This is a genomic window from Mesorhizobium sp. (assembly GCF_004963255.1).
Taxonomy (GTDB): Bacteria; Pseudomonadota; Alphaproteobacteria; order Rhizobiales; family Rhizobiaceae; genus Mesorhizobium.
The window spans coordinates 171,385-227,755 of record NZ_SUGA01000004.1; the positions used below are offsets into that span (position 1 = coordinate 171,385).

Consider the following 56,371-nt stretch of genomic DNA (forward strand, 5'->3'; position numbering starts at 1 on the left):
GACAGGGGAGATAAGCGCGTGGCTGTGCCGTCATACCGGCGTGAGGGGCCTGTCGTCAGTTCCGATACGTTCACGCGCCTTGCCGATTTCGTGCTGCGCCGTCCCGCTTCCGTCTTCCCCACAGCGGTACTGGAACAGGCGCGTTACCTTCTGCTCGACACGCTCGGCATCGCCATCGCGGCCGGACCGATGGAAGCAGGCCGGATCGCGCGCGACACGGCCGTGCTGCTCTATGGTTCGAACGATCCGCAATATTCGGCCCGCATGCTGTTCGACGGGCGCCGCGCCAGCATCGCCGGCGCGGCTTACGCAGTCGCCACGCAGACAGACAATCTCGACGGCCATGACGGCTACAGCCCCACCAAGGGCCATATCGGCGTCGCGGTCGTGCCGGCGCTTGCCGCGCTCGCGGAAGCAAGGCCCGACCTTACCGGACCGGAGGCGCTGGCCTCCCTGGTCGTCGGCTACGAAGTCGCCGGCCGGGCCGGCATCGCCCTGCATGCGACGGTCAGCGACTATCACACGTCAGGCGCCTGGAACGCCTTGGGCGTGGCGGCGATCGCGGCGCGTCTGCGGCGGCTCGACGAAACGCAATTGCGCGAGGCGCTGGGCATTGCCGAATATCACGGCCCGCGCAGCCAGATGATGCGCGAGATCGCCACGCCGACGATGCTGCATGACGGCTCCGGCCCCGGCGCCCTCATCGGCCTCTCCGCGGCGGTGCTGGCCGAACGTGGCTTCACCGGCGCGCCGGCGATCACGGTGGAGGCGCCGGAAGTCGCGGCGCACTGGCAGGATCTCGGCGTCTTCTGGCAGTCATTGCATCAGTATGTGAAGCCTTATCCGATCTGCCGCTGGGCGCATGCGGCGATCGACGCGGTGCGCGGACTTTGCCTGGCGCACAATCTTGGCCCCTCCGACATCGCCAATGTCCAGGTCAACAGCTTCCATTGTGCCGCGACCCTGTTCGACGGCATGCCGGACACGACCTCGAAGGCGCAGTACAGCCTGCGCTTCGCCGTCGCGACCTTCATCATCCACCGGCGCATCGGGCTCGAGCATATTTCCGGCGCCGGGCTCGCCGATCCGGCGGTCGCCGGCATGCTCACCCGCATCAGCGTGACCGAGACAGAGCGCCACAGCGCCCGCTTCCCGGCCGGCCGCTGGGCCGATGTCGTCATCACGACCAACGATGGACGCGTGCTGATGTCGGGAGACGTGCACGCGCGCGGTGGCCCGGAAGCGCCGATGATCAGGCAGGACGTCGAGGCCAAATACATGGAGTTCGCCGCGCCCGTGCTCGGCTCCGTCCGCGCCGCGGCGATCCGTGACGCGGTGCTTTCGCTCGACGACCGTGACAGCCGCTTCTCCGATCTCTCGGCGCTGCTCTACGATCCTCCCAAGACTTCGAGCTGAGCCCGCAATGCCCCTCAGGCTCCTGAAATACGGTCTCAGCAGGGACTATCCGGTCAGCGGCGACATCCCCGCCACGCCCGAGCTGAAGCCGGCCTACGACGTCGTCATCATCGGCGGCGGCGGGCATGGACTGTCCTGCGCGCATCATCTTGCAAAATACCATGGCATAAAGAGCGTAGCGGTGCTGGAGAAGGGCTATCTCGCCGGCGGCAACACTGCGCGCAACACCACCACGATCCGCTCCAACTACATCACCCCGGAAGGCATCGCCTTCTACAAGGAAGGCGTCGAGCTGTTCGAGCGGCTGTCGCAAGAGCTCGACTTCAACGTGATGTTCTCGCAGCGCGGCCAGCTGACGCTTGCGCATACAGAGGCGACGGTGCGCAGCTTCCATATGCGCGCCGAGATGGGCAGGCATATGGGCACGCGCACCGAGGTCGTCGACCAGAAGGGCGTCGAGGAACTCTGCCCGCTCCTGAACATGGACTATGGCGGCCCGCTCGAAATCCTCGGCGGGCTCTGGCATGCCGACGGCGGAACGGCGCGCCACGATGCCGTCGCCTGGGGCTACGCCGCCCAGGCATCGCGGCGCGGAGTCGAGATCCATCAGCGCACCGAAGTGCAGGGCTTCGAGGTGGCCGGCGACCGCGTCCGGGCCGTCAAGACGAACCGGGGCCGCGTCGCCTGCGGCCAGGTGCTGATCGCCACCGGCGGCATGAACTACGACGTGGCGCTTATGGCCGGCGTCGAGCTTCCGATCCGCTGCTATCCGCTGCAGGCGATGGTCACCCAGCCTCTGAAACCCTGGCTGCACACGCTGGTTTCGTCGGTCTCGCTGCACACCTATCTGGTGCAATCCTCGCGCGGCGAGGTCGTCATCGGCGGCGGCTCCGATCCCTACCAGCTCTATTCGACGCGCTCGACGCTCGACATGAAGGAGCACCTCGCCGAAGGCGCCGTTCACCTCTTTCCTTTCCTGCAGGGCGTGCAACTGCTGAGGCAATGGGCCGGCATCACCGACATGACGCCGGACTACAGCCCGATCATGGGCGCCAGCCCGCTTGCCAATCTCTGGCTCGACTGCGGCTGGGGCACTTGGGGCTTCAAGGCTACCCCTGTCGCGGGAAAGCGCATGGCGCAGACGATCGCCGAAGGCCGCGTGCCCGACATCCTGAAACCTTTTGCATTGGAGCGGTTTGAAACCTTCCGGCTGCTCAATGAAATGGGCGCGACCGCCGCGAGCCATTGACGATGAAGCTTTTGACCTGCCCCATGAACGGCCCGCGCAACATCGACGAGTTCCAGTCCTTCGGGCCTGTGCGCGCGAAGCTCGATCCGAACGCAACAGCCGACAGGGACTGGTCGCGGCACCTGTTCCGGGCCGAAAACCGCAAGGGCATCCTTGTCGAGTGGTGGCGGCACGTGCCGAGCAACTATTTCTTCCTGGCCGAGCGCGATCTGGTCACAAACGAGATCATCCGCACCTTCGACGCTTCGCAACTCCGGGACCGCGCATGAACCGGCTGCCCGCCCCTTTCGGAAGCCGCATCGATCGAAGCCGCCGCATCCGCTTCACCTTCGAGGGCAAGCCCTTCGAAGGCCATGAAGGCGACAGCATCGCCAGCGCGCTCGCCGCTTCCGGGCAATGGGTGCTGTCGCGCTCGTTCAAATACCACCGCCCGCGCGGCATCCTGTCGATGACCGGAGCCGACGCCAACGCGCTGGTGCAGCTGCCGTTCGAGCCGAACGCCGCCGCCGAGCGCACGCCGATCAGCGACGGGCTGCGGGTCAGCGCGCAGAACGTCAACGGCTCGCTCGAGCGCGACCGCGACGCCATCATGGACATGTTCGGCCGCTTCCTGCCGGTCGGCTTCTACTATCGCACCTTCATGGGCCCGCGCCGCGACAGCTGGCTGAAATTCTGGGAGCCGATGATCCGCCGCAAGGCAGGCCTGGGCGTCGTCGACACCAAGGCGCCGGCCCGGCATTTCGACAAGACCCATCTGCATTGCGACGTGCTCGTCGTCGGTGCCGGCCCGGCGGGGCTGAGCGCGGCGATCACTGCCGCCGAGGCCGGCGCCGACGTGGTGCTGTGCGAGGAGAATCCCGAGATCGGCGGCGCGCTGAGCTATGGCCGCTACGACCCGGCCGTCCTCTCCGGTCTGTCGTCGCGGCTCGCGGCGCTGCCCAATCTCAAGGTGCTGACCGCCACCGTCTGCAATGGCTGGTACGAGGACAATTGGCTGCCGCTGATCCAGGGCAACCGGCTTCACCGCACTCGCGCTCGCGAGGTGATCCTGGCGACCGGCGCCATCGAGCAGCCGGCCGTCTTCCGCAACAACGACCTGCCGGGGATCATGCTCGGCGGCGCCGCGCAGCGCCTGATCCGCCACTATGGCGTGCGGCCTGGCGACAGTGCCGTGGTGCTGGCCGCCCATGACGACGGCTACCGGACGGCGCTCGACCTGCTGGACGCCGGCCTATCGGTCGTCGAGCTTGTCGATCCGAGACCCGCCGGCGAGGCTGGTCCGCTGGAAGCCGAACTCCGCGATAACGGCATCGCCATCCGCAAAGGCGCGACGGTCGAAGCGGCGGAAGGCACCCCCGGCAACCGTCACCTCGCCCGCGTCCGTGTCGGCGGAAGCTGGATCGCCTGCGACCTGCTCGCCGTTTCGATCGGCAGCGCGCCGGCATGGCAATTGCCGTGTCAGGCCGGCGGCAAGGTCGGCTACGACGCGGCCACGCAAACGATGACGATCACGCTTCCGCAAGGCCCTGTCCATCTCGCCGGCGCCGTTGCCGGAACTGACGAGATCAAGGACGCCATAGCCGACGGCCAACGAGCAGCGACAGCCGCGCTCTCGCGGCTCGGGCATGCAGTGGCGGTAGAACGTCCGGTCACACCGAAAACCATTCGACCACGATACGTGCAATCCATCGTCGCCGATCCCAAGGGACGCGACTTCGTCGATTTCGACGAGGATCTGCAGGTCAAGGATCTGCAGAACGCGACCAAGGACGGCTATCGCGAGATCGAACTGGTCAAACGCTTCACCACCATCGGCATGGGTCCGAGCCAGGGTCGCCATTCGGCCCTGGCCACGGCCCGCATCGTCGCTGAGGCAACCGGGCGTACAATCGGCGAGATCGGCATCACCACGGCGCGTCCTCCCGTCGGGCCGGAAACGCTCGGCGTGCTCGCCGGCCACCACGAAGTGCTGGAGCGCCGCACGGCGCTGCATGCGCGGCACCTGGCGCTGAACGCCGCGATGAAGCCGGTCGGCGCATGGTGGCGACCCTATTACTATGGCGACGCCAGCAGTGCTGAGGAAGCCGTCCGCGAGGAAATCCTCGCCGTGCGCGAAGGCGTCGGGCTGCTCGACGTCTCGACCCTCGGCAAGCTGGAGATCCGCGGGCCGGACGCCGGCGAGTTCCTCGACCGCCTCTACACGATGGCGCATGCCAGCCAGCCTGTCGGCCGCGTGCGCTACTGCCTGATGCTCAACGAGATGGGCTCGGTGGTCGACGATGGCGTCGCCTATAGGATGGCGCAGGACCAGTTCTATGTGACGGCCACAACCGGCGCCGTCGCGCGCGTCTATGCCGACATGCTGTTCTGGAATGCCGAGTGGCGTCTGAAGGTCGACGTGCTCAACCTCACCGGCGCGTTCTCGGGCCTCAACGTCACCGGGCCCAAGGCGCGCCAGGTGCTCGAGGCGCTAGAGTGCGACATCGATTTCAGCCGCGACGCTTTCCCCTATCTCAGCGGCCGCGACGGCACGGTCGCCGGCGTTCCGGTGCGGGTGATGCGCATCGGCTTCACCGGCGAGCTCAGCTACGAACTGCATTGCCCCTCGAGCCTGGCGCCCGCGCTTTGGGATGCCGTGATGGCCACGGGCAAGCCCCACGGCTTGCGCCCCTACGGCCTGGAGGCGTCGCGCATATTGCGCCTGGAGAAGGGCCACATCCTGATCGGCCAGGACACCGATGCGATCACGACGCCGGACGAGCTCGGCTTCGGCTGGGCGGTGTCGAAGAAGAAGCCGTTCTTCGTCGGCAAGCGCTCCATCGAGATGCGTGCGAGGCTCGGCCAGACTCGCACGCTCGTCGGGCTGCAATTCCCCGCCGGCGCGCGAAACATCCCTGGCGAAAGCTGCCTGGTGCTGCGCAATGGCGCTCCCGTCGGCCAGATCACCTCGGTCGGATATTCGCCGTCGCTCGGGCATCATATTGCACTGGCCTATGTTCATGTCGACGACCAGGCGGAAGGCAGCAGCGTGACGGTGAAGTGCCGCAACGGCGAGCTGGTCGAGGCGCCTGTCGTCGCCCACGCCTTCTTCGACCCGACCAACGCGCGGCAGGAGATATAGATGGCCGCCGGCGTAGCGACTCGCATTTATCCTTTCATGCCCGGCGGCGCGGCCGACGGCACCAGGCTGGTTTCCGGCGCGGTCGCGCTGAGCGATCTTACAGACAAGCCGCGCTTCGGCCTGAAAGGCGGCGGCAGTGCCGCCTGGCTCGCCGCGCAAGGCATTCCCCTCCCCCCAGTCAACCGCATCGGCGAGCATCGCGGTATGAGGATCCTTCGGCTCGGCAACGAGGACATCCTGCTCCTCGCGGAGGACGCCGCGGAAACTCTCGCCGATGTCAAAGCCATTTGGCAGGCCGCCCCGGCGCCGAAAGGCTATTCGTCATGGCGCGAGGAAGGCTGGGCTTGGATGCGGCTTTCCGGCCCCCGCCTCGCCGAAGCGATGTGCAGTCTTTGCGCGCTGGACCTGAGACCGCAAAAATTCGGGACCGATGATATCGCCCAGACCCGCGTCGGCCATATCGAGGCCGTGACGTTCCGTTCGCCGGCGGGTTTCGACATACTCTTCGACATCACGGCTTCGGCCTACTTCGCCCGCGCCGTCGCGGCGGTGGCCGGCCACGCAGCATAGAGGATAGTCATGACCCGCCCGCAAGGAACCATCGCCCCGATCCTGACGCCGTTCGAAGACGACGGCCGCATCGCGCGCGATCTCTGGATCTCCCACGCCAAATGGGTGCTCGGCCAGGGCGCGCATTTCCTTTCGCCTTTCGGCACGACGGGCGAAGCGCTGTCGGTGTCCTTGCGCGAGCGCATGCAGGCGCTGGAATGGCTGGTCGAGGCCGGCGTCGCTGCCGACCGGCTGATGCCCGGCACCGGCGTCACCGCCCTGCCTGAAACGGTCGAGCTTTCGGCGCATGCCGTCGGCCTCGGCTGCGCCGCGGTCATGGTGCTGCCATCCTTCTTCTACACCGGCGCCGGCGACAACGGTCAGGCGCGCTATTACAGCGAGCTGATCGAGAAAGTGGCAAAGCCTTCGATGCGCGTGATTCTCTATCACATCCCGCAGAATTCCGGCGTGCCGGTCAGCCCGGCGCTGACGGCCAGGCTAAGCAAGGCCTTTCCGGACACCGTCGTCGCCTACAAGGACAGCGCCGGCGACTGGAACAACACCGCCGCCGTCATCGCCGCCGCGCCCGGTATCTCCGTGTTCCCAAGCTCGGAAGCGCAGCTCACCAAGGGTCTCGCCAACGGCGCGTCAGGCTGCATCTCGGCCACGGTCAATCTGAACGCCGCCGCCATCCGCCGCCTCTACGATGCGGCCAAGAAGGGCGAAGACGTCACGGAGGCGGATGCAGCCGTCAAGGCGTTCCGCAAGGTGATCCAGGATGCCGGCCTGATCCCGGCGATGAAGGCGGTGCTTGCGGTAAAGTCCGGCGACCGGCGCTGGCTGAACCTGCGCGCGCCGCATGAGAATGCGACGCTGGAAAACGGCCAGGCGCTGATTGCGGCGCTGGGCAGCGCCGCCGATCACATCGGCCGCAGCTGAGGTCGCGATGTCGGCGCGCCCAACAATCATCCTGCACACCGACAAGCCGGCGGGTGCGCTTGCCGTGCTCGCCGAGACGCATCCGGACCTCGATGTCCATGCCTGCGACACCTATGCCGGCCTCCCCCCGCTGGTCGAGCAGACCCGCGCCGAGGTGGTCTATTCGATCCGCTTCGACGGCACGCCGCGCTATCCGCGCCAGGCCCTCGTCGAGAGTCCGACGGTGAAATGGGTGTCGATCGGCGGCTCCGGCACGGATCATCTCGGGCGCTGGGACCCGGCGCATGTGACGGTGACGAATTCGGCCGGTGTCGCCGCCGGCATGCTGGCCGAATATGCGCTCGGCGCCATGCTCTCCTTCTCGCTCGACCTGCGCGGCTTCGAGCGCCGGCAGCTGGCGCGCCAATGGGGCGGCGCCAGCGTCGAGCCGATCGAGGGCAAGACCATCCTTATCGTCGGCCTCGGCAAGACCGGCGAGGCCGTCGCGCGCCGCGCGCAGGCGATGGGCATGCGCACGCTGGGCATCCGCGCGCGACCGAAGCCGATGCCTTCGCTCGACGAAGTGCATGGTCCCGACGCGCTGCTGGCATTTATCGGCAGTGCCGATTTCATCGTCTGCTGCGTGCCTCTGCTGCCGACCACGCGCGGTCTGCTCGGCGAGGCCGCCTTTGCAGCGATGAAGCCGTCCGCCGTGCTCATCGACATTTCGCGCGGCGGCGTCGTCGAGGAAGCCGCATTGCTCGGCGCGCTCGACAACAAGCGGATCAAGGGCGCGGCGCTCGACGTCTTCGCGACCGAGCCGCTGCCGGCTGAGCATCCGCTCTGGGGCTACGACAACGTCGTCGTCACGCCGCATTGCGCGGCGGTCTATGACGGCTGGGACATCAAGTCGGTGCGCATGTTCGCCGACAATCTGGCGCGCTACCGCAAAGGCGAGCCGCTGGAGAATGTGGTCAATCCGGAACGCGGCTATTGAAGGCTGGGAGGGAGTAGTCCGATGTCACAGGACAGGCGCGGCGGCGGTCGCCGATCGAAGCTCGGACGCAGCGGCGGCGGCATCGCGCAACTGCCGTGGCAGAGCGTGAAAAATCCCTACTCGCCCATGCAGCTCCTCGACGAAGAGCGCATGGATCAGTTGCACAAGACATCGATGCGCATCCTGTCGGAGCTCGGCATCCGCGTCATGAGCGAAAAGGTGATGGACCTCTTCGCCAAGGCCGGCGCCCTTGTCGACCGCGAAAGCAACACCATCCGCATCGACGAGAGCATCGTCGCCGAGGCGCTGCGCAACGTTCCCTCCTCCTTCACGCTGACCAGCCGCAACCCCGACAAGCAGCTCCATTTCGGCGGCAATTCGCTGGTTTTCGGCCTGGTCGCCGGTCCGCCCAACGTGCATGACCGCATCAACGGCCGCCGTCCAGGCAACCTGCCCGACTATCAGAACTTCATCCGGCTGGCGCACCATTTCAACGCCATCCATATCATCGGCAACCAGGTGGTGGCGCCGATCGAATTGCCGGCGAATTCCCGCCATCTCGACACCTATCACGCCAATCTGACGCTGAGCGACCTCTCCTTCCATTGCACCGCGATCGGCCGCGCCAGGGCGATGGACGGCATCAACATGATGGCGATCGCGCGCGGCATCTCGGTCGAGGAAATGCGGGCTTCGCCCGGCGTGACGACGATCATCTCGATCAACTCGCCACGCCTGTTCGACGACGCGATGGCCGAAGGCCTGATCGCCATGGCCGAGCACGGCCAGCCGGTAACCGTCACGCCCTTCACGCTGATGGGTGCGATGACACCGGTGACGCTTGCCGCAGCACTCTGCCAGCAGAACGCCGAGGCGCTGTTCGGCGTGACGCTGACGCAGCTCGTCAATCCCGGCACGCCGGTGATGTACGGCGCCTTCACCTCCAATGTCGACATGAAGTCGGGCGCGCCGGCCTTCGGCACGCCGGAAAATGCCAAGGCCAACATCATCGCCGGGCAATTGGCGCGACGCTACAATCTGCCCTACCGCACCTCCAACGCCAACGCGTCCAATGTCGTCGACCTGCAGGCCGCCTACGAGACCGAGATGGCGACATGGGGCGCTGTGCTTGGCGGCGCCAACCTGATCTACCACGCGGCCGGCTGGCTGGAGGGCGGGCTGACGGCGTCCTACGAAAAGCTCGTGCTCGACGTCGAGATCCTGCAGAACATGATGGAGTTCCTGCGGCCGCTGCCGTTCCATGAAGACGACCTCGGCTTCGAGGCGATCAAGTCGGTGCCGGCCGGCGGCCATTTCTTCGGGGCCGAGCACACCATGTCGCGCTACACCACCGCCTTCTACCAACCGATGCTTTCCAACTGGCAGAACTACGGCGCCTGGCAGGAAGCCGGCGGAAAGGACGCGCTGGAACGCGCGACCGAACTCTGGCAGCAGGCGCTGCATGACTACGAGGAGCCGGTGATGGATCCCGCGACCCGCGAGGAGCTCGATGCCTATGTCGCACGCCGCCGCGAGGAGATTGCGGCGAATCCAGAAGCTTAGGAAACCGGTCTAATGCCTTATGATCTCGTCATCCGCCATGCGACGCTGATCGCCGGCGATGGCTCGAAACCCTTCGAGGCCGATATCGCTGTCACCGGTGACCGGATCGCGGCGATCGGTCGGCTGGACGATGCGCAGGGCGTCGAGGAGATCGACGCCAAGGGCAAGGTGGTTGCGCCGGGCTTCATCGACGTGCACACCCATGACGACGGCGCGCTGCTTGCCCCGCGCGGCATGGACCCGAAGATCAGCCAGGGCGTCACCACTGTGATTGCCGGCAATTGCGGCGTCAGCCTGGCGCCGCTGCTGCTCGACAAGACCCCGCCGCCGCCCTTCACCTTGGTCGGCGGCCGCGAGAATTTCCGCTTCGACCGTTTTGCCGACTATGTTGCCGAGCTGAAGCGACGCGGCATCGCCACCAACGCGGCCCTGCTTGTCGGCCACACCACGCTGCGCCAGCGCTGCATGCCAGTGACCGACCGGCCGGCCAATGAAGCGGAAACGGCGGCAATGCAGGAAGCGGTCGCCGAGGCGATGGCGGAAGGCGCGTTCGGCCTCAGCACCGGCCTCGACTACCCGCCTGCCGTCAACTCCTCGACCGATGAGGTCAAGGCTTTAGCCACCACCGCCGCGCAGCTCGGTGGCCCTTATGTCACCCACACGCGCAACTATTTCGAGACGATGGACGATGCGATCGAGGAAGCGATCGACATTGCCGATCACGCCGGCGGCAAGCTGTTCATCTCGCATCACCAGTGCACCGGCCGCGCCAATTTCGGCAAGAGCCGGCCCTCGCTGGAAAGGATCGATCGGGCGCGCGAGACGATGGATATCGGCATGGACGTCTATCCCTATGCCGCGAGCTCGACCGTGCTGCGGCTGGAGCGCTGCGACACCGGGCTGAAGATCCTGATCACCTGGTCCGATCCGCACCCGGAGATGGCCAGGCGCGAGATAGCCGACATCGCGCGCGAATGGAACTGCACCCAACGCGAGGCCGGCGAACGTTTGCTGCCGGCCGGCGCCGTCTATTTCCAGCTCGACGAGGACGATGTGCGCAACATCATCGCGCATCCGCGCACCATGATCGGCTCGGACGGCCTGCCGCACGACATCCATCCGCATCCGCGCCTGTGGGGCACATTTCCGCGCGTGCTCGGCCACTACGCGCGTGATGTCGGCCTGTTCAGCCTGGAGGAAGCCGTCTTCCGCATGACCGGGCTGCCCGCGAAGGAGTTCGGCATCGCGCAACGCGGCCTGCTGGCCGAAGGCAATTTCGCCGATCTCGTCGTCTTCGATCCCGAGACGATCATCGACACCGCCACCTTCGAGGAACCGCGCCGGCCAGCCGCCGGCATCGAGCATGTCTTCGTCAACGGCGTATTGGTGTGGCGAAAAGGGAGAGCCACTGGAGCGCTGCCTGGCGCGGTTCTCAAGCCTTCGGCCTCAAAGCCGATCGTCAGAGGCGTATGCGACTGCGGCGCCGATCACAGCGCCTCATAGATCCGGTCAACGCTCTCCAGCGTGTAGGCGAATTCCACCGGCCGCGTGCAGCGCCAGCCGTCGAAGGGCTGGCCGGCCAGCGCCTTCAGTGCTTCCGTTTGGCGCAGGATACCACCGCCATAGAGCCGGTTCGCCATGTCGAGCATGCCGGTGCGGTGCATGGCTTCCGTCATGCTGCCGCAGGCGTCCTTGACCAGCCAGACTCGAAACCCCTCGTAGACTGCATCGAAGACGCTCGCGGTCACGCAGCTGTCAGTGAGCACGCCGGCAACCACGAGGTTCTCGGTGCCAAGCGCGGCGAGCCGCTGCGCAAGGTCGGTGCCGCGAAAAGCGCTCGGCCAGTGTTTTTGGACGACGATGTCGCCGGGCAGTGCCGCCACCTCGGTGCAGATTTCGGCGCCGTTGCTACCCGCCACCGCGGAGCGGAATTCCTCGGTTAGGATCTCTTCCTGTCGGGCATAGCCGTCGCGTTCCTCCGGCTTCACCCAGGCCTGCGCATGGATGACGGACACACCCGCCGCCCGGGCGGCTCCGATCAGCGCGGCTGTGTTGGCGAGCACAGCGTCATAGCCGACGACCGGCCAAGCCGCGCCAGGACGGTATTCATTCTGCAGGTCGATGACGAGCAAGGCGGTCTTGGCGAGGTTCATGGCTGATCCAACGGATTGTCGAAATCGATGACGAAACGCAGAAGCAGCCGGATCGCCTGATCGAGGTCGGCGATCTCCATCGCCTCGTTCGGGTTGTGGCTGCCGTTCTCGTTGCGCACGAAGAGCATCGCGGTCGGAATGCCGGCGCCGGCGAAGGTCGCCGCGTCGTGCCCGGCTCCGCTCGGCACATGCGGCGCGTTTATTCGCAGCTCGATGGCGGCACGATCCAGGCCCGCGATCAGCGCCGGTGACATCGTCGCCGGCTCCCAAGTGAAACGCTGCCCGAGTTCGAACGCCACGCCCCGCCTGGCGCTGACTTCAGCGAGAATAGTCCGAAGCCGCGCCTCGACACGTTCGAGAACCGTCGCTTCGGCGCTGCGCACATCCAGCGTGAAGCCAAGCTCGCCCAGAACCCGGCTGCCGCCATGCTGCGTGGGATCGGATTGTACACGGCCGAAGGTGATCGTCGCCTCATGCCCTGCACGTTCGAGCGCATCCCATTCGATCTCAAGCGCGGCGACCAGATCGGCAAAGCCAAGCACGGCATCATGCCGGGCGAAGCGCGGCTCGGCGCCGGAATGGGCGTAGGCGCCAAGGCATTTGGCGTCGACATAGCGGAACCCGCCGGCAATGCCGGTGACGATGCCGACCGGCGCGCCAGCGGCGACGAGCCGCGGTCCCTGCTCGATATGCACTTCGACAAAGGCCGCGATCCGGCCGGCATCGATGCCCGGCACGCCACGTCGCACGGCATCAGGTTCGAACCCTTCCTCGCGCATGTGTTCGGCCAGCGTGCGGCCGCTGTCGGATCGTTTTGCTTCAAGCCCCTCCGGATCGAGCAAGCCAAGAGCCGCCTGGCTGCCCGGGTAGGACAGTGGAAACCAGACGGCTTCCTCGGCGCGCGTGGCCAACGCGATGAGATCACGGTGCAATCGGACGCCTTGAGCCATCAGTTCCGCCATCAGGGCAAGGCCCGCCACAACGCCGGCGGCGCCGTCGAAATTGCCGCCATGCGCCACGCTGTCGAGATGTGAACCAATGACGATTGCCGGCAGGTCCGGATTGCGACCACTGAGCGTCAAATAGAGATTGCCGGCGGCATCGGTGCGCGCAACCGCGCCAAGCTTTTGCGCTTCCTCGCGCACCAGACCGTGAGCAAAGCGCTCGCCTGATCCATAGGCGACGCGCGTGACGCCTGGCGCGTCGGCCGTGGCTTCAGCGAGCACATTCAGGATGCGCCCCGCCAGTGCGCCTCCGGCCGTCAGGACGGCGCTGTTCATGAGGCAACCTTGCCGGCTTCGGGCGCGACATCACGCAGCCGGTGCGGTGTAAGATCGTCCAGCGACACGCCTTGTCTGGCGACATCGTCCGGCAGGCCGCCGCCGGCGATCAGGCTGGCGCAGACGCGCGACAGCGCCGGCGAGGTCTTGATGCCGTAGCCGCCCTGCCCGACCAGCCAGACAAAGTCCGGAAACTCGTCATCCGGCCCGACCACCGGTGAGCCGTCGGAAACGAATGTCCGCAAGCCCGCCCAGGAGCGCGAGACGCGCTGCACTTCGATCGTGGTCGCCCGTTCGAGGCGCTCAGCGCCGATCGCAACATCGATGTCTTCCGCAAAGGCATCCATCGGCTCCGACGGCGTGGCATCGGCCGGCGAGATGAACAACTGCCCGGCATCCGGCTTGAAATAGAATTCCGCGCCGACGTCGTTGACCAGAGGCCAGTCGGCAATGTCGACACCTGCGGGTGCCGGAATGTTGAAGGCGGTGCGGCGCTTCGGCTGCAGCCCGACCGGACGCACGCCCGCCATCGCCGCGATCTCGTCGCCCCAGGCGCCGGCCGCATTGACGATCAGCGGCGCAAGGAAGGGTCCCGCTTCCGTCTCGACCCGCCACTGTCCGCCCTGCCTGCCGATGCCTCTGACACCAGCCTTGGTGACGATGCGCGCGCCCCGCGCCCGCGCGCCGCGCAGAAAACCCTGGTGCAAACCGTTGACGTCAATATCCATCGAATGCGGTTCGATGTAAGCGCCGGCAAGGTAGTCCCGGCGCAGCACCGGCACGCGCACGATCGCCTCGTCCGGCGTCATCGCAACGATCGACGGCACCAGCACCTGCGCTGCCGCCAGATCCTCGCGCAACAGGTCCAGCTGATCGGCGCGTGCCACTGTGATCATGCCGCGCTTGCTGAGCAGCGGATAGTCGCTGAAACCCGCAGGCGGCTCAGTCAGGAAGGTGCGGCTGGCCAGCACGATGCGGCGGATGACGCCGTTGCCGTAATTCTCGGTGAAGCTAGCCGCCGAACGCCCCGTGGTATGGTAACCGCAATGGCTCTCCCGCTCGAGCAGCACGACCTTCCTGTCGCGCGAAATCTCGTACGCGGCACCGGCGCCGGCCATGCCGCCGCCGATGATGATGATTTCGGTCTGCTCGCTCATCGATCCCCCAAAAATTGCTCAGCGCGGCATCGCAGGCGGCTCGCCAAGGCGGCCGCGCCTGGCACGATCCCGGGCGCCTCGGCCTTCAGCCAGATTCTCGGCCGGCGAATTCTGCGCGGCGCAATCCCGCAATGCCAGACCGGTAACAGAAGGCACCGGCTTGCCGGCGATTGCCATGCCTGTCAGCCGAGCCCAGACGGCGCGCCGCTTGCGCACCTGATGCGACTGCAATTCGCTGATCTCGGCAATGTTGCTCTCGCGCTTGATCTCCAGCGCGCCAGCCTCGACGGCCGCATCGAACAGCTCCAGCCCGCGCTTCGTGCGAACTATGATGCCGTTGAGCGGTTCATCCTCGACCGCCGGTCCGCCGTTCAGCCAGGCATCCGACACCGCGATATCCGCCACGTGTCCGATCGCATCGGGGCAGATCTTGCAGCGCGGCTGAATCATCCATTTGTCCTCGTCTTCCCACAGCTGCCGGTAGCTGATCTCGAAGGCGCGGCCGTCCTCGGTTTCGATGCGATTGAGGCCTGGGTTGCCGTGCCCCCGGTAGCGGAAGAGAGACAACTCGTCCTCGCGGAGGCCAAAACGGTGCAGCACCTGCTCCGACTTGGTCAGGTCCGAGGCGCCGCCGCAGACGAAGGCGAGCGCGTAGCGCATGCGCTCGTCGACGCGGGGATCGAGACGCGCCAGATTGCGCACGGCGGTGATGTCACAAGGCTTGGCGATCAGTGCGAAGGGCTCGCCACGGTCGAGGACGTCATTGAAATCCACCAGCGTCGCCGCCGGCCCATAGCGCGAGCCGGCGCCTTCGAGCACGGAGGCAGCATCGAAGCTCAGCTGGCGTTCCGTACGCATCGGCATGGATTGCGAGGCCGCGACATGCAGCACGAACTTGACGCGTCCCGAGCTGAGCAGGAACTGTCCAAGCGCCGTCTGTGTGCCGCCGCCGGAGCCGACGAACCGGACCATAGGGTCAGCCGCGCGACCGAGTACAAGCCGTTCGACGGGTCCCCAGACCGTGTCCGTCAACGTGGCGTCATTCATCTGCGCGGGTGGCGGACCGGCGATGCGCGTTCCCGGGCACACGGCGTTGATCCTCGCCAATGTCGGCTTGTCCAATGCCCGCAACGCCATCGGCCTCTCGCGTCCTTCCGGCGTCATCACCATCTCGACGTCGCGCCCGGCCATCGACCGGCAGAGGCCGCAGCCGATGCAAAGACCGTTCTCGACGATCTCGCCAAGCGTCAGCGGATCGGCCGCGAGCGGCGCCTGGCTGCAACTGGTCTCAATCGGGCCCATTCGATGTCAGACCGGATCCGAGATGCGTTTGTACTGGTCGGGGCGGCGATAGAGCGCGAAGTTGAAGTTCACTTTCCGGCAAGTCTCGATCAGATCGAGATCGGCGCGATGGACGATCACCTCGTCGTCGAGCGACATCGCCTGCGCGGCAATCTCGCCGGTCGGCGCGATGATGCAGGAGCCGCCAATCAGCGCCTGGCCGTCTTCCAGCCCGGCCTTGGCGGCGGCGCCGATCCAGAGCGTGTTCTGGTATGCCCCGGCCTGCATCGGCAGGTGGTTGTGAAACATGCGTAGATGCGCCAGCGCCGGCGCCTCGTCGAGCAGCAGCGGCGTGTTGTAGCCGAGCAGCGCCACCTCGGCGCCGTTGAGGCACAGCATGCGATAGGTTTCGGGCCAGCGGCGGTCGTTGCAGATGGCAAGGCCGACACGAACGCCGCGATAGTCGTAGACCGGAAAGCCGAGATTGCCGGGTTCAAAGTAACGTCGTTCGAGATGCGTGGTGGTGCCCGCTTCCGGCTCGCTCGACCCCGGCACATGCATCTTGCGATAGCGGCCGATGAAGGCGCCATCCGGCCCGACCAGGTCCATGGTGTTGAAATGGCGCGTGCGGCCCTCTTCCTGCGTTAGCTCGCAGTAGCCTAGCGCGAAGCCGACTTTAAGGCGCGCGGCCGCATCGTAGAGTCGCTGCGTTTCCGGCCCCGGCATCGAGGCTTCGAAGAAGGCGTCTATCTCGGCCTGGTCGTCGATGCGCCAGCGCGGGAAGAAAGTGGTCAGCGCCATTTCGGGAAACACCGCGATCTCGGCGCCGGAAGCCGCTGCCTTTTCCAGCAGATGCACCAGGCGCCCGACCGTCTCGGCGCGCGTGGCGCTACGCTGGATCGGGCCGGTCTGGCATACGGCGATGGTCAGGCATCGAGCCATGGCGTCCAATCCTCGACTGGTTTTCCCGAGAGCTCGGGATCTGCGGCACTGCGTGCCACGAAGCGTCCGAAGCCCGGCCGCGCCTGCAGCTTGCCCTCAGCGACCACCGGCACGCCGCGCACCAGGACGGTGGTCGGCTTGCCGGTGACGACCCGGCCCTCGTAGGGCGTGAAATCGACGCGCGAATGCAGCGCCTTATGCCCGAGCGTCCAGCGCGCTGTTGGATCCCACAGGGCAAGATCCGCATCGAGCCCGATGGCGATGCGGCCCTTGCGATCGGCGAAACCATAGATGGAGGCGGCATTGCGTGAGATCAGGTCGAGATAGCGGTCGAGCGTCAGCCGGCCGGTGAGCAACCCTTCCGAAAACAGCAGCGGCAGCCGTGTCTCGATGCCGGGAATGCCGCTGAGCGTTGTGGTGAAGCCTGGCGTTTCGGAACGGCCGATCTTGTCCGCGAAATAATATGGCGAATGGTCGGACGACCACAGGTCGATGCCGCCATTGATCAGCTCTTGCCAAAGGTGCTCATGGCTGCGCGGCGAGCGCGGCGGCGGCGAAAAGACGAAACGCGCCGCGTCGATTGCCGGACGATCGAGATTGGCGGCTCCGAGGAAGAGATATTGCGGGCAGGTCTCGGCGATGGCATCGACGCCGCGCGCCTTCGCCCGCGCCACCTCTTCGGCCGACTGCCAGGACGAGACATGCACGATGGTCATCCGAGCGCCGGTCATCTCGGCGAAGGCCAGCGCGCGATGCGTCGCCTCCCGCTCCATTGTCTCGCTGTGGGCGACGACATGATAGCGGACATCGGTGCGGCCGAGATCGATCAGCCGCTTCCGCGTGCGGCGGATCGCAGCGTCGTTCTCGGCATGGACCATGACGATCCAGCCAAGGCGCCTTGCCGCGTCGAGCACTTTGAAGAATAAATCGTCGTCGACGGCAAAACCCTGATAGGTCATGAACAGCTTGACCGAGGCGATGCCGCGCCCGGCAAGCGCCTCAAGCTGCGCTTCGACATCGGCGCCGGTGCCCATGGTCACCACGGCATGCAGCCCGTAGTCGATCACGGCGCGTCCCGCGGCGCGCTCCAGCGCCCGGTCGATGGCGCCAACGGTCGTCATGTCCTGTCCGGGCATGCCGAACGGCACGATGCAGGTGGTGCCGCCGAATGCCGCGGAGATCGTGCCGGACTCGAAATCGTCGGCATTGCCGGCCCCGCCCCAGACCGGCTGGTCGAGATGGCAATGCGCGTCGATGCCGCCGGGCATCACCCAGCGGCCGCCGGCGTCGATCGACTTTTGGCCGGAGAGATCTTTGCCGATGGCGGCGATGCGGCCGTCATCGATGCCGATGTCGCATTCGGCCCAGCCATCGTCGAGCGCCACGCGCCCGCCCTTGATCACCAGCTCATGCATCGGCTTACCCTCGCCGGTCCGCTCAGCCGACCGCCGCCGTCACCATGATCTCGACGCGATACTGGTCGCCGGCAAGCCGCGCTTCCACCGTGGCGCGCACCGGCATGGCGCTGCGGTCGATCCAGGCGTCCCAGGCCGTGTTCATCATCTCGAAATCCGCGATGTCGCGGAGCCAGATCTGGGCGCTCAAGAGCTTCGACTTGTCGCTGCCGGCCTTGGCCAGAAGCGCGTCGATCTTGGCGAGGATCTGCCTGGTCTGGCTGGTGGTGTCGCCGGAAAGATCGTCCGCGGTCAGTCCGGCCACATAGACGGTGCCATTGTAGCGCAGTACCCGGCAGAAACGCTGTCCGTTTTCGAGGCGTTCGATCGTCATGCTGTTCCCTTCCGCTGGTTCCCGGGTCTTGGCTTTTGCCTATGGTAAGGAGGGTGCAAAACGACTGTAAAGCCCGACGGAAGCCAAGAAGCCGCTTTCCTTCGCGGGCATGGCCAAAATAATTTTAGCCATAGCCGCGTCAATCTTCGTTTGTGGCAACCACGCTAGAGTGTAGCTTCCTCTCGGGCTGCCGTCGGTCAACGGTCACGCCAGGGGAGCCACTGCAGCCGTATCCATGAGGTCGATCGCTCAATCCGCGGCGCGGCTCTGGCAAAACGCAGAGCGGTCGCGCGCCATGCTGCCGATCATGGCCGGCATATGCCTGGCCTGCATCGGCAGCGCCATGCTGACCACCGCCGTGTCGCTGCATCTCGGCAAGCCCGGCATTTCTCCTCAGGTCGTGCAGATCGTGCTGACCGCCTATCCGGTGGGCTTCCTCATCGGATGCCTGGTCACTCGCCCCGCCGTTGCGCAGTACGGCCATGAGCGCACTTTCGTGGTGATCCTGGTGCTGGCGCTGCTGGCGGCTTGCGGCTTCGTCCTCACCGATTTCCTGCCAAGCTGGATCTGCTTTCGCCTGCTTGGCGGCATGGCGATGGCGTCGCTCTTCGTCGTCTGCGAAAGTTGGATCAACCTCTATGCCGAGCAGCACAATCGCGGCGCGCTGTTTTCGCTCTACATGCTGACGACAGCGATCGCGGTGCTGCTCGGACAACTCCTTGTCGGACTGGTCGGCCCGCAATCGCCGCATCTGTTCCCGGTCGCGGCCGTGACGGTGCTTCTGGCGCTGGTCTCCAAATTCGTCGGCCGCCGCTGGCCAGCGTTGCCCGTCACCGATCCGGAGCACGCGAATTCGGCACGACCGGTCAAGCGGCTAGGCCCGCTGGCGCTGTTCCGGCTGGCGCCGGTCACGGTTGTCGCAATCTTCCAGGGTGGCATCACCAACATGAATATCTTCGTGCTGACGCCGATCTACGGCACCCAGATCGGCCTGTCGGCGGCAACGACGGTCGGGCTTGTTACGACCATCAGCATCGCTGGCATGCTGGCGCAAACCCCGGTCGGCTGGCTGTCGGACAGGTTTGAACGGCGCATCATACTGCTTGTCCAGGGCATCCTGTCGGTCACGCTCTGCGCCACGATCGCCTGGCTCGGCAATTCGTCGGTGCCGCTGCTTTTCGTGCTGTTCTTCGTCTATGGCTGCACGGCACTGACCGTTTATCCGGTGGCGATGGCGTTCGGCGCCTCGCAATTGCATAGCCGGCATATGGTCGGCGCTTCCGGTACGCTGCTCCTGCTCTATTCGATCGGCAATGTCGCGACGCCTGGCATTTCCGCCGGCCTGATGCAGCATATGGGCGCGCCGGCGATGTTCCTGCTGCTCGGCGGCGGTGCCGTGCTGGTCACGCTCGCTGCCTGCTACAATCTGTTGCGCCGTCCAGTCACCATGGCGACGCTGCAGGCCATAGAGGAGCAGGTCTGATGACGAATCCAGCCAAGAACCGCCTGCAAGACGGCGTCATCCTGATCGCCGGCGCCGCCAGCGGCATCGGCGCGGCAATTGCCCGGCGCTGCATCGCCGAAGGCGCAAAGGTTGTCTGCGCCGACTACGATCTGGAGCCGGCGACGAAGCTTGCCGAAGCGCTCGGGCCTTCCGCCGCCGCTTGCCGGTGCGACGTGACGAACATCGATTCCGCGAAATCGGCCGTCGACTTCGCGCAGAAAAAATACGGCCGGCTCGACGGGCTGGTGCACAACGCGGCGGCGCCCTCGACCAGCGCCACCGTCGTCAATCTCGACGAGAGCGCATGGCGGCATGAGATCGATGTCGGCCTGACCGGCGCCTTCCTGATGAGCAAGTTCGCTGTGCCGCTGATCGCTGCGAGCGGCGGCGGTTCGGTCGTCTTCATCGGTTCGCAATTCGGGCGCGTCGCCACCACCCGCGCCGTCGCCTATTGCGCCGCCAAGGCCGGCCTGATCCACCTCGCCAAGGCGATGGCCGTCGACCACGCGCCCGACAAGATCCGGGTCAACAGCCTGTCGCCGGGTGCCGTGGCGACAACGCGCCTGCTGCGCCGGTTCGCCGATTTCGAAGCGGCCAATGCCGGCCTCGGCCCCGCCCATCTGCTCGGCCGCATCGCCGAGCCAGACGAGATCGCCGCGGCGGCGGCCTTCCTGCTTTCCTCCGACGCTTCCTTCGTCACAGGATCCGACATGCTCGTGGATGGCGGCTATGCGACGCGCTGAGCTCGTGTTTTCAAAGGAGTTCCCATGACCCTGCTCGTCACCGGCGGCACCGGCTTCGTCATGAGCGTGGTTGCGCGCGCATGGCTGGATCGCGACCGCAAAGCCCGCGCCGTAATCCTCGACCGGTCCGGCCTCGACGCGGCGGCCGAAAAGCATTTCGCGCCGGTGCGCGACCGGCTGACGGTGATCTCCGCCGATATCCTTGATCAGAAAGCCTGGTCCGCGACGCTCGACAAGCAAGGCATCACGGCGATCGTCCACGGCGCGACGATCACGCCGATCTCGCGCGGCAGTGCCTCCGAGGCAAAGCGCCAGCCTGAGGCCGAAGACCCGGCCCGCATCGTCGACGTCAATCTCATGGGCACTGTGCGCATGCTGGATTGGGCGCGCGCAAGACCGGGTATCAAGCGCTTCATCTATGTCAGTTCGGGTTCCGTCTACCGCCACAACGGGCCTGACTGGGCCAGCGAGCCGCTACCGGAAGACGGCTATGTCGCGCCGCTGACACTTTACGGCATCTCGAAATTCGCTTCCGAGATGGTCACCAACCGCTATGCCGACCTGTTCGGGCTGTCGGCGGTCTCGGTGCGGCTTGCTTCCGTCTACGGTCCGATGGACCGCGCCACCGAGAGCCGCAATTTTCGCCATGTTCCCAACCGCGTGGCGCATATGGCCCTGGCCGGCGAGACGATCAGGCCGAACAGCCTCGAGCCCGTCGGCGATTACCTGAGCTCGACCGACGTTGCCGCCGCGATCCTGGCGCTGATCGATGCTCAGCACCTAAACTACCGCCACTACAATATCGGCTCCGGCTCCAGCCAAACCATCGGTGAGATCATCGGCTGGGCAAGAGAACGCATGCCGGGATTGAAGGCCGAGGTGACGCCCGGAGACGACGCCAACATCGTCCAGGATGTGAGACTGAAAGGCGGCATGTGGGGCGCCTATGACATCGCCCGCATACTGCGCGACACCGCATGGCGGCCGCGTCCCGGCAAGGAAGCCTTCCACGCCTACATGGACTGGATCGCCGCCAACGAGAACTGAGCCGACGAGATCAGAGGAGACCAGCCGATGCCGACCGATCCGCAGCAAGCGCAGCAGCCGCGCGACTTTGTCGGCTACGGCCCGCACCCGCCCTCCGTCACCTGGCCGGGCGGGGTCAAGCTCGCCGTCAATCTCGTGCTCAACTACGAGGAGGGCTCCGAATACTCGTGGCTGGAGGACGGCCGCAACGACAATTGGGGCGAATACAATCTGACCGGCAGCATGCCGGTGCGCGACCTCGGCACCGAGACGCATTACGAATATGGAAGCCGCGCCGGCGTCTGGCGCCTGGCCAGGCTGTTCGACCGCTACGACATTCCGGTCACCTTTTCCGCCTGCGCCGTTGCGCTGGAGCGCAACCCGCCTCTGGTCGAGTGGATGAAGGCGCGCAGGCATGACCTGATGGGGCATGGCCTGCGCTGGATCGACTACACGGTGATGGAGCGCAGCGAAGAAGAGCGCCATCTGCATGAGGCGATCACGCTCTACGAGAAGCTGCTGGGAAAGCGGCCTCTGGGCTGGAACTGCCGCTCGCTGCCCAGCGTCAACACCCGCGATCTGCTGGTCGAGGAAGGCGGCTTCCTCTACCACTCCGATCCCTGCAATGACGACCTGCCCTATTTTCTCGATCATCGCGGCACCGAGATGCTGGTTGTGCCTTACTCCAAGGCGCTCAACGACAGCCGCTATCTCGTGGCGCCCGGCTACAGCAATCCGCGCGATTTCGCCGAGGATTGCCGCTCGGCCATCGACTATATGCTCTCCGAAGCCGACGAGACCGGCGGCCGCATGCTCACCATCGGCATCCACGCCCGCTGGACGGGCCAGCCCAACCGGGCATCGGGTCTGCGCGAGGTGATCGAGCATGTCCAGCAAAGCGACGGCGCCGCCTTCATGCGCCGCGAGGACATCGCCCGCTTCTGGCACGCCAACCACGCCCGCTTCGAACAGCGCGGCTGAGGGATGTTGGAGACGCTGATCCGCGGCGCGACGGTGGTGAACGCCGAAGGGCTGGGCCGCCGCGATGTCGGCATCGCCTCGGGCACGGTCGTGGCGCTCATCCCGCCCGGCGAGGCGGCTGAAGCGAAAACCGTCGTCGATGCCTTTGGCCGCTTTGTCATGCCGGGCCTTGTCGATGCGCATGCGCATCTGCGCGAGCCTGGGCTGACGCATAAGGAGGATTTTTCCTCAGGCACCCATGCGGCAGCGCTCGGCGGCGTGACGACCGTGCTCGACATGCCGACCGACGAGCCTTGGACGGCGACGGCCGAGCAACTCGCCGACAAGATGGCGACCGCCGCAAACCGCATCCATGTCGATGTCGGCCTGCAGGCCGTGGTCAACCGCGATCTGTCGCTCATCCCTCGCCTGCTCGACCTCGCGCCGGTCTCGTTCGAGCTCTTCACCGCCGACGTGCCGGACGGATTCCTGTTTGCAACGCTCGACGCAGTTGCCGAGGCTCTCAAAGCATTCGCCGGCGCCGATACGCTGGTCGGCATCTCGCCCGGCGACCAGTCGATCCTGGCCGGCAGTACGGCGCGCGATCGCTCCGGCACCATCGCCGCCTTTCTGGACAGCCGGCCGCCCCTCGCGGAAGCTAATGGCATCGCGCGGGCGCTTGTTGCCGCCGCCTCGGCCGAGGCAAGGATCCATGTCCGCCAGATCAACTCCGAACTCGGCGTCGAGACCTGGAGCCGGCTGCGCGGCATGGCGGACGCCAGCGTAGAAACGACGCCGCAGAACCTGTTCTTCACAGCGCAAGATTACGAAACGCAGGGCGCCAACCTGAAGGCCTCGCCGCCCTTGCGCTTCGCACACGACGTCGACGCACTGCGTGCCGCGCTGAGCGCCGGGCTGATCGACATCGTCGCCACCGACCACGCTCCGCATGCGCCGGCCGAGAAGGCGGCGCGCTATGCTGCTTTCGCCGACATCCCGGGCGGCATGCCGGGGCTGCAGACGCTGCTTGCGACCATGCTGAGGCTGGTCGACGAAGGGCTTATCGCCCTGTCCGACCTGGTGCGTATGTGCTCGCGCAACCCGTCCGAGCGCTTTGGCCTCGGGCGGCGCAAGGGGAAGATCGCCGCCGGCTACGATGCCGATCTGCTCATCCTCGATCCGCGCCGATCCAGCACCATCGCCAGCGCCGAGCAGGTGTCACGGGCAGGCTACACGCCTTTCGACGGCTGGGCCGTGAAAGCACGGCTGACAAACGTCTTCCTGCGCGGCCGCGAGATCGTGCGCGACGGGCGGCTGGTCGGCCCGGCGCAAGGCAAGATCGTCACCCGGGAGAGCTGAACACCATGGCCCTGCTCGCCAACAAAACCGCCGTCGTCACCGGAGCGAGCTCCGGCATCGGCCGCGCCATCGCGCTGAAATTCGCCGCCGAGGGCGCCAACGTCGTCATTGCCGACACGGTGGAGCAGCCGATCGAAGGTGGCGAGAGTACCGTGGGCATGATCCGCGCGGCCGGCGGCACCGCGATCTACCTGGAGACCGACATCTCGGACTGGAGCGCCGTCGACGCGCTTATCGGCGCAACCGTCGATCGCTTCGGTCGGCTCGACGTGATGGTCAACAATGCCGCGATCTACACCAGCACCAACCTGGTCGAGACCACGCCGGAACAATGGAGCCGCGTCATCGGCGTCAACCTGACCGGTTTCTTCTACTGCAACAAACGCGCCGTCACGCAGATGCTGACCCAGGCGCCGATCAACGAGATGCGCGGCCGCATCATCAACGTCTCCTCGCAGCATGGCATGGTCGCCTGTCCCGGCGATTTTCCCTACTCCGTCAGCAAGGGCGCCATCGTGCAGATGACACGCCAGATCGCGGTCGACCATGCCGCCGATTTGATCGTCTGCAACGCCATCGCGCCTGGCAAGATCATCACCGGCAAGCCCGGCGTCGCCAACGATCCCGAGGCGCTCGACTATTCGCGCCGCCGCACCCCCTGGCCTAGGCTCGGCCATCCGAACGACGTGGCGGGCGCGGCGCTGTTTCTCGCCAGCGACATGGCGAGCTACGTCACCGGCATCAACCTGATGGTGGATGGCGGCTGGATGGCCGGCTGACGGTCGGGCCGGTCCCCGGCGGCAGGAACCTTTGCGGAAACCGCTCGTTGACCCTCCTGCGAGGGGGCCGACGATATCTGGGACCCGTTCCCATGGACGCAAAAACTGACAGAAAAGAGCGCGAAACCGCTCCCGCCGAAGAAACGCGGGCTCGGCCCCGGTCCGATCGACGCCCGCCGGGCGACGAAAAACGCGTGGAAAACGAGCCCGCGGACGACAAGCGCGCGCAAGGCGCGCAGGCGGATGACAGTCCGTCTGAGAGCAACAAGCCCGGCCTTATCAGACGCCATCCCTACATAACGGCGATCGCTGCCATCCTCATCCTGCTGGTGATCGCGGCCGCGGTCATCTGGTGGCTCAACGCGCGCCACTATGAATGGACCGACGACGCCTTCATCGACGCCCGAACGGTGACGGTTGGCGCCGAAATTGCCGGACGCATCACCGATGTCGCCGTCACCGACAACCAGCCGGTCGAGGCTGGCGCCGTGCTTCTGCGCATCGACGACAGCGATTATCAGGCCTCCCTCAAACAGGCGGAAGCAGGCGTGGCGGCGGCGCAGGCCGAGATCGCCAATGTCCAGGCGCAGACCCAGGCGCAGAACGCCAAGATCGATGCTGCCGAAAAGCAGGTGGCCCAGGCGCAGGCGGCGCTCGAATTCGCCAAGTCCGAGGACCAACGCAACCGCGAGCTCCTGGCCAAGGGCACGGCGACGCAGCAGCAGGCGCAGCAGGCTGCGTCAACCTTGCGCCAGGATCAGGCCGCGCTGGACGCCGCCAATGCCAATGCCGAGGCGGCGAAAAGTCAGGTGGCGGTCCTGCAGGCGCAAGGCAAGAGCGCCGAGGCCAAGCTTCGGCAGGCCGAGGCGGCCGAGAACCAGTCCAAGACCACCCTCACCCGCACGACCATCACGGCCCCTGTCGCCGGCCGTGCAACCAGCATTACGGCGGCAAAAGGCACCTATGCGCAACCCGGTCAGGTGCTGATGATGTTCGTGCCCAACGACGTCTGGGTGAAGGCCAATTTCAAGGAGACGCAGCTCGACCTGATGCGGCCGGGCCAGCCCGTCGATATCGCCATCGACGCCTATCCCGAAAAGACCTTCCATGGCCGTGTCGACAGCGTCCAGGCCGGCAGCGGCACGGCATTCAGCCTGCTGCCTGCCGAGAACGCTACCGGCAATTTCGTCAAGGTGGTGCAGCGCGTGCCGGTCAAGATCGTGTTCGACCAGCCGCCCGGCGTCTATGTCGGCCCTGGCATGTCGGTGGTTCCGACGGTCAAGGTCAGATGAGCGATGCCGCGACAGTCCAGGGCAACGAAAGCCGTTCCGCCGCCGGCGGGCGCAACCCCTGGCTGATCGCGATCGTCGTCTCGATCGCGACCTTCATGCTGGTGCTCGACACCTCGATCGCCAATGTCGCGCTGCGGAACATCGCCGGCAGCCTGGCCGCCGGCATGGACGAGAGTACATGGGTGATCACCACCTATCTCGTCGCCAACTCCGTCATCATCCCGGTCAGCGGCTGGCTGACCAGCGTCGCCGGCCGCAAGCGCTATTACATGATCTGCGTCGCGACCTTCACATTTGCATCGCTGCTCTGCGGGCTGGCGCCCAACCTGCCGACGCTGATCGCCTTCCGCATCCTGCAGGGGCTGGGAGGCGGCGGCATGGCGCCGAGCGAGCAATCGATCCTCGCCGATACTTTTCCGCCGGAGAAGCGTTCGCAAGCCTTTGCGCTCTACGGTATTGCGGTGATCGTCGCACCAACAGTCGGACCGACAATCGGCGGCTGGCTGACCGACAATTTCTCCTGGCACTGGATCTTCTTCATCAACGTGCCGTTCGGCATCATGTCGCTGGCGCTCGTGCAATGGCTGGTGATCGAGCCCGACATCCTCGAACGCGAGCGCCGGGAGCGGTTGAGCAAGGGGCTGAGGGTCGACTGGATCGGCTTCATCCTGGTGGCGATGGCGCTCGGCTGCCTCGAAGTCTTTCTCGACGAAGGCCAGCGCAACGACTGGTTCGCCTCGACCTTCATCACGACCTTCGCCGTGATCTCGGCCGTGTCGTTCCTGCTGCTGGTCCCATGGGAGTGGACAAGGCGCGATCCGATCGTCGACATCCGCCTGCTGTTCAGCCGCCAGTTCGGCATGTCGTTCCTGGTCATGATGGCGGTGGGCGCGGTGCTCTTCAGCACCACGCAGCTTTTGCCGCAGCTGCAGCAGACGACCTTCGACTACACCGCCACGCTCTCCGGCCTGTCGATGATGCCAGGGGGCATTGCCATGCTCATGCTGATGCCGATCTCGGGCTTTGCTGCCGGCGTCGTCCAGCCGCGTTATCTCATCATGTTGGGCATGTCGGTGGTCGCGATCGCGCTCTGGCACACGACCTCGCTGACGCCCGACGCCAGCTTCAGCTTCTTCGCCTATGCCCGCGTCTATATGATGATCGGCCTGCCGTTCCTGTTCATCCCGATCTCCACCGCCGCCTATGTCGGCCTGCCGCCGCAGAAGACCGACCAGGCCTCCTCGCTGATCAATGTCGCCCGCAACATCGGCGGCAGCATCGGCGTGTCGCTGTCTAACACGGTGATTGCCCAGAACGCCCAATTCCACCAGTCGGTGCTGGTCGGCCACACCGCGCAGTCGAGCGAGGCCTATCAGCAGACGCTCCGCCAGGTGACGGACTATTTCGTCGCCGAGGGTTCGCCATTGGTCGAAGCCAGGCAGCAGGCCGTCGGCTGGATCGGCCAGGAGATCGGACGCCAGGCGTCGCTGCTCGCCTATGTCGATGTGTTTTTCTACTGCGCGATAGCCACGGCGGTGCTGGTGCCGTTTGCCTTGCTGCTGCGGCCGCCCAAACAGGCGCCAGCGAAGCGTTAGCTATTCCATTGTCCCGAGCTTGCGCGTTAGCGTCCCCCGCGCCAAGCTGGCGATCTCTGGAGGAATCTCATGCGCAACATCACGACATCCGCGCTGCTTTTGGCGGTGGCATTCTTTACGACCAGCGCGAATGCGCTGGACAGTTCGAACACGCCCGTCGTGGTGACACCGCTGGCGTCGAAGACGACGACCGCGTCCGGTCAGCCGATCGCGCTGCCGCAAAAGAATGTCGAGGTGCAGGTCTCAGCCTACCAGATCGCCCCTGGCGCAACGCTCCCGGTGCACAAGCACCCCTTCCCGCGCTACGCCTATGTCGAGCAGGGAACGCTCAAGGTCACCAATGTCGAGACCGGCGCTGCCAACACCTTCAAATCAGGTGACTTCATCGTCGAGATGATCGGCCAATGGCACCAGGCCACCAATATCGGCACCGATCCGGTGAAGCTTCTGGTGATCGACCAGGTCGAGCAAGGCGCCAAGAACACGATCCTGAAGCAGTAGCCGGCCGAGCGTCCGCTTCGAAGCGGTCGCCCGTTGTTGCTCAGCCCCAGGCGCCGACGGGCTGCCTTGTGGTGGCGTTCAGGCGGTTGAAGGCGTTGATCAGCGCGATCTGGATCACCAAAGCGGCGAGCGCCTTGTCGTCATAGTGGCGCGCCGCCTCGTCCCAGACGTCGTCGGGCACCGCGTCTGAGCGGTCGGCCAGGCGCGTCGCGGCTTCCGTCAGCGCAAGCGCCGCGCGTTCGGCGTCTGTGAAGTAAGGCGTCTCACGCCATGCCGACACGGCGAATATCCGCTCGTCCTTCTCGCCTGCCTTCTTAAGCTCGCGCGCGTGCATGTCGACGCAGACGGCGCAAGCATTGATCTGGCTGGCGCGCAGGTGAATGAGCTTGCGCGTGACATAGGGCACGTCGCCGGCCTCGGTCGACTTGTCGAGCGCGAGCAGCGCCTGCAGCGCGCCGGGAATGAGCATCACCGGGTTCTTCAATCTTGCTTCCACCATCCGTCTCCTCGGGCTCTTTCACCGACAGGCTCGTGTCAATCAATAACTTGTCAGTTATGAATAACCAATAACTTTGCAGTTATGCGTTGTCAAGCGCCTTCCTTGGCTGGACCGATGGTTGCGGCTTTCGCGGCGGCGCGACCGGTGCTAGGGCTGCCCAACTTCTCGAAAGCATGGATGGAAGCTGGTGGCGGACACGCAAAAACCCCTGATCGAAATCTGCGTCGAAGGCATTGACGGGTTGCTCGCCGCGCAGGCCGCCGGCGCCGACCGGGTCGAGCTCTGCGCCAGCCTGATCGAAGGCGGCATCACGCCGAGCCTGGGCACGGTGCGCGCCGCGCTCGAAAGCGCGACCATTCCCTTCCACGTCATCGTCCGGCCGCGCGGCGGCGATTTCCTCTACAGCGAGGCCGAATACCGCTCGATGCTCGCCGATGTCGAAGCGCTGCGCGAGCTGGGCGTTGCCGGCGTCGTCGTCGGCTGCCTGACCGCGGATGGCGCCATTGACGAAGCGCGCATGAGCGCGCTGGTTGAGGCCGCCGGCCCGCTCAACGTCACCTGCCACCGCGCCTTCGACATGACGCGCGATCCGGCCGAGGCGCTCGAGGCCCTGATCCGCTGCAAGGTCGGCCGCGTGCTGACAAGCGGCCAGCGCGACACGGCAGTCGAAGGCATCGAGCTTCTGGCCGAACTCGTCCGCCAGGCGGGCGATCGCATCATCATCCTGGGCTGTGGCGCGCTGGCGCCCGACACCATCGGCGAGGTGCGCCGGCGGACCGGACTGAAGGAGATGCATTTTGCGGCACTTGCTGACGTGCCCAGCGCCATGCGCTACCGCAATCCGAATGTCGGCATGGGCGGCACCGACCTCGACCGCGAATACCGCAACACGGTGACCGACCAAGCCAAGGTGGCCGCGACGATCGCGGCCGCGAGAGCATGATGGCGCAAACAATGAGCAAGGAATTGCTGCCGATCGAACAGGTCTCGCCCGCAGATGAGGCCGCCATCCTGGTGCTCAACAACGAGCATGCGGCGGAGCTGTCCTGGCTCGAGCCGGAACGGCTTTCCTTCCTGCTCGGCGAGGCTTTCTACACCCGCCGCATCGGCGCGCTCGAAGCCTTCATCCTATGCTTCGACCAGGACGCAGATTACGACAGCCCGAACTTCCTCTGGTTTCGCGAGCGCTATCGGCGCTTCGTCTATGTCGACCGCGTGGTGGTCGCCGCCGCGGCGCGCGGCCGCGGCCATGCCCGCCGCCTTTATGAGGATCTGTTCGAGCAGGCCCGGCGCGCTGGCCACACGATCGTTACCTGCGAGGTCAACGCCGAGCCGCCCAACCCGGCGTCCGATGCCTTCCACGCCGCGCTGGGCTTCGCCGAGGTCGGCGACGCGGTGATCCATGGCGGCAAGAAGTCGGTGCGCTATTGGGCAAAACCGATCGCCGCCTGAACACAACTTCGAACGCTGCTGGCCAGAAGAACAAGCCGAAGCTAATATAGCCGCTCGGCTGGCTGGGGCGCGACATCATGGCGAGCAATGTCTTCCGCTTCGACGAAAGCTGGGACATCCCTGAAGGCACGCCCCAGGAAGTGTGGGACGTGCTGTCGGACGCCCAGTTGCTGCCGCTCTGGTGGGGCGATGCCTATAAGGAGGTGGAGCCGCTCGACAAGAAGGGCAAGGGCGTCGTCGGCGCCCGCGCCAGGGCACGAGCGCGCGGCGCCCTGCCCTATGAGCTGAACTTCATCATCGAGGCCGCCGAGCTCATACCCGGCCGGCTGGTGGTGGTAAAAACCTTCGGCGATTTCGACGGGCTGTGGCGGGCCGAGCTGTCGCCGTCAGGGGCCGGCACGCATGTCGATCTGGTCTGGCAGGTCACGGTCGAGAGGCCGATCCTCAAATTCCTGGCACCGCTGCTCAGGCCGGCCTTCGCCTGGAACCATCGCTGGACGACGCCACGCGGAGAAGCCGGGCTTCGCCGCTACCTCGCCGCCCGAAAGAACGGCAAGACCTGACCTCACCAGTTGCGGTTGAGCCAGCCGCGAGCCGGTTTCTCGACGATGTAATAACTCGCCAGCGCGCAGGCGAACACGGCGGCCAGCATCGGCACCGGCGCGCTGCCGCGCTCATCGACGAATTTGTAGAAGGGCTGCTGCCAGAGATAGAGCGAATAGGACCACAGGCCGAGCATCACCATCGGCCGCGACGACAGCGGCCCCGTCAGATAGAAGCCAGCGGAGTCGAGCGTGTTGACGGCCAGCGCCAGCAGCGGCACGGCGAGGGTGTAATGCAAAGTTGTCGGTATCGAATCGCTAAACAGCAGAACACCAGCGACCGCTGCCGCAAGCGCCACATGCTGGCTCTTCAGGAAGGCCGGCAGGCGGCCGTCGGCCTTGAGCAGGCAGATCGCAGCGGACAGCAGGATGGAAGCGATATGCACGTCGGTGCGCCAGTAGCTGGTCTCGTAGCTCATGCCGAGAAGCCCGTAGGAAATCGCGCCGTTGGCCATCGCCAGCAGCGCCAGCACGACTAGCAGCCGCACGACATTCGCCCTTGCGGTAACCACCACGCTGATCAGCGCCAAAAGGATATAGGAATGCTCCTCGACGCAGAGCGACCAGATGTGGTCGAGCGCGCCGGCGCGGGTGATCAGGATGCCGGCATAGTTGTAGGTGAAGGTCAGCGCCGTCAGCGCGGCCTTCCATTTGAACATGATGAAGGTCCCGGCAAGGCCGATCATGGCGGCGATCACGTACACAAGCAGCGCCGGATAGATGCGCGAGAAGCGGCGCTTGAAGAATTTCTTCAGCGGAAAGCGCTCGATGAACAGGATCTCGCCCATCAGCCGGCCGCTCAGCACGAAGAAGAACTCGACGCCGAGCACGCCGAGGTTGATGCCTGGAACCGGAAAGAAATGGCCGATCAGCACCAGCGCGATCGACAGTCCGCGCCAACCGTCGAGATAGGCAAGCCTCGCCCGTGAGGCTTTGTCGGCAGTGGTCCGCGGCAGGACAACGGGCGCTGCGGCGATGTCGGTCATACCGTGCCTTCGCAACTCGGGGTCCGCATGCGGAGCGCTGCCCGCGTCCCGGACCGTCTGGTATTCCCGCCGGATTTATTTTGCAGTGCAGGATAATTTTGTGCAAGTGCGAAGCTGCGATTTGACCGGTGACACCGGTCAAACCTTTGTTTTGGCCAAGAAAAAGGGGCCGACGTGGCCCCTTCTTTCACCTGCGGCGGGCGCTGTTCAGGCGTTGGCGGCGGCCACCGCGCGCTTGGCCATCACCGCGATCAGATTGGCGCGGTACTCGGCGGAGGCATGAAGATCGCTCATCAGCCCTTTCGCCGGCACTTTGAGGCCGTCAAGCGCGGCGGCGTCGAAGCTCTTCGCCAGGGCGGCTTCGACCTCGTTCGAGCGGAAGACACCGTCCTCGCCGGCGCCGGTCACCGCCGCCCTTACCCCGTCCTTGCCCTTGCTCACGAACACGCCGACGATGGCGTAGCGCGAAGCCGGGTTGCGGAACTTCTGGTAGGCCGCCTTGGCCGGCGCAGTGAAGCTCACCGCCGTGACGATCTCGCCTTCCTTCAGCGCCGTCTCGAACAGGCCCTTGAAGAATTTGTCCGCCGCGATCTCGCGCTTGTTGGTGATGATCGTCGCGCCCAGTGCCAGCAAAGCCGCCGGATAGTCGGCCGCCGGGTCGTTGTTGGCGATCGAGCCGCCGATCGTGCCTTTGTGGCGCACCGCCGGATCGCCGATCAGCGACGCCATATGCGCAAGCGCCGGGCACACCTTCTTCAGCTTCTCGTCGGTTGAGACGTCGTAATGCGTCGTCGCGGCCCCGATGGTGACCGTCTTGCCGGACACCTTGACGCCCTGCAGGTCCTTCAGCCGCGAGACGTCGACGAGGTCGGAAGGCGCCGCAAGCCGCGTCTTCATGGCGGGGATCAGCGTCATGCCGCCGGAGAGCAGCTTGGCGTCGCCGTTCTTCAGCAGCTTGGCGGCGTCAGCGACGGAAGAAGCGCGATGGTAATTGACCGAATACATGCTCGTTCCTCCTCAGTGCTTCGTCGCGCGGATGGTAGCCCACACCGTCGCGGGCGATGCCGGCATGGGAATGTCGACGACGCCGAGCGCATCGGTGATGGCGTTGATGACCGCCGGCGGAGAGCCGATGGCGCCGGCCTCGCCACAGCCCTTGACGCCGAGCGGATTGCCCGGGCATGGCGTGTTCGAAGTGGAGACCTTGAAGGACGGCAGGTCGCCCGCGCGCGGCATTGTGTAGTCCATGTAGCTTGCTGTCAGAAGCTGCCCGCTGGCGTCGTAATGCGCGCCCTCCAGCAACGCCTGGCCGACGCCTTGCGCGATGCCGCCATGCACCTGCCCTTCGACGATCATCGGATTGATGATGTTGCCGAAATCGTCGGCCGCGACGAACTGGATGATTTCGGTCAGCCCGGTCTCCGGATCGATCTCGACCTCGCAGATGTAGCAGCCGGCCGGGAATGTGAAGTTGGACGGATCGTAGAAGGCCGTTTCCTTCAAGCCCGGCTCCATGCCCGCCGGCAAATTATGGGCGGTGTAGGAGGCAAGCGCCACCTGGAACCAGGGCAGGCTCTTGTCGGTGCCAGCGACCTTGACCTCGCCATTCTCGATGACGATGTCGCCCTCGTCCGCTTCCAGCAGGTGCGCGGCGATCTTCTTGGCCTTGGCCTCGACCTTGTCGAGCGCCTTGACGATGGCCGACATGCCGACAGCGCCGGAACGCGAGCCGTAAGTGCCCATGCCCATCTGCACCTTGTCGGTGTCGCCATGCACGATCGAGACCGAGTCGATCGGCACGCCGAAGCGCTGGGTGACCAGTTGCGCGAAGGTCGTTTCATGGCCCTGGCCATGGCTGTGCGAGCCTGTCAGCACCTCGATCGTGCCGACGGCATTGACCCGCACCTCCGCCGATTCCCAGAGGCCGACGCCGGCGCCGAGCGAGCCGACCGCCGACGACGGCGCCAGGCCGCAGGCCTCGATGTAGCAGCTCATGCCGATGCCGCGCAGCTTGCCCCGCTTGGCCGCATCCGCCTTGCGCCTGGTGAAGCCGGCATAGTCGGCAGCCTTCATCGCCGCATCGAGCGATGCGTTATAATCGCCCGCGTCATAGGCCATGATCACCGGCGTCTGATGCGGGAAGGACGTGATGAAGTTCCGGCGCCTGAGTTCCGCCGGCGACACACCAAGCTCGCGCGCGGCGGTTTCCATCATCCGCTCGAGCACGTAGGTGGCCTCCGGCCGCCCTGCCCCGCGATAGGCATCGACGGGCGCGGTATTGGTGTAGACAGCGCGCACATTGGCGTGGATCGCCGGGATGTTGTACTGGCCCGACAAGAGCGTCGCGTAGAGATAGGTCGGCACGCAGGACGAGAACAGCGACATGTAAGCACCGATATTGGCTATCGTGTCGACCTTGAGGCCGGTGATCCGGTTGTCCTTGTCGAAGGCCATCTCCACCGTCGAGACATGGTCGCGGCCATGCGCGTCCGCCAGGAAGCTCTCGGTGCGATCGGCCACCCATTTGACCGGGACGCCGGTCTTCTTCGAGGCCCACAGGCAGACGATCTCTTCCGGATAGATGTAGATCTTGGAGCCGAAGCCGCCGCCGACATCGGGCGCAATGACCCTGAGCTTGTTCTCCGGCGCGACATTGTAGAAGGCGCTCATCACCAGCCGCGCGACATGCGGGTTCTGCGACGTCGTCCAGCAGGTATAGTGGTCCTCCGCCTTGTCGTAATGGCCGAGTGCCGCGCGCGGCTCCATCGCATTCGGCACCAGCCGGTTGTTGACGATCTTCATGCGCGTGACATGGGCGGCCGACTTGATCGCCGCGTCGGTCGCCTTGCCGTCGCCGAGCTCCCAGTCGAAGATCAGGTTGTTCTCCGCTTCGGCATGGACCTGTGGCGCGCCGGGCTGGATGGCCTTGGTCGCCTCGACCACCGCCTTCAGCTCCTTGTAGGTGATCTCGACCGCTTCCGCCGCGTCGCGCGCCTGGCCCTTGGTGTCGGCGACGACGATGACGACGGCGTCGCCGACATAGCGCACCTTGTCGACCGCAAGCGGCGACCAGGCGCCCATCTTCATCGGCGTGCCGTCCTTGGAGTGGATCATCCAGCCGCAGATCAGATTGCCAATGCCGTCGGCCTTGAGCTCCTTGCCGGTGAGCACGCCGACGACGCCTGGCATCGCTTGCGCCTTCTTCACGTCGATCTTCTTGATCTGCGCATGCGCGTGCGGGCTGCGCACGAACACGGCATGCTTCATGCCGGGAACCACCATGTCGTCGACATAACGGCCGCCGCCGGTGATGAACCTCTTGTCTTCCTTGCGCGCCACGCGGGCGCCGACGCCTTCGATACCCATTAGGAAATTCCTCCGGAATTTAGGGGAGTAGGGCAGTAGGGGAGTAAGGCAGTAGGGAAATCGGTGCGTTCTTCACCTGCTCCCTTACTGCCCTACTCCCTTATTCCCCTAAGCTGCCTGCTTCGCCTTGCCCTTGGCGCCCTTCGCCATCGTCTCCGATGCGGCGAGGATCGCCTTCACGATGTTGTGGTAGCCCGTGCAGCGGCAGATATTGCCTTCGAGCTCGGCGCGCACCGTTGCCTCGTCCAGGCCCTCCGGATGGCGCGCGATCATGTCGGTGGCCGTCATGATCATGCCTGGCGTGCAGAAGCCGCATTGCAGGCCGTGATGCTCCTTGAATGCGGCCTGGACCGGATGCAGCTCGGCGCCGTCGGCCAGCCCTTCGATGGTGACGATTGTGGAGCCTGAGGCCTGAACGGCCAGCATTGTGCAGGATTTCACCGCCCGGCCGTCGACATGCACGACGCAGGCGCCGCATTGCGATGTGTCGCAACCGACATGCGTTCCGGTGAGGCCCAGATGTTCCCGCAGGAAATGCACCAGCAGCGTTCGGTCTTCGGCGCTCCCGCTGACCCGTTTCCCATTCACAGTCAAGGACACGTCCGACATGCAACCTCCCTGGGTATTAACCTTGGTCCTCACCCTACCGATGCCGCGCTGTGCTTCGGCAGTACCATTCGCGCACCGTACAACGCGCAAAACAGCGCTGCCAGCGCCGGTTCCATTGTACTTTCGATCATGGCAAAAGCTATGTGCAGCGCAGCAACCGGCCCCATTGCCAAATCAGGGATTGAGGGCAAAGATGCCCTCGATGCGGAGCGTGCCTGACACGCATAGAAAAGACACCCATAAACCGCGTCGGAGGAATTGCGGAGAAGGCAGCTGGCCAGTTCGAGCACACGCTATGCATCGGGCCTATCGGCGCTCACCACGGATGAGCCCGACCCGAATGCCTTTGCCCGGGCCATCGCCGCCGAAGCGGCGATCGTCGATGCCGGCTTCGCGCTTCTGTTCTTCTCTCAAGGCCTGGTCGACGCGGCGGCGCTGGCGCAGGCGCTGAAAGCATACGCGCCGTCGCTCGCCTATGCCGGCTGCTCGACCGCCGGCGAGATCACGCCCCAGGGACTGGAGGAAGGGCACATCCTTGCCCTGCTTTTGCCCTCGGCGTCGTTTTCAACCGTCTCCGTCATGGTCGAAAACCTCTCTTCGTCCAGCATGGACAGTATCACCGGCGAGGTCGCGGCGTTGCGGCGCCTGCTGCGCGAGCGCATCGGCCACGACGGCTCGAAGCAGATTTTCGCGCTCTGTTTCATCGACGGGCTGTCCTATGCCGAGGAAGCGGTGACCTCGGCCATCCACTGGGGACTGGACGACGTCCCGCTGATCGGCGGCTCGGCCGGCGACGACCTCAAATTCGAGACGACCAGGCTGATGGCCAATGGCAGGGTCGCCTCCGACAGCGCCGTCATCGTGCTGGTTGCGACCGAAATTCCTTTCCACGTCTTCAAGACCGATAATTTCATCCCGACCGACGAGAAGCTGGTGGTGACGGCGTCCGACCCCGACCATCGCATCGTGCGCGAATTCAACGCCGCCAACGCGGCCGAGGAATACGCAACCTCCGTCGGCATCCTGCCGCAGACGCTGACGCCGCTGAGCTTTGCCTCGCACCCCGTCGTGGTGAAGGTCGGCGGCGAATATTATTGCCGATCGATCCAGCGCATGCACGCTGACGGCTCGCTGTCCTTCTTCTGCGCCATCGACGATGGTATCGTGCTTTCCATCGCCCAGCCGAAGAACATGGTGGAATCGACGCGCTCCGCTTTCGAGGATGTCGAGCACAAGCTCGGCGGGATAGACATGATCCTGGGCTTCGACTGCGTGCTGCGCCGGCTCGATGCGCGCAACCGCCAGGTCTTCCGCGACATTTCCGAGCTCTACCGGACCAACAAGGTCATCGGCTTCGGCACCTATGGCGAGCAGTACCGCTCGATGCATCTCAACCAGACCTTTACCGGCATCGCCTTCGGCGAGCGCCAGGCGGCCGAGTGAACGAGATGCCGCTGCGCGACATCGACGACGTCGACAGGCTGAAGAAGATCAACGCGGCGCTTGTCAGCCGCGTCGAGCGCTCGATGGACCAGCAGGGCAATGCCTTCTCGCTGTTCCAGACCGCGATTTCGCTGGAAAACCGGGTGCGCAACCGCACCGAGGAATTGCACGCGACGCTGCGCCGGCTCGAGCAATCGAACATCGAGCTCAGCGCGGCGAAGGAAAACGCCGAGCTGGCGAACCTCTCCAAGACCAGGTTCCTCGCCGCCGCCAGCCACGACGTGCTGCAGCCGCTCAACGCCGCGCATTTGTCGGTCTCGGCGCTGGCCGAGGTCCAGACCAGCGAGGAAGGCAGGAAGCTGGTGCGCCAGGTCGAGCGCTCGCTGGAGACGATGGAAGACCTCTTGCGCACGCTGCTCGACATCTCCAAGCTCGACGCCGGCGTGGTGCAGCCTGAGATCGGCGACGTCAGCCTGGAGACGCTGTTTTCCTCGCTGCGCTCGGATTTCCAGCCCGAGGCTGAGAAAAAAGGCCTGTCGCTGAAGTTCCGGCCGGTCAATGTCGTGGTGCGCTCCGACCGCACCCTGCTTAGGCGCATCCTGCAGAACATCCTCTCCAACGCGCTGCGCTACACCCGCTCCGGCGGCGTGCTGGTCGGCACCAGGCATCGCGGCGACACCATCCGCATCGACGTCGCCGACACCGGCTGCGGCATTGCCGAGGACCAGCGCGAAGCGGTGTTCGAGGAGTTCCACCGCGGCACCTCGACGCTTGCCGACGGCGGGTTGGCCGGCGGGCTGGGGCTGGGCCTCGCCATCGTGCGCCGCATGGCGGCCGCACTAGGCCACCCCGTCACCTTTTCCTCAAGGGTTGGGCGCGGCACCATCTTCCACATCGACGTGCCGATCGGCATGGCAGCCGAACCGGCGGCGGCCATCGCCGACATGGACCGTCCGCGCGGCTACGGCCTCTTCGGCACCAAGGTCTTGCTGGTCGAGAACGACGCCGACGTGCTCTCCGCCATGACCTCGCTGCTCGAACGCTGGCAGTGCCTGGTGCGCGCAGCGACCTCTACCGACGACGCGCTCGATCTTCTGGGCGACACCGACTGGGTGCCCGACATCGTCATCGCCGACCAGCATCTCGACGGCGGCGACCTCGGCACTGCCACCATAGCCGAAGTGCGCGACTATCTCGGCCGCCCCGTGCCGGCGCTGATCGTCACCGCCGACGGGTCAGAGCTCGTCGCCAAGGCGGCCCGCGCCGCGGGAATCGAGCTTATGCGCAAGCCGCTGAAGCCTGCGCAGTTGCGCGCGCTGCTGGCGCATCTGCTCGCTTAGAACCGCTCCTCAAAACCCCGCCTGATCCCGAAACAGCTCCGCATTGTCGAGCTTCGACACCTCGATCACCGCCTGCGTGCGGCTGTACACATTGAGCTTGCGCAATATCTCCGAGACATGCGCCTTCACCGTCGTCTCGCCAACCTGCAGCTCATAGGCGATCTGCTTGTTGAGCATGCCCTGGCGCAGCATCTGCAGCACGCGCAATTGCTGCGGCGTCAGCCTGGCCAGGCGCTGCACCATGTCGGCGCGGTCGGTGCTATCGGGGTCGGGCTTCTGGCCCTCGTAGTTCTCCGGCACGTAGACAGCGCCCTCCATCACAGAGCGTATGGCGGCGGCGAGGTCGCTCTTGCGCGCCGATTTCGGGATGAAGCCGGCCGCGCCGTAGGACAGCGCCTCGGAGATGATCTTCGGTTCCTCATAGCCCGACACGATCACCACCGGCAGCCGCGGGTAGCGGGTTCTGAGCTGCAACAGCCCCTCGAAGCCATGCACGTCGGGCATGCTCAAATCGAGCAGCGCGAGATCGAACGGCTTGGCGTCGGCGAGAAGCTCGATCGCCTCCGTGATCGAGCGCGCCTCGACCGTGTCGACATCCGGATAGGCCATCTGCACGGCGCTGTGCAGCGCCTCGCGAAACAGCGGGTGATCGTCGATGATCAGGAAGCGGGCGCGGTCGCTGACGGAGCTCATTGCACGGGTTCAGGCATCGGTTCGGTTTCGGCCGGTACAGGATAGTCCGGTGACCATGGCCAGATTATTGGCAAATAGTATATCGCCCAATGGTACAGGAGCCCAATGGTACAGGGCATTGTCGTTGAAACGACAGGCCGATGTGCGCGTGGGCGCCCTCAGTCTTGCCCGGCCGCCAAAATCGGCCGAAGGTGCGCATGATTCATGCCGACACAGAGACAGCCCATGCCAGAATTCGTCCTTCCGCCGCCAGCAACCGCCTCGGTCGCCATTGCCGGCTCGGCGGAACGGTTTGCCGTGCGCCGCATCTTCTGCGTCGGCCGCAATTATGCGGCGCATGCGCGCGAGCTCGGCAATGACGAGCGCGATCCGCCCTTCTTCTTCACCAAGCCGGCCGATGCGGTTGTCGACAGCGGCGCCGATATCCCCTACCCGCCGCTGACCTCCAACCTGCATCACGAGATCGAGCTGGTCGTCGCCATCGGCAAGGGAGGCCTTCACGTGCCCCGCGCGGATGCGCTCGCCCATGTCTGGGGCTATGGCGTCGGCGTCGACCTGACCCGCCGCGACCTGCAGGATCAGGCGAAGAAAGCCGCGCGTCCCTGGGACTGGTCGAAGGCCTTCGACCAGTCAGCGCCTTGCGGCCCGCTGGTTCCGGCCACGAAATCGGGACATCCTGACAAAGGCCGCATCTGGCTCGCCGTCAACGGCGCGGTGAGACAGGATGGCGACTTGGCCGAATTGATCTGGCCAATCGCCGACATCATCTCGATCTGCAGCGAGGCGGTCGAGCTTCGGCCGGGCGACCTGATCTTCACCGGCACCCCGGCCGGCGTCGGCGCGGTCCAGGCCGGCGACAGGATCACCGGCGGTGTCGACGGCATCGGCACCGTCGAAGTGACCATCGGGCAGCCGAGGCGATGAGCGAGCTCATACTCCACAACTACTACCGCTCCTCCACCTCCTACCGGGTACGGATCGCGCTGGCGATGAAAAGCCTGGACTACAGCTATGTGCCGCATCATCTGCGCCATGGCGAACATCTCGAACCCGACTATCTCGCGATCAACCCGCAGGGGCTGGTGCCGGCGCTGGTGTTGGACGACGGCAGGCTTTTGACGCAATCGCTGGCGATCATCGAGTATCTCGACGAGATTGAGCCCGAGCCGCCGCTGTTGCCGAAGGATGCGTTGGGCCGGGCCCGCGTCAGGATGCTGGCGCAGATGATCGCTTGCGACATCCACCCGGTGAACAATCTGCGCGTGCTGACATCGCTGCGCGCTTTGTTCGGCGCCGGCGACGAGGACGTCGTCAACTGGTTTCGGCATTGGGTGAACGAAGGCTTCCTGCCGCTTGAGAAGATTCTCGCCTCGTCGCCCGAGACCGGCACCTTTTGCCACGGGGACACACCGGGCCTCGCCGATATCTGCCTTGCGGCGCAGGTGACCAACAACGCCCGCTTCGGCATCGACATGGCACCCTATCCAGTGATTGCCCGCATCAACGCCGCCTGCATGGCGCTGCCGGCGTTCCAGAAGGCAGCGCCGCACAACCAGATCGATGCCGAGTAGGGAAGCCAAAGACGCCGAGGAGGCCAAGGCACTCGCCGACATCGACGAGTATGGCTGTCACATCCTCTATGTGCTGGAGGATGACGAGCATCCGCCCTTCGCCTACTCGGTCGGGATCGAGCACAATTTTGGCGTCCCTGAATTGGTCGTCATCGGGCTCAAGCCGGAGCTTTCGATGACCATCATCAACGAATACTGCCGACGCGTGCGCAGCGGCGAGAGGTTCCGCGTCGGTGAGCGGGCATCGGGTTTCCTGGGAGGCGGCTTCGACTGTCAGTTCGGCGCCGTCCATCCCGATCACTATCCTGAATATTTCGGCTGGGACATATGGTTCTACGACGGACCGGATTTCCGGATCATGCAGCTGATTTTTCCAACAACCTCTGGCGTTTGGCCATGGGATGCTGATGCCGATGAATGGGTTCGCAAGCGGCAGCCCCTCCTAGACCAACCACCGTTACCACCTTAGTTGGGATCGTCGTCCAACCACCTGCCATTGAACTGAGATATTGGGAAGCAATCCAATGAAAGCCGTTGTCTTCGAAAAATTCGGCGAGACGCCGACCGTTCAGACTGTGCCGGATCCAAAGCCCGCCCCGGACGGAGTCGTCATCAAGGTCGAGGCGACCGGCCTTTGCCGCAGCGACTGGCATGGCTGGATGGGCCATGACGATGGGATCACCTTGCCGCATGTTCCCGGCCATGAGCTGGCCGGCGTCGTCGTCGCCGCCGGCAAGCAGGTCAGCCGCTGGAAGGCCGGCGATCGCGTCACGGTCCCCTTCGCCGTCGGCTGCGGCCGCTGCTTCGAATGCACGTCGGGCAACCATCAGGTCTGCGAGCACCAGACACAGCCGGGTTTCACCGGCTGGGGCTCCTTCGCCGAATATGTCGGCATCGAGCATGCCGACACCAATCTCGTGCGCCTGCCCGACGCGATGGAATACGCCACCGCGGCAAGCCTCGGCTGCCGCTTCGTCACTTCCTTTCGCGCCATCGTCGACCAGGGCCGGGTGACGCCCGGCGAATGGGTGGCCGTGCATGGCTGCGGCGGTGTCGGGCTGTCGGCGATCATGATCGCCAGCGCCATGGGTGCCAATGTGATTGCCATCGACCTCACGGACGAGAAGTTGGAATTCGCGAAGAAGATCGGCGCGGTGGCGACGATCAACGCCTCGACGACGCCGAATGTCGTCAAGGCGGTCAAGCAGATCACAAATGGCGGCGCGCATATGTCGATGGACGCGCTGGGACACCCGACCACCTCGTTCAACTCGATTTCGAACCTGCGCCGGCGCGGCCGCCATGTTCAGGTCGGGCTGATGCTGGGCGAGCATGCCCGCCCGCAGGTGCCGATGGACAAGGTGATCGCCTTCGAGCTCGAGATCCTCGGCAGCCATGGCATGCAGGCCTACCGCTATTCCGCGATGATGGAGATGATCCGCACCGGCAAGCTGAAGCCCGAGCTACTGGTCGGCAAGAGGATCAGCCTCGAGGAAGCGCCCGCGGCCCTGATGGCGATGGGCGGCTTCGAAGGGATTGGGATTGGGGTGGTGACGAAGTTCGGATAGCAATCCGGAAAAAATTTGTGCGAGCGCTTTACAACCGGTGCCAAACGTTACACAATCTTAAGTAGATAAAAATAAACGAACACGCATAGATTGATTTCATCCATTTGTGGCTGAGCCCGGAAATGAGACTGTTTCTGCTTTGTCTTTTGTTGCTGTGGCCTACGCTCAGTGCCCGGGCGCAAGACAGTGGAGTCGCTGATGGTGTCCAAGCGCCACATCAGGGCGCCTCAACTCCTGACGAACCCCAGGCTGCAAAGGAATCCACTTTGCGGTTCGAGGATTTTCCAGCGAAAATCTTCCAAAAGAAGGCTGCGAGGAACATTCAAATTCACCCCAATGATTCCTGGGCGCGGGCGGTTAAGCCGGATATTCGCGAAGCATTGAAACGAGGCGCTGATTTTGCCGGCCATTTTTCCGTTGTCTTGGTCAATTGCGGCAACGCTTGCATCGCCGCACGCATGATCGATTTGCGCACCGGTCAGCTCTTCTGGATCCCCGGGGGCTACCAGTTGGATCTGGAATACTACCTGAGGAGCCGGCTGATGAGGGTTGCCTGGGCGGAGCCTTCCGAAAATCCGGTGTGCGTGCGTCAGGATTTTGAGTGGACGGGGCGGAAATTCGTCAAGCGCTACGAGGATCGCGAACACGTCGCCGAAACCTCCGACTGCCCTCCTTTGCCGTACATAGGCAAGCCGCCTCGGTGAGCTCGGCCGAAGCGCTCACCGTGCGAACTTCTTCGCCCCGAATACGCAGGCCACGACGCCGAGCGTGACGACCACCATCAACGGGCTGACCTGTTCGTGCAGCAGGCTCGCCGCCAGCGCCAGGCCGAAGAACGGCTGCAGCAATTGCAGCTGCCCGACGGCGGCGATGCCGCCTTGCGCGAGGCCGCGATACCAGAACACGAAGCCGATCAGCATGCTGAACAGCGAGACATAGCCAAGGCCCACCCAGGCGCTGGAACCGATGGCTGCGAAGGATGGCGGCAGCGTCGCGAGGCTCAACGCCAGCATGACCGGCAGCGACAGCGCCAGCGCCCAGCAGATCACCTGCCAGCCGCCGAGCTTGCGCGACAGCTTGGCCCCTTCGGCGTAGCCCAGCCCGCAGACGATGATGGCGCCGAGCATCAGGCCGTCGCCGAGCGGCGAGGCGGTCACGCCTTGCGCCAGGGCAAAGCCGGCGACCAAAGCGCTGCCCAGGCACGAGAACAGCCAGAAAGCCGGGCGCGGACGGTCGCCGCCGCGCAGCACACCGAAGATCGCGGTCGCCAGCGGCAGCAGGCCGACAAAGATGATCGAATGCGCCGAAGTAACATGCCTCAGCGCCAGCGCCGTCAGCAACGGGAACCCGACCACGACACCCAGCGCAACGACGGCGAGCGAGATCAGGTCGCTGCGCTCCGGACGCTTTTCGCGGAACAGCAGCAGCATCGCAATCCCGAGCAGACCGGCGATCGCCGCCCTGGCCGCCGTCAGGAAGGTCGGGTCGAAATCCATCACCGCCACCCGCGTCGCCGGCAGCGATCCGCTGAAGATCAGCACGCCGATGAAGCCGCTGAGCCAGCCGTCGAAACTCTTTTCCATGATCTGCTCCGTTTGCGCTTCCCTACCGGCGCGGGCCATGGTCTTGCCAGATACAATGGAGTACAATTCCACAGAACTGTAATGGTCGGCAGGGAGGTACAGATGGACGCATCAGGCCCGAATGCCAGCGGCGCCACCCTCGTCGAAACCGTCATGGCGGCAATCCGCCAGCGTATCGCGGCGCGCACGCTGACGCCCGGAGCCCGCCTGCCGTCGATACGGGCCATGGCCAAATCCATGCAGGTGTCGAAGTCGACCGTGGTCGAAGCTTATGAGCGCCTCGCCGCGGAAGGTACGATCCGTTCGCGCCCGGGCTCGGGTTTCTACGCTGCCGGCCAGCTTGCGCCATTGTCGCTGGCCGAGATCGGCCCTCGGCTTGACCGCGCGGTCGACCCGCTCTGGGTGTCGCGGCAGTCGCTCGAAGCCGGCGAGGACATGCTGAAGCCCGGCTGCGGCTGGCTGCCGGCGTCCTGGATGCCGCAGGCAGCCTTGCGCCGGGCGCTGCGCAGCGCGGCGCGCGCTGACGACGTGGCGCTAGCGGACTACGGCACGCCGCTCGGCCTGCCGCCGCTGCGCCAATTGCTGGCAAGGCGCATGGCCGAGCACGGCGTCGAAGCCTCGCCCGACCAGATCATGCTGACCGACTGCGGCACCCAGGCGATCGACCTTTTGTGCCGCTTCCTGATCGAGCCCGGCGATGCCGTGCTGGTCGACGATCCCTGCTATTTCAACTTCCACGCCCTGCTGCGCGCCCACCAAGCCAAGGTGGTCGGCGTACCCTATACGCCTTCGGGTCCGGATATCGAGCTTTTCGCCGCGGCGCTCGCCGAGCACCGGCCGCGCCTCTACATCACCAATTCCGGCATCCACAACCCGACCGGCGCGATCCTGTCGCCGGTCACCGCGCACCGGTTGCTGAAGCTCGCCGACCAGGCGGATCTCACCATCGTCGAGGACGATATTTTCGCAGACTTCGAGCACAGCCCCGCCCCGAGGCTCGCGGCCTTTGACGGGCTGCAGCGCGTCGTCCAGATCGGCTCCTTCTCCAAGACGCTGTCGGCCTCGGTGCGCTGCGGCTTCATCGCGGCGCCCCCCGACTGGATGGAAGGCCTGACCGATCTCAAGATCGCCACGACATTCGGCGGTGCGCGGCTGTCGGCCGAACTGGTGCTGACCCTGTTGAAGGACGGCAGCTACCGCAAGCATGTCGAGCAGTTGCGCACGCAGCTGTCGCGCGCCATGGCCGGGACCGCCGGCAGACTGAAGGCGATGGGCATCACGCCCTGGATCGACCAGCCCGCCGGCATGTTCCTCTGGTGCCGCCTGCCCGACGGCATCGACGCGGCGGAAGTCGCGCGCCATGCGCTGTCGGACAATGTCGTGCTGGCGCCCGGCAATGCCTTCAGCCTGTCGCACACCGCCGGCCGCTTCATGCGCTTCAACGTGGCGCAATGCGAAGATCAGCGCATTTTCAGAGCTCTGGACAAAGCGATGGCCGCATCCCGCAGCAAAGCCGCGTAGGCGCGACCTCGGTTGCCCAAACGATCTTGCGGGCTCGAAGCCGGATGCCGGTCGCGCTTGCCTCCCGCCTCCGGTCCAACCGGCAATTGACAGGCCTCGTCGCGCAAGACATAGATAGACAGACCTGTCTCACCGCAACTGCTGTCATGACGGAACCGACCCGGACCGACAAGCGCCAGCACATCGTTGAAACCGCCTATGGCCTGTTCAAGCGCGTGGGCTTCCACGCCACCGGCATCGACCGCATCATCGCCGAAGCCGACGTGGCCAAGATGACCATGTACCGGCACTTTCCCAGCAAGGACGATTTGATGGTCGAGGTCCTGGCCTACCGTGCCGGGCGCTTCGAGCGTCAACTCGACCGTCTCGCCGAACAGGCGGCCACGCCCGAACGGAAAATCGGCACAATCTTCGACTGGTACGGTCGCTGGTTCCGCAGCGCCGACTTCCACGGCTGCCTGTTCGCGCATGCCCTGGCCGAGTTCGGCGACCCGGCGCACCCGGTATTCCAGGCCGGCGCCAGGCAGAAGAACGACCTCAAGAGGCGCATGCGGCTGATCCTCGAAGAGATGATGCCCGCCGACGAGGCCGACAGCACTTCGGCCGCCCTGCTGATGCTGATCGAAGGCGCGACGCTGATGGCCCGGATAGGGCAGCCAGACACCGCCATTCGCGACGCCCGCAAGGCGGCAATGGCCATCCTCGCCGCGCCGGGGAGGCCGCAATGAGCGCGACGGTCATCGGCCTGGCGCTGTTCGCCGCGATCCTGCACGCCAGCTGGAATGCCTTCCTGCGAACCGGCAGCGACAGGCTGTGGACCGTCACGGTCATGAGCTTCTCGGCAACGATCGCCGCCGTTCCGCTGGCGCTGTTCCATCCCCTGCCGGCGGCGTCGGCCTGGCCCTATATCGTTCTCTCGGCCTGCCTTCAGGTCGGCTACAGCTTCTTTCTCGTGGCGGCCTATCGCTACGGTGAATTGGGACAGGTCTACCCGATCGTTCGCGGCTCTGTGCCGCTCCTGGTGACGGTTGGTGGTTTCGTTCTGGCCGGTGAGCGCCTGAGCACGCTTCAGACCCTTGGCGTCGTCCTCGCCGCGCTCGGCATCATGAGCCTTTCCCTTGGCAAAGGGCGCGCGGCGACCAAATCAATCCTGTATGCCCTGGCGACCGGCGTGATCATCGCGGCCTATGCGACAGTCGATTCCATCGGTGTCCGCTCGGCGGGAAGCTCGGGCGCCTACACGGCCTGGGTGCTGTTGACCTACGGCGTGCTGCTGCCGGTCACCTTCGTCATCTACCGTGGCAAGCTCACCGTCGACTTTCGTTCGGCGGACGCGCTGAAGGCGCTTGGCGGCGGGATTTTCGCCCTGATTGCCTACGGCGCCGTGGTTGCGGCCTTCGCGCTCGGGCCAGCCGGTCCGATCACGGCCATCCGCGAGACGAGCGTGGTTTTCGCGGTACTGATCGGACGGCTTTTCCTGGGAGAGACACTGACGCCGAAGCGCATTGCGGCCTGCGGCGTTGTCGCGCTAGGCGCGATCTGCCTTGGCTATCATGGGTGATGCCGTTCTCAAACGCTCCTAAGCGCCCGCCCGCTTGCGGCGCTCATACATCATCACCAGCGTCTCGGCGGTCAGCGCCGGCTTCTGCTCGCCTTCGATCTCAACGGTGTTGGCGGCCTTCATAAGATACTGGCCGGGGCCGCGATCCTCCATGGAAAGCAGCGTCGTGCGCAGCCTGATGCGAGCCCCGGCCTTGACCGGCGCCAGGAAGCGCACCTTGTCGAAGCCGTAGTTGAAAGCGGCTTGCGTGTTTTCCGGCACGATGCCCATCTCCAGCGCCAGCGCGCCGATGATCGACAGGGTCAGATAGCCATGCGCGATCGTGGTGCGGAACGGGCTCTGCCGCTTTGCCCGCTCGGGATCGACATGAATCCACTGATGGTCGCCCGTGCACTCGGCGAACTGGTCGATGCGCCGCTGGTCGACCGTCGTCCAATCGGACACGCCGAGCTCCTGCCCGGACATTGTGCGCAACTGTTCAAAAGTCGGCGGCGTTCTCCGCCGTGGTTCGGTCATTCCGGCTTTCCCGTCACTCTTGCCTGTCTCCCGATCACGAAGCGGCAGCCTCTGTCAATTCGCCGCCCCGCGATTTTCGCCGGTAGAGTTGATGCTTTTAGGGCAGGCCAGAACGCTCAAGCGCCTGCGCCGGTTGCATCGCATGTCGGTCTATGATGGGCCGAAACCGCCGGACAGCCTATTTCTTTTCGTAGCCGGCGCGGATTTCCGCCATCGCATCCCTGATCCGGTCGCGCAGGATCTCGACCGATTCGGTGCTGGATTTCCGTACAAGGTCAGCCACTTCACTGGCGTTCTTCAGCGTCGTCTCGAACGACTTGCGGGCAAATTCAGCCTGCTTGCTCATCAGGTCCTGCGGGTTGCCGGGCGCCTGGTAGTTCTGCGCCATCCGCGTGACCTCGTTGATGGCATTCTGCACCATCTCATGCTGCCTCGCCAGCACCGAGGAGGCGCCGGCCGCGCCTGCCCGCGCCGACTTTTCCAGCGCTTCGAGGTTCTTGCGATGATGGTCGAGGATCGCCTGGACATCGACGTTCGGCAGTTTGAGGTCGCGGCCGAACCTGCTGAACATGTCGAGGAACGAGTCGGATTCCGGTTGTTTTGCCATGCCCTGCCTCCCGTTTTGCTGCCCTTGCGGCGTGCCAGAAGGAGAATAGTGCCAGTTGGGCCCGCGTCAATTGACCAGAAACAGCCGCTCCGCCGTATAGAGCGCCAAGCCGGCCAGCCCGCCGATGATCATGCCGTTGAAGCGGATATATTGCAGGTCTTTGCCGATATTCGTCTCGATCAGCCGCGTCAGCTGCGCCAGGTCCCAGCGCTTGACCTGGTCGGCGATGAATGTCGAAACGCCGCTCTTCTGGCTTTCCACGAATGAAGACAGCGCCACGACAAAGCCCTGGTTCATGTCGGCCCTGATCTGGGCGTCATCCGCCAGATGCCGGCCGACTTCGACGAACATGTTCGCGAGGTGTTCGCGTATCGTCGAACTCGGCGCATTGACATCCTGCTCGATGAACAGGCGCAGGCTCGCCCAGGCATCGCCGGCCAGCGCCCTCACCTCCGGGCGGTCAAGAAAATCGCGCTTCAGCTTCTCGGCGCGCCTTGCATATTGCTTCGAGGTCCTGAGCCGCTCGATGAAGCCGAGCGCGAAACGGTCGAACTCGGCGCGCATCGGGTGATCGGGATCTGCCCTCACCTCATCCAGCAGCGAACCGGCCGAGGCGACGATCTTCTTCAACAGATAGGCATCGGCGCGGAACAGGTTGAACAGCGACGGCAACTCCTCGCGGATCTTCTCGCGCATCGTGGCCAGCGCCTGCTCGTCGTTCAGGAAACGCCCGACCACCCGCGTGAATTCATCGAACAATTTCTGGTGGCGACGATCGTCGGTCAGCGCCGACAGAATATCCGCCGCAAGCGGCGCCAGCGGCACCTTTTCGATCTGCTCCAGCATGCGGCTGGTGACGAAGTCGCGCAGGCCGGATTGCTCCACCGCCCTCAGCGTCTGCGGCACCAGCCGCGCGACGAATCGCGACAGGCCGGCGGCGCGCTCGGCGTCGGCCAGCCAGTCGGCGACCAGGGCAGCGAAGTCGACCTCGGCGAGCTTTTCGCGCACCGGCTCCGGCGCTAGGAAATTGGCCTCGATGAAGCGGCCGAGATTGTCGGCGATGCGGTGCTGGTTCTCCGGGATGATGGCGGTGTGCGGAATGGGCAGCCCGAGTGGCCGCCTGAACAGCGCCACCACGGCATACCAGTCGGCGATGCCGCCGATCGTCGCCGCCTCGGCGAAGGCAGCGACAAAGCCGAGCCACGGATAGGCAGCCTGGAAGGACTTCGCCAGCGCGAAGACGAGGATGCACAGCGCGAGCGCGGCCGCGGCGATGAATTTGGTCCGCCGCAGCGCCGAGAGCTTTGCCTGCGCGTCAGCGTCGAATCGAACCGGCGCGAAAGCCGGAGCTGATTGAGACATGAAAAGGCCGTTTCCTGTTTGCACCCGCCTCTATCTAGTGCCTGCGCCGGCGAAACGCTCGCCCGAAGCACAGGAGGGCAAATCGGGCCGCCATCGCCCGGCCCGCACAAAAAAGTTGACACGATTATTCAGCTATGTGCCAGTCCAGTCTGGAATTGTTCCAAACTATGGGCCATATTCGGCTTAAGCTAATATTTCGCGAGGATACCATGCGGCTCACGCGCCAGACCAATTATGCGATGCGCATCCTGATGTATTGCGGCGCAAATACCGACAGGCTGAGCCGCATCCCCGAGATCGCCGCCGCCTATTCGGTGTCGGAACTCTTCCTGTTCAAGATCCTGCAGCCGCTGGTCGAGGCCGGCCTCGTCGAGACCGTGCGCGGCAGGAATGGCGGTGTCAGGCTCGGCCGCCCGGCCGAGCAGATCAGCCTGTTCGATGTCGTGCGCGTCACCGAAGAGAGCTTTGCCATGGCCGAGTGCTTCGAGAACGACGCCGCCGAATGCCCGCTGGTCGACAGCTGCGCCCTGAATTCGGCGCTGCGCGAGGCGCTCAACGCCTTCTTCGCCGTGCTTTCCCGCTACACGATCGCCGATCTGATCGCCGCGCGCCCGAATGTGCGCCACCTGCTCGGCATCGACCTTTTGGAACAGCGCGCGCCGGCGGCCTAGGCGGCGGACTGCGGCAACACGAACGGCACGCTTCCTTCGGGCAGCGCGCCGACCTTGAGCCTGCAGTCGAACACCTTTTCGATCAGTTCATCGTTCAGCACATCCGCCGGTGCACCGGCGGCCGCCAGCTGGCCACGGGAGAGCACGAAAATCCGGTCGGCATACATGGCCGTCAGATTGAGGTCGTGCAGGATCGCCACCACGCCGCCACCGCGCCGGGCGAAATCGCGCGCGATGTTCATGATGATGAGCTGGTGCTTGACGTCGAGGCTGGAGACCGGCTCGTCGAGGAAGAGACAGCGCGGCCGGCCTTCCAGCACCGGCGCCCAGACCTGGCAGAGCACGCGGGCAAGCTGCACGCGCTGCTGCTCGCCGCCTGAAAGCTCCTGGTAGAAGCGGCCGGCAAAGCCGTCCAGGTCGACGCGCGCCAGCGCCCGCTCGGGCAAACGCGCATCCTCGCCGGGCAGCACGCCCGGGCGCCCGCCGATCAGGCCGAGGCGCACGATCTCGCGCACCGTGAATGGGAAGGACAGCGCCGTGGCCTGCGGCAGCACGGCGCGCAGCGTGGCTACCTCTACAGCCTTCATGGCCGACAGATCGCGGCCGTTGAGGGTGACGGTGCCCGTATAGGCGAGCTCGCCGGTGAGTGCCTTGAGCAAAGTCGTCTTGCCGGACCCGTTCGGCCCGACGATGGCCGAGACCTCGCCGGGCCGCGCCGTGAAGTCGACATGCGACACGATGCGCTTGCCGCCGATCGTCACCGAAATGTCGCGCGCTTCGATCATGGCAAGCTCACAGATCAATGATGCCGCGCTTGCGCAGCAGGATCCACAGGAAGAACGGCGCGCCGGCGACCGCCGTGACGATCCCGATCGGCAGCTCGGCCGGCGCGACGATGGTGCGGGCGACCGCGTCGGCGATGAGCAGCAGCGATGCGCCGAGCAGCGCCGAGGCCGGCAGCAGATAGCGGTTGTCTGGTCCGATCGCCAACCGCAGGACATGCGGCACGACGATGCCGATGAAACCGATGCCGCCGCTGACCGCGACCGAAGCGCCGACCGCCGCCGATACGCCGACGATGGCCGTGTATTTCAACCGCTGCACCGGGATGCCGAGATGGCCCGCGGTCGCCTCGCCCAGCGCCAGCGCGTTGAGGCCGCGCGACAGGAATGGCATCGCGGCCAGCGCCAGGATGATCACCGGTCCGACGGTGCCGATCTTCGGCCATGTCGCGCCGGCAAGCGAGCCGAGCTGCCAGAAGGTCAAGTCGCGCAGCTGCCGGTCGTCGGCCATGAAGATCATGATGCCCGTGAGCGCCATGGCGAGGGCGCTGATGGCGATGCCGGCAAGCAGCATCGTGGCGACCGACGTTCGTCCCTGGCGGGTGGCGATGGCATAAAGCAGCAACGTCACCAAGAGCCCGCCGAAGAACGCCGCGAGCGGCAAGGCGAGCGTGCCGAACGCAAGCGTCACGGGCGCAAGCCATGTGGTGCCGAGCACGATAATCGCCACAGCGCCGAGGCTGGAGCCGGCTGAGACGCCGATCAGGCCGGGATCGGCAAGTGGATTGCGGAACAGACCCTGCATCACCGCGCCGCAGACAGCGAGCGCTGCGCCGATGAGCACGCCGAGCAGCACGCGCGGCATACGGATGTCATAGACGATCAGCCGGTCGCGCGCGGCAAGCGCCGCATCCGCCGGAATGGCCCCGGTGAACCAGTCGCGAATGACGCGAACGGCGGACGCGTCGGAAGCGCCCGACGTCAGCGACAGGAACACCGAAAGGGTCAGCGCCAGGCACAAAAGCGCGATGACGACCCTTGCCCGCGCCGAGCGATCGCCCTCGGCTGCCATCACCCTGCCCACATCTGCTATGGACTGTTCGGCCATCGCCGCTCAGTCCGTGACCTGGTTGCCATAGAGCGAAACGGCCAGATCGTGGATGGCCTCCGCCGTGCGCGGGCCGAAGCCGAGCAGATAGCCACCCCACATGCTGATCATCTTGCGGTTCGTGCCTGCCGGGGTCGAGGCGACAGCAGGATTGGCGAACAGCTCGTCTTCCGAGATCGGCGGCCCGCCGCCTTTCATCGTCAGGATGACATCCGGTTTGGCGCTGACGATCGCCTCATCCGTCATCCCCTTATAGCCGGAAAAGCCCTCGACCGCGTTGACCGCGCCGGCAAGCTTGATGATCCCGTCGGCCGCGGTGTCGCTGCCGGCGGCAAGGATCTTGCCGCCTTGCGTCGACAGCACGAACAGCACGCGCTTGCGGTCCTTGATCGAGGCCGTCTGCTTTTCCGCCGACGTCAGCTTCGCGTCCGTCTCCGCGGCCAGCCTCTCCGCCTTGGCTTCAACCCCCAGCGCCTTGCCGACGATGCGTATCTTTTCGAGGATGCCCTCATGGTTGAAGTGATCCGGCACCTCGATGAAAGGCACGCTCGATTTCTTCAGCACGTCGACCGCTTCTTTCGGGCCGCTGCCCTGCAGCGCCAGGATTCCGGTCGGATTGACCGACAGGACACCCTCGGGCGAGAGCGCCCGCATGTAACCGACATCCGGCAGCTTCGCCGCCGCCTCGGGATAGGTGCTGGTCGAATCGCGGGCCACGAGACGGCCCTCCTCGCCGAGCGCGTAGACGATCTCGGTGATCGATCCGCCTATGGAGGCGATCCGCGAGGAGTCGGAAAAGACAACCGTGCCTTCTTCCGCCTTGGCTGGCTGGATGGCGACGACAAGCAGGACACCGAGCATCGGGGCAAGCGCCGTGCGAAAACGGAGAACAAAGCGCATTGGGTGCTACCTTATGCAGCGGTGGGGCTTGGGATGCGGGGCAGGTTCTCGGCGAGAAAACGCCAGTCTTCCCGCTCGCCTTCGCCTTCATGACGCTTGCCGAAGAACTGGATGATCATGCTGCCATTGTCATCATAGGCCTCCAGCGAGGTGACGTGGCCGTCCTTCGTCGGCTTGCGCACCGCCCAGACCTCGTGGATGTGATCGGTCCTCAAATGCAGGTGGAAGGTCTCGTCGAGCACGTTGATCCACGGCCCCATCGGCTTGACCGATTTGATCGGGCCGGAATGGATCTGGATGCAGCCGCGATTGCCGACGAAGCACATGATCGGCATCCCGCCTGCAGCGGCGTGATGGAACATGGCGCTGACGGAATCCTTGTCGAGCAGCCAGGCATAGTCCTGGCCCACCATGCGCACCGCCTCGCGGCGGCTGAGCTTCAGCGTCTTCAGCATGCCGAAGAACTGATGCACATCGGTCAACCGGCTCCAGCGGTCGCGCAGATCGTCGATCGAGGCAACCGAACCCTGCCCTTCACCTCCCCTTTCCGCGGCGCTTGGGAGGATCGCGACGGTCGGTTCCTGGTTCAACGATTCGAGGCTCGCCACCAGTTTCTGATAGGCATAGAGGTTCGACGCCGGCCGCAGATGCACCTTGTGCACCGCCTCGCCCGCCGCGTCGAAGAACTGCAGGCTGCGGCGGATGTCGTCGCCGTCGCGCTTCTCGACGGCAAAGCCATGCGCCCAGACCTTCGGGAAGATGCGCAGGTCGATGTTTTCGCCGAGCACCATGGCGTTGTGGTTGCCGGTCACGACCTTGTCGTAGACGCCGATCTTTTCATGCACGGCGCTTTCGTTGCGGGTAAGCGCCATCACCTCGCCGACCGCCTCGAGGCCGGTCAGAAGGTCGTTGACGCGCGGCTCGACACGCACCGCGCTGATGCCGCATTGCGCGGCGACCAGTTCCCCTTCCGAAATGCCCAATTGCGCCGAGAGATCGCGCTCCCGCATTTTCGGATTTTCTTCTCGCGCCCGCCGGATTTCCTCCGGCGACGGCTTCACGCGCTGGTCCATGTCGTTCACCTGTATTGCTTGATGTTCGTCTATCGCCCGCCGATGGTGGTCACTTGTTGAGGATCAGCTTGCCCTGGCGGGTGATCTTAAGGCGGTACAGCGCGCCGTGGTGTTCGATGCCGATCTCGTGCTCGCCCTGGAACAGCGTGTTGCTGGAGAGCGTCCTCACCGCCAGCGGCACACGTTCGTAACGCATCTGCGTGTCTTCCGGGCGGCGGACGCGATAGCGGAAATCGTTGGGATTGTGCGTGTTCATCGGGTCGGTCCTTTCCTCTGACGGCCACCTTGGCCGCAGCCTCATAAAATGCCGATTCAATTCTTGACTTGAATACTCATGTTTACTAGTCAGTGCATTACCGGACTAAATGAGTCAACATTTAAGACGCCGGACATGATCAAAAATGCGAGCGAGCCATTGGCCAGCCAGCTACGAGCCTGAAAATCTGGAGTTGGGGCATGGGGTTGGTGACTTGGGGACGAACGGGCCTGGCGGGCGAGAATGCGGGTCCGAGCTTCCGAATGGCAAGCGGGATTGCCATCTTGATGGCCGGAGCGGCGGCGATCGCGCTCAGCGTATCGGCGGCAAAAGCGCAACAGGCCACGCAGCCGGCGACCAGCCAGCAGGCCGATCAGAAAAAGAAGGCTGACGAGAAGGCCGCCGCCGAAGGAACCTTGCTCGACAAGATTCTCGTCGTCAGCCGCACCGGCGAGACGGCAATCCAGTCGCTGGCCTCAGCCAGCCATGTCGATCAGGAGCAGCTCGACCGCCGCATGGCGACGACGCCGAACGAGATGCTGCTCGGCGTGCCCGGCGTCGCCGTGCAGGCCGACGCGCGCCGCGTCTCTTCGAGCATCAACATCCGCGGCCTACAGGATTTCGGCCGCGTCGCGGTGATCGTCGACGGCGCCAGGCAGGATTTCCAGCGCTCGGACCACGGCACGCAGTCGACCTTCTATGTCGATCCTGAGCTCATCAAGTCGGTCGACGTCATCCGCGGTCCCGTCGCCAACACCTACGGCTCCGGCGCCATCGGCGGCGTCGTCTTCTTCGACACCAAGGACGCAGCCGATTTCCTCAGGCCGGAAGAGACCTGGGCCGGTTCGCTGACCGGACGCTATGAGAGCAACGGCAAGGGCTGGACCACCAGCGCCACCGGCGCCTACAAGATCAACGACAACTGGGACGTTCTCGGCAACATCGTCTATCGCGACTATGGCGACTACAAGAACGGCGGCGGCGACACCGTTGCCGGCACCGGGTTCGACGTGCTGAGCGGCCTGCTCAAGACCACCATCCGCCCGACCGAGAACAGCGAATTGAAGCTTGGCTGGGTCGGCTCCAAGGACGGCTGGACCGAGACCAGCGGCGGCGTGCCCGCCAATGACGTCGATCTCAAGTCGAACACCTTCACGGCTCGCTACAACATCACCGACGACGCCAAGAGCTGGCTCGATCTCCACATCAACGCCTCCTACAACAAGACCAATCTCGACCTGACGACGCTTGTCCCGCAGAACCGCTTCGATCCGACCACCGGCCTGCCCGTGGTGCTGCCGCCCGGCTCGCTGTCGACCTTCGATGTCGGCACGACCGGCATCGACATCTGGAACACCTCGCGCTTCGAGACGGCGAGCGTCGCGCATGAGCTGACCTATGGCGGCGACTGGGTCGGCGACGATGTCGATACCGGCGGCAGCGCCGGCGGCGACAGTTTCTACACGCCGTCGGGCAAGCGCAATGTCTCCGGCGCCTACATCCAGGACAAGCTGACTTGGGAATGGCTCGAGGTCATTGGCGGCCTGCGCTACGACAATTACAGCCTGAAGGACGACACGAACGAGACCTCAGGCGACAGGGTGTCGCCGCGCATCACCGTCGGCGTGTCGCCCTTCGAAAGCGCCGGCCTTGCAGGTCTGCAATTCTATGGCACCTATGCCGAAGGCTACCGCTCGCCCTCGCTGACCGAAACGCTGATCAGCGGCAACCATCCGGCCGGCGTCAGCTTCCCGTTCCTGCCCAATCCGAACCTCAAGCCCGAGACCGGCAAGACGGTTGAGTTCGGCGTCAACTACAAGCAGAACGACATCATCGAGGCCGGCGACGCGCTTCGCCTCAAGGCCGCCTATTTCAACAACAATGTCGACGACTACATCGACGGCGTGACGCTCTCGCCCTTCGATCCGACCAGCGGCTGCCCGTTCGGCCCGGGCATTCCGATCTGCTTCCAGTACCAGAACTTCGCCAAGGCCAAGATCAACGGCTTCGAGCTGGAAAGCGTCTACGACGCCGGCTGGGGCTATGCCGGCCTGTCGGCCTCGATCATCAACGGCCACACCATCTCGTATGAAGGCGAGCGCGCCGACCTTGCCACCATCCCCTCATCG

The 56,371-nt window shown here is 65.2% G+C and carries 55 protein-coding genes (1 of these 55 cut by a window edge); 33 read left to right on the forward strand and 22 right to left on the reverse strand.

Annotated elements, in window-relative coordinates:
• Nucleotides 1-18: 18 nt before the first annotated feature.
• The 9 genes from E5X34_RS07375 to E5X34_RS07415 are packed head-to-tail and all read left to right on the forward strand — an operon-like array spanning nt 19 to nt 11,316.
• Nucleotides 19-1,416, forward strand: a complete 1,398-nt coding sequence (locus E5X34_RS07375) for an MmgE/PrpD family protein (protein ID WP_292562657.1) — start codon at nt 19-21, stop codon at nt 1,414-1,416.
• Nucleotides 1,417-1,423: 7 nt separating this feature from the next.
• Complete coding sequence (locus tag E5X34_RS07380) at nt 1,424-2,665, forward strand: FAD-dependent oxidoreductase (RefSeq protein ID WP_292562659.1); 1,242 nt, start codon at nt 1,424-1,426, stop codon at nt 2,663-2,665.
• A gap of 2 nt (nt 2,666-2,667) precedes the next feature.
• Nucleotides 2,668-2,934 (forward strand): sarcosine oxidase subunit delta, encoded by a 267-nt coding sequence (locus tag E5X34_RS07385; protein ID WP_292562661.1) that lies wholly within the window; start codon nt 2,668-2,670, stop codon nt 2,932-2,934.
• Nucleotides 2,931-5,786 (forward strand): FAD-dependent oxidoreductase, encoded by a 2,856-nt coding sequence (locus tag E5X34_RS07390; RefSeq protein ID WP_292562662.1) that lies wholly within the window; start codon nt 2,931-2,933, stop codon nt 5,784-5,786. The genes E5X34_RS07385 and E5X34_RS07390 overlap by 4 nt, the downstream gene beginning before the upstream one ends.
• On the forward strand, nt 5,787-6,356 hold the full coding sequence (locus E5X34_RS07395) for a hypothetical protein (RefSeq protein WP_292562663.1): 570 nt from the start codon (nt 5,787-5,789) through the stop codon (nt 6,354-6,356). It begins immediately after the preceding gene.
• Between the two features lie 9 nt (nt 6,357-6,365).
• The gene (locus E5X34_RS07400) at nt 6,366-7,274 is read left to right on the forward strand and encodes a dihydrodipicolinate synthase family protein (protein ID WP_292562664.1); all 909 of its coding nucleotides are present in this window, start codon (nt 6,366-6,368) and stop codon (nt 7,272-7,274) included.
• A gap of 7 nt (nt 7,275-7,281) precedes the next feature.
• Nucleotides 7,282-8,250, forward strand: a complete 969-nt coding sequence (locus tag E5X34_RS07405) for a D-2-hydroxyacid dehydrogenase (protein ID WP_292562665.1) — start codon at nt 7,282-7,284, stop codon at nt 8,248-8,250.
• A 21-nt stretch (nt 8,251-8,271) separates the two neighbouring features.
• Nucleotides 8,272-9,813, forward strand: coding sequence for a trimethylamine methyltransferase family protein (locus tag E5X34_RS07410; RefSeq protein WP_292562666.1), 1,542 nt, complete (start codon nt 8,272-8,274; stop codon nt 9,811-9,813).
• Nucleotides 9,814-9,825: 12 nt separating this feature from the next.
• Nucleotides 9,826-11,316, forward strand: coding sequence for a D-aminoacylase (locus E5X34_RS07415; RefSeq protein ID WP_292562667.1), 1,491 nt, complete (start codon nt 9,826-9,828; stop codon nt 11,314-11,316).
• Here the strand turns inward: E5X34_RS07415 and E5X34_RS07420 are convergent.
• The 7 genes from E5X34_RS07420 to E5X34_RS07450 are packed head-to-tail and all read right to left on the reverse strand — an operon-like array spanning nt 11,301 to nt 18,414.
• Nucleotides 11,301-11,966 carry an isochorismatase family cysteine hydrolase gene (locus tag E5X34_RS07420; protein WP_292562669.1) on the reverse strand — a complete coding sequence of 222 codons (666 nt, stop codon included), beginning with the start codon at nt 11,964-11,966 and terminating at the stop codon, nt 11,301-11,303. The two genes, E5X34_RS07415 and E5X34_RS07420, sit on opposite strands and share 16 nt — an antisense overlap.
• Nucleotides 11,963-13,246 carry a Zn-dependent hydrolase gene (locus E5X34_RS07425; RefSeq protein ID WP_292562671.1) on the reverse strand — a complete coding sequence of 428 codons (1,284 nt, stop codon included), beginning with the start codon at nt 13,244-13,246 and terminating at the stop codon, nt 11,963-11,965. Before E5X34_RS07425 ends, E5X34_RS07420 begins: the two co-directional genes overlap by 4 nt.
• Nucleotides 13,243-14,403: an FAD-binding oxidoreductase gene (locus E5X34_RS07430; RefSeq protein ID WP_292562672.1), complete on the reverse strand. Its 1,161-nt coding sequence runs from the start codon at nt 14,401-14,403 to the stop codon at nt 13,243-13,245. The genes E5X34_RS07425 and E5X34_RS07430 overlap by 4 nt, the downstream gene beginning before the upstream one ends.
• Before the next feature lie 18 nt (nt 14,404-14,421).
• Nucleotides 14,422-15,705, reverse strand: coding sequence for a Coenzyme F420 hydrogenase/dehydrogenase, beta subunit C-terminal domain (locus E5X34_RS07435; protein ID WP_292562674.1), 1,284 nt, complete (start codon nt 15,703-15,705; stop codon nt 14,422-14,424).
• Between the two features lie 6 nt (nt 15,706-15,711).
• Nucleotides 15,712-16,626, reverse strand: coding sequence for a nitrilase-related carbon-nitrogen hydrolase (locus tag E5X34_RS07440; protein WP_292562676.1), 915 nt, complete (start codon nt 16,624-16,626; stop codon nt 15,712-15,714).
• Nucleotides 16,611-18,041 (reverse strand): dihydropyrimidinase, encoded by a 1,431-nt coding sequence (gene hydA, locus E5X34_RS07445; RefSeq protein ID WP_292562678.1) that lies wholly within the window; start codon nt 18,039-18,041, stop codon nt 16,611-16,613. Before hydA ends, E5X34_RS07440 begins: the two co-directional genes overlap by 16 nt.
• A 22-nt stretch (nt 18,042-18,063) precedes the next feature.
• On the reverse strand, nt 18,064-18,414 hold the full coding sequence (locus E5X34_RS07450) for a RidA family protein (protein WP_112127495.1): 351 nt from the start codon (nt 18,412-18,414) through the stop codon (nt 18,064-18,066).
• 235 nt (nt 18,415-18,649) lie between these two features.
• Between E5X34_RS07450 and E5X34_RS07455 the strand changes: the two genes are divergently transcribed.
• From E5X34_RS07455 to E5X34_RS07495, 9 genes are all read left to right on the forward strand, one after another.
• Nucleotides 18,650-19,897 (forward strand): MFS transporter, encoded by a 1,248-nt coding sequence (locus E5X34_RS07455; protein ID WP_292562681.1) that lies wholly within the window; start codon nt 18,650-18,652, stop codon nt 19,895-19,897.
• The gene (locus E5X34_RS07460; RefSeq protein WP_292562683.1) at nt 19,897-20,661 is read left to right on the forward strand and encodes an SDR family oxidoreductase; all 765 of its coding nucleotides are present in this window, start codon (nt 19,897-19,899) and stop codon (nt 20,659-20,661) included. Before E5X34_RS07455 ends, E5X34_RS07460 begins: the two co-directional genes overlap by 1 nt.
• A 24-nt stretch (nt 20,662-20,685) precedes the next feature.
• Entirely contained in the window at nt 20,686-21,708 is a 1,023-nt protein-coding gene (locus tag E5X34_RS07465) for an NAD(P)-dependent oxidoreductase (protein WP_292562685.1), read from the forward strand.
• 27 nt (nt 21,709-21,735) lie between these two features.
• A complete protein-coding gene (locus E5X34_RS07470; protein WP_292562687.1) occupies nt 21,736-22,668 on the forward strand; it encodes a polysaccharide deacetylase family protein in 933 nt (310 codons plus the stop codon).
• 3 nt (nt 22,669-22,671) lie between these two features.
• Entirely contained in the window at nt 22,672-24,006 is a 1,335-nt protein-coding gene (locus tag E5X34_RS07475; protein ID WP_292562689.1) for a dihydroorotase family protein, read from the forward strand.
• Nucleotides 24,007-24,011: 5 nt separating this feature from the next.
• Complete coding sequence (locus E5X34_RS07480; protein WP_292562691.1) at nt 24,012-24,785, forward strand: glucose 1-dehydrogenase; 774 nt, start codon at nt 24,012-24,014, stop codon at nt 24,783-24,785.
• 194 nt (nt 24,786-24,979) lie between these two features.
• Nucleotides 24,980-26,077 (forward strand): HlyD family secretion protein, encoded by a 1,098-nt coding sequence (locus E5X34_RS07485; RefSeq protein ID WP_292562693.1) that lies wholly within the window; start codon nt 24,980-24,982, stop codon nt 26,075-26,077.
• Nucleotides 26,074-27,672, forward strand: coding sequence for a DHA2 family efflux MFS transporter permease subunit (locus tag E5X34_RS07490; protein ID WP_292562695.1), 1,599 nt, complete (start codon nt 26,074-26,076; stop codon nt 27,670-27,672). Before E5X34_RS07485 ends, E5X34_RS07490 begins: the two co-directional genes overlap by 4 nt.
• A gap of 69 nt (nt 27,673-27,741) precedes the next feature.
• Entirely contained in the window at nt 27,742-28,173 is a 432-nt protein-coding gene (locus E5X34_RS07495) for a cupin domain-containing protein (RefSeq protein ID WP_292562697.1), read from the forward strand.
• A gap of 40 nt (nt 28,174-28,213) precedes the next feature.
• Here E5X34_RS07495 and E5X34_RS07500 read toward each other — a convergent pair whose 3' ends face one another.
• The gene (locus E5X34_RS07500) at nt 28,214-28,669 is read right to left on the reverse strand and encodes a carboxymuconolactone decarboxylase family protein (protein ID WP_127874157.1); all 456 of its coding nucleotides are present in this window, start codon (nt 28,667-28,669) and stop codon (nt 28,214-28,216) included.
• Between the two features lie 187 nt (nt 28,670-28,856).
• Here E5X34_RS07500 and E5X34_RS07505 point away from each other — a divergent pair, with 187 nt between their 5' ends.
• From E5X34_RS07505 to E5X34_RS07515, 3 genes are all read left to right on the forward strand, one after another.
• Nucleotides 28,857-29,615, forward strand: coding sequence for a copper homeostasis protein CutC (locus E5X34_RS07505; RefSeq protein ID WP_292562840.1), 759 nt, complete (start codon nt 28,857-28,859; stop codon nt 29,613-29,615).
• Nucleotides 29,616-29,626: 11 nt separating this feature from the next.
• Nucleotides 29,627-30,124, forward strand: a complete 498-nt coding sequence (locus E5X34_RS07510; protein WP_292562700.1) for a GNAT family N-acetyltransferase — start codon at nt 29,627-29,629, stop codon at nt 30,122-30,124.
• Nucleotides 30,125-30,201: 77 nt separating this feature from the next.
• A complete protein-coding gene (locus E5X34_RS07515) occupies nt 30,202-30,687 on the forward strand; it encodes an SRPBCC family protein (protein ID WP_292562702.1) in 486 nt (161 codons plus the stop codon).
• 2 nt (nt 30,688-30,689) lie between these two features.
• Here E5X34_RS07515 and E5X34_RS07520 read toward each other — a convergent pair whose 3' ends face one another.
• The 4 genes from E5X34_RS07520 to E5X34_RS07535 all read right to left on the reverse strand — a co-directional run bounded on the left by E5X34_RS07520 (nt 30,690) and on the right by E5X34_RS07535 (nt 35,687).
• A complete protein-coding gene (locus E5X34_RS07520; RefSeq protein WP_292562704.1) occupies nt 30,690-31,712 on the reverse strand; it encodes an acyltransferase in 1,023 nt (340 codons plus the stop codon).
• Nucleotides 31,713-31,919: 207 nt separating this feature from the next.
• On the reverse strand, nt 31,920-32,717 hold the full coding sequence (locus E5X34_RS07525; protein ID WP_292562706.1) for a xanthine dehydrogenase family protein subunit M: 798 nt from the start codon (nt 32,715-32,717) through the stop codon (nt 31,920-31,922).
• 12 nt (nt 32,718-32,729) lie between these two features.
• Nucleotides 32,730-35,078, reverse strand: a complete 2,349-nt coding sequence (locus E5X34_RS07530) for a xanthine dehydrogenase family protein molybdopterin-binding subunit (RefSeq protein ID WP_292562708.1) — start codon at nt 35,076-35,078, stop codon at nt 32,730-32,732.
• Nucleotides 35,079-35,186: 108 nt separating this feature from the next.
• The gene (locus E5X34_RS07535) at nt 35,187-35,687 is read right to left on the reverse strand and encodes a (2Fe-2S)-binding protein (protein WP_042644892.1); all 501 of its coding nucleotides are present in this window, start codon (nt 35,685-35,687) and stop codon (nt 35,187-35,189) included.
• 258 nt (nt 35,688-35,945) lie between these two features.
• On the opposite strand from E5X34_RS07535, the gene E5X34_RS07540 reads away from it, so the two are divergent.
• Both E5X34_RS07540 and E5X34_RS07545 read left to right on the forward strand, forming a co-directional pair.
• The gene (locus E5X34_RS07540; RefSeq protein WP_292562710.1) at nt 35,946-37,130 is read left to right on the forward strand and encodes an FIST N-terminal domain-containing protein; all 1,185 of its coding nucleotides are present in this window, start codon (nt 35,946-35,948) and stop codon (nt 37,128-37,130) included.
• Between the two features lie 5 nt (nt 37,131-37,135).
• Nucleotides 37,136-38,470: a hybrid sensor histidine kinase/response regulator gene (locus E5X34_RS07545; protein WP_292562842.1), complete on the forward strand. Its 1,335-nt coding sequence runs from the start codon at nt 37,136-37,138 to the stop codon at nt 38,468-38,470.
• 9 nt (nt 38,471-38,479) lie between these two features.
• On the opposite strand, the gene E5X34_RS07550 is transcribed toward E5X34_RS07545, so the two are convergent.
• Nucleotides 38,480-39,163 carry a response regulator transcription factor gene (locus tag E5X34_RS07550; protein WP_292562712.1) on the reverse strand — a complete coding sequence of 228 codons (684 nt, stop codon included), beginning with the start codon at nt 39,161-39,163 and terminating at the stop codon, nt 38,480-38,482.
• Nucleotides 39,164-39,388: 225 nt separating this feature from the next.
• Between E5X34_RS07550 and E5X34_RS07555 the strand changes: the two genes are divergently transcribed.
• The 5 genes from E5X34_RS07555 to E5X34_RS07575 all read left to right on the forward strand — a co-directional run bounded on the left by E5X34_RS07555 (nt 39,389) and on the right by E5X34_RS07575 (nt 43,006).
• On the forward strand, nt 39,389-40,087 hold the full coding sequence (locus tag E5X34_RS07555; protein ID WP_292562714.1) for a fumarylacetoacetate hydrolase family protein: 699 nt from the start codon (nt 39,389-39,391) through the stop codon (nt 40,085-40,087).
• Complete coding sequence (gene maiA / locus E5X34_RS07560; RefSeq protein WP_292562716.1) at nt 40,084-40,734, forward strand: maleylacetoacetate isomerase; 651 nt, start codon at nt 40,084-40,086, stop codon at nt 40,732-40,734. The genes E5X34_RS07555 and maiA overlap by 4 nt, the downstream gene beginning before the upstream one ends.
• Complete coding sequence (locus E5X34_RS07565; RefSeq protein WP_292562718.1) at nt 40,724-41,203, forward strand: DUF4262 domain-containing protein; 480 nt, start codon at nt 40,724-40,726, stop codon at nt 41,201-41,203. Before maiA ends, E5X34_RS07565 begins: the two co-directional genes overlap by 11 nt.
• A 55-nt stretch (nt 41,204-41,258) precedes the next feature.
• Nucleotides 41,259-42,302, forward strand: a complete 1,044-nt coding sequence (locus E5X34_RS07570) for a zinc-dependent alcohol dehydrogenase family protein (RefSeq protein ID WP_292562720.1) — start codon at nt 41,259-41,261, stop codon at nt 42,300-42,302.
• 122 nt (nt 42,303-42,424) lie between these two features.
• Entirely contained in the window at nt 42,425-43,006 is a 582-nt protein-coding gene (locus E5X34_RS07575) for a hypothetical protein (protein WP_292562722.1), read from the forward strand.
• A 15-nt stretch (nt 43,007-43,021) separates the two neighbouring features.
• On the opposite strand, the gene E5X34_RS07580 is transcribed toward E5X34_RS07575, so the two are convergent.
• The gene (locus tag E5X34_RS07580; RefSeq protein ID WP_292562724.1) at nt 43,022-43,885 is read right to left on the reverse strand and encodes a DMT family transporter; all 864 of its coding nucleotides are present in this window, start codon (nt 43,883-43,885) and stop codon (nt 43,022-43,024) included.
• Between the two features lie 102 nt (nt 43,886-43,987).
• Here E5X34_RS07580 and E5X34_RS07585 point away from each other — a divergent pair, with 102 nt between their 5' ends.
• The 3 genes from E5X34_RS07585 to E5X34_RS07595 all read left to right on the forward strand — a co-directional run bounded on the left by E5X34_RS07585 (nt 43,988) and on the right by E5X34_RS07595 (nt 46,967).
• A complete protein-coding gene (locus E5X34_RS07585) occupies nt 43,988-45,406 on the forward strand; it encodes a PLP-dependent aminotransferase family protein (RefSeq protein WP_292562726.1) in 1,419 nt (472 codons plus the stop codon).
• A 146-nt stretch (nt 45,407-45,552) separates the two neighbouring features.
• Nucleotides 45,553-46,134, forward strand: a complete 582-nt coding sequence (locus E5X34_RS07590; RefSeq protein WP_292562844.1) for a TetR/AcrR family transcriptional regulator — start codon at nt 45,553-45,555, stop codon at nt 46,132-46,134.
• Nucleotides 46,131-46,967, forward strand: coding sequence for a DMT family transporter (locus tag E5X34_RS07595; RefSeq protein WP_292562728.1), 837 nt, complete (start codon nt 46,131-46,133; stop codon nt 46,965-46,967). The genes E5X34_RS07590 and E5X34_RS07595 overlap by 4 nt, the downstream gene beginning before the upstream one ends.
• A gap of 18 nt (nt 46,968-46,985) precedes the next feature.
• Here the strand turns inward: E5X34_RS07595 and E5X34_RS07600 are convergent, their stop codons facing one another.
• The 3 genes from E5X34_RS07600 to E5X34_RS07610 all read right to left on the reverse strand — a co-directional run bounded on the left by E5X34_RS07600 (nt 46,986) and on the right by E5X34_RS07610 (nt 49,452).
• Nucleotides 46,986-47,483 carry a MaoC family dehydratase gene (locus E5X34_RS07600; protein ID WP_095815407.1) on the reverse strand — a complete coding sequence of 166 codons (498 nt, stop codon included), beginning with the start codon at nt 47,481-47,483 and terminating at the stop codon, nt 46,986-46,988.
• A 178-nt stretch (nt 47,484-47,661) separates the two neighbouring features.
• Nucleotides 47,662-48,090, reverse strand: coding sequence for a phasin family protein (gene phaP, locus E5X34_RS07605; RefSeq protein ID WP_292562730.1), 429 nt, complete (start codon nt 48,088-48,090; stop codon nt 47,662-47,664).
• A gap of 66 nt (nt 48,091-48,156) precedes the next feature.
• Nucleotides 48,157-49,452 (reverse strand): DUF445 domain-containing protein, encoded by a 1,296-nt coding sequence (locus tag E5X34_RS07610; RefSeq protein WP_292562732.1) that lies wholly within the window; start codon nt 49,450-49,452, stop codon nt 48,157-48,159.
• A gap of 209 nt (nt 49,453-49,661) precedes the next feature.
• Between E5X34_RS07610 and rirA the strand changes: the two genes are divergently transcribed.
• Entirely contained in the window at nt 49,662-50,123 is a 462-nt protein-coding gene (rirA, locus tag E5X34_RS07615; protein WP_292562734.1) for an iron-responsive transcriptional regulator RirA, read from the forward strand.
• Here the strand turns inward: rirA and E5X34_RS07620 are convergent.
• Genes E5X34_RS07620 through hemP form a run of 5 tightly spaced genes read right to left on the reverse strand, consistent with a single transcriptional unit; the run spans nt 50,120 to nt 54,242 of the window.
• A complete protein-coding gene (locus E5X34_RS07620) occupies nt 50,120-50,908 on the reverse strand; it encodes a heme ABC transporter ATP-binding protein (protein ID WP_292562736.1) in 789 nt (262 codons plus the stop codon). The genes rirA and E5X34_RS07620 overlap by 4 nt on opposite strands.
• Before the next feature lie 7 nt (nt 50,909-50,915).
• Complete coding sequence (locus E5X34_RS07625) at nt 50,916-52,013, reverse strand: iron ABC transporter permease (RefSeq protein WP_292562737.1); 1,098 nt, start codon at nt 52,011-52,013, stop codon at nt 50,916-50,918.
• 6 nt (nt 52,014-52,019) lie between these two features.
• A complete protein-coding gene (locus tag E5X34_RS07630; RefSeq protein ID WP_292562738.1) occupies nt 52,020-52,913 on the reverse strand; it encodes a hemin ABC transporter substrate-binding protein in 894 nt (297 codons plus the stop codon).
• 11 nt (nt 52,914-52,924) lie between these two features.
• Nucleotides 52,925-53,986, reverse strand: coding sequence for a hemin-degrading factor (locus E5X34_RS07635; protein WP_292562739.1), 1,062 nt, complete (start codon nt 53,984-53,986; stop codon nt 52,925-52,927).
• A 49-nt stretch (nt 53,987-54,035) separates the two neighbouring features.
• Complete coding sequence (gene hemP / locus E5X34_RS07640; protein WP_040981784.1) at nt 54,036-54,242, reverse strand: hemin uptake protein HemP; 207 nt, start codon at nt 54,240-54,242, stop codon at nt 54,036-54,038.
• Nucleotides 54,243-54,505: 263 nt separating this feature from the next.
• Here hemP and E5X34_RS07645 point away from each other — a divergent pair, with 263 nt between their 5' ends.
• Nucleotides 54,506-56,371, forward strand: partial view of a TonB-dependent hemoglobin/transferrin/lactoferrin family receptor gene (locus tag E5X34_RS07645; protein ID WP_292562742.1) — the 5' portion only. It continues 285 nt past the right edge of the window; the window shows 1,866 of its 2,151 coding nt (coding positions 1-1,866); its start codon is at nt 54,506-54,508; the stop codon falls past the right edge of the window.

Coding starts and splice junctions, on each gene's coding strand:
- E5X34_RS07380 (WP_292562659.1), top strand. CDS start 1,424: ATGCCCCTCAGGCTCCTGAAATACGGTCTCAGCAGGGACTATCCGGTC.
- E5X34_RS07385 (WP_292562661.1), top strand. CDS start 2,668: ATGAAGCTTTTGACCTGCCCCATGAACGGCCCGCGCAACATCGACGAG.
- E5X34_RS07390 (WP_292562662.1), top strand. CDS start 2,931: ATGAACCGGCTGCCCGCCCCTTTCGGAAGCCGCATCGATCGAAGCCGC.
- E5X34_RS07395 (WP_292562663.1), top strand. CDS start 5,787: ATGGCCGCCGGCGTAGCGACTCGCATTTATCCTTTCATGCCCGGCGGC.
- E5X34_RS07400 (WP_292562664.1), top strand. CDS start 6,366: ATGACCCGCCCGCAAGGAACCATCGCCCCGATCCTGACGCCGTTCGAA.
- E5X34_RS07405 (WP_292562665.1), top strand. CDS start 7,282: ATGTCGGCGCGCCCAACAATCATCCTGCACACCGACAAGCCGGCGGGT.
- E5X34_RS07410 (WP_292562666.1), top strand. CDS start 8,272: ATGTCACAGGACAGGCGCGGCGGCGGTCGCCGATCGAAGCTCGGACGC.
- E5X34_RS07415 (WP_292562667.1), top strand. CDS start 9,826: ATGCCTTATGATCTCGTCATCCGCCATGCGACGCTGATCGCCGGCGAT.
- E5X34_RS07420 (WP_292562669.1), bottom strand. CDS start 11,966: ATGAACCTCGCCAAGACCGCCTTGCTCGTCATCGACCTGCAGAATGAA.
- E5X34_RS07425 (WP_292562671.1), bottom strand. CDS start 13,246: ATGAACAGCGCCGTCCTGACGGCCGGAGGCGCACTGGCGGGGCGCATC.
- E5X34_RS07430 (WP_292562672.1), bottom strand. CDS start 14,403: ATGAGCGAGCAGACCGAAATCATCATCATCGGCGGCGGCATGGCCGGC.
- E5X34_RS07435 (WP_292562674.1), bottom strand. CDS start 15,705: ATGGGCCCGATTGAGACCAGTTGCAGCCAGGCGCCGCTCGCGGCCGAT.
- E5X34_RS07440 (WP_292562676.1), bottom strand. CDS start 16,626: ATGGCTCGATGCCTGACCATCGCCGTATGCCAGACCGGCCCGATCCAG.
- hydA (WP_292562678.1), bottom strand. CDS start 18,041: ATGCATGAGCTGGTGATCAAGGGCGGGCGCGTGGCGCTCGACGATGGC.
- E5X34_RS07450 (WP_112127495.1), bottom strand. CDS start 18,414: ATGACGATCGAACGCCTCGAAAACGGACAGCGTTTCTGCCGGGTACTG.
- E5X34_RS07455 (WP_292562681.1), top strand. CDS start 18,650: ATGAGGTCGATCGCTCAATCCGCGGCGCGGCTCTGGCAAAACGCAGAG.
- E5X34_RS07460 (WP_292562683.1), top strand. CDS start 19,897: ATGACGAATCCAGCCAAGAACCGCCTGCAAGACGGCGTCATCCTGATC.
- E5X34_RS07465 (WP_292562685.1), top strand. CDS start 20,686: ATGACCCTGCTCGTCACCGGCGGCACCGGCTTCGTCATGAGCGTGGTT.
- E5X34_RS07470 (WP_292562687.1), top strand. CDS start 21,736: ATGCCGACCGATCCGCAGCAAGCGCAGCAGCCGCGCGACTTTGTCGGC.
- E5X34_RS07475 (WP_292562689.1), top strand. CDS start 22,672: ATGTTGGAGACGCTGATCCGCGGCGCGACGGTGGTGAACGCCGAAGGG.
- E5X34_RS07480 (WP_292562691.1), top strand. CDS start 24,012: ATGGCCCTGCTCGCCAACAAAACCGCCGTCGTCACCGGAGCGAGCTCC.
- E5X34_RS07490 (WP_292562695.1), top strand. CDS start 26,074: ATGAGCGATGCCGCGACAGTCCAGGGCAACGAAAGCCGTTCCGCCGCC.
- E5X34_RS07495 (WP_292562697.1), top strand. CDS start 27,742: ATGCGCAACATCACGACATCCGCGCTGCTTTTGGCGGTGGCATTCTTT.
- E5X34_RS07510 (WP_292562700.1), top strand. CDS start 29,627: ATGAGCAAGGAATTGCTGCCGATCGAACAGGTCTCGCCCGCAGATGAG.
- E5X34_RS07515 (WP_292562702.1), top strand. CDS start 30,202: ATGGCGAGCAATGTCTTCCGCTTCGACGAAAGCTGGGACATCCCTGAA.
- E5X34_RS07520 (WP_292562704.1), bottom strand. CDS start 31,712: ATGACCGACATCGCCGCAGCGCCCGTTGTCCTGCCGCGGACCACTGCC.
- E5X34_RS07525 (WP_292562706.1), bottom strand. CDS start 32,717: ATGTATTCGGTCAATTACCATCGCGCTTCTTCCGTCGCTGACGCCGCC.
- E5X34_RS07530 (WP_292562708.1), bottom strand. CDS start 35,078: ATGGGTATCGAAGGCGTCGGCGCCCGCGTGGCGCGCAAGGAAGACAAG.
- E5X34_RS07535 (WP_042644892.1), bottom strand. CDS start 35,687: ATGTCGGACGTGTCCTTGACTGTGAATGGGAAACGGGTCAGCGGGAGC.
- E5X34_RS07545 (WP_292562842.1), top strand. CDS start 37,136: ATGCCGCTGCGCGACATCGACGACGTCGACAGGCTGAAGAAGATCAAC.
- E5X34_RS07550 (WP_292562712.1), bottom strand. CDS start 39,163: ATGAGCTCCGTCAGCGACCGCGCCCGCTTCCTGATCATCGACGATCAC.
- E5X34_RS07555 (WP_292562714.1), top strand. CDS start 39,389: ATGCCAGAATTCGTCCTTCCGCCGCCAGCAACCGCCTCGGTCGCCATT.
- maiA (WP_292562716.1), top strand. CDS start 40,084: ATGAGCGAGCTCATACTCCACAACTACTACCGCTCCTCCACCTCCTAC.
- E5X34_RS07565 (WP_292562718.1), top strand. CDS start 40,724: ATGCCGAGTAGGGAAGCCAAAGACGCCGAGGAGGCCAAGGCACTCGCC.
- E5X34_RS07570 (WP_292562720.1), top strand. CDS start 41,259: ATGAAAGCCGTTGTCTTCGAAAAATTCGGCGAGACGCCGACCGTTCAG.
- E5X34_RS07575 (WP_292562722.1), top strand. CDS start 42,425: ATGAGACTGTTTCTGCTTTGTCTTTTGTTGCTGTGGCCTACGCTCAGT.
- E5X34_RS07580 (WP_292562724.1), bottom strand. CDS start 43,885: ATGGAAAAGAGTTTCGACGGCTGGCTCAGCGGCTTCATCGGCGTGCTG.
- E5X34_RS07585 (WP_292562726.1), top strand. CDS start 43,988: ATGGACGCATCAGGCCCGAATGCCAGCGGCGCCACCCTCGTCGAAACC.
- E5X34_RS07590 (WP_292562844.1), top strand. CDS start 45,553: ATGACGGAACCGACCCGGACCGACAAGCGCCAGCACATCGTTGAAACC.
- E5X34_RS07595 (WP_292562728.1), top strand. CDS start 46,131: ATGAGCGCGACGGTCATCGGCCTGGCGCTGTTCGCCGCGATCCTGCAC.
- E5X34_RS07600 (WP_095815407.1), bottom strand. CDS start 47,483: ATGACCGAACCACGGCGGAGAACGCCGCCGACTTTTGAACAGTTGCGC.
- phaP (WP_292562730.1), bottom strand. CDS start 48,090: ATGGCAAAACAACCGGAATCCGACTCGTTCCTCGACATGTTCAGCAGG.
- E5X34_RS07610 (WP_292562732.1), bottom strand. CDS start 49,452: ATGTCTCAATCAGCTCCGGCTTTCGCGCCGGTTCGATTCGACGCTGAC.
- rirA (WP_292562734.1), top strand. CDS start 49,662: ATGCGGCTCACGCGCCAGACCAATTATGCGATGCGCATCCTGATGTAT.
- E5X34_RS07620 (WP_292562736.1), bottom strand. CDS start 50,908: ATGATCGAAGCGCGCGACATTTCGGTGACGATCGGCGGCAAGCGCATC.
- E5X34_RS07625 (WP_292562737.1), bottom strand. CDS start 52,013: ATGGCCGAACAGTCCATAGCAGATGTGGGCAGGGTGATGGCAGCCGAG.
- E5X34_RS07630 (WP_292562738.1), bottom strand. CDS start 52,913: ATGCGCTTTGTTCTCCGTTTTCGCACGGCGCTTGCCCCGATGCTCGGT.
- E5X34_RS07635 (WP_292562739.1), bottom strand. CDS start 53,986: ATGGACCAGCGCGTGAAGCCGTCGCCGGAGGAAATCCGGCGGGCGCGA.
- hemP (WP_040981784.1), bottom strand. CDS start 54,242: ATGAACACGCACAATCCCAACGATTTCCGCTATCGCGTCCGCCGCCCG.